Origin of the sequence: Kitasatospora sp. NPDC059795 (assembly GCF_042732175.1) — a bacterium.
Taxonomy (GTDB): Bacteria; Actinomycetota; Actinomycetes; order Streptomycetales; family Streptomycetaceae; genus Kitasatospora.
In genome coordinates, this window is sequence record NZ_JBHWID010000029.1 from 1 (window position 1) to 45848 (window position 45848).

Below are 45848 nucleotides of genomic sequence, written 5' to 3' on the forward strand. Positions count from 1 at the left end.
TTCCTGAGCCTTCGGCGACAGCCGTCGCGTGTCCCCCACCAGATCCGTCACGCCAGGATCAACGAGCGACGAACCTTACCGTTTCGGGTCAATAGGAAGTCGCCAACGGCTGCCGCCCGATCCCGGAGGACTGTGCATGGTGACCCTGCGTCAAGAACTAGACGGTCTTGAGCATCTGCAGAACGGCCTCACGCCGCAGACCCGAGGTCGCGCCTTCGAGGCATGGCTGAAGAAGCTCCTGAAGGAAGGGAACCTGGAGCCCAGCACGAGCTATCGCCCAAAGGGCGAGGAGGTCGACGGTTCGTTCGTTCACCGCGACCGCACCTACCTCCTGGAGGCCAAATGGGTCGCAGACCCGATCCCCGCCTCCGCGATCTACGCGTTCAAGGGAAAGGTCGACGGCAAGCCCGTCGGAACCATTGGGGTTTTCGTGTCGATGTCGGGATACAGCGACGATTCGGTCGACGCGCTCCGTTTCGGCAAGGAACTGAACGTCATACTCTTCGACAGGAGGGACGTCGAAGCGTCCCTCGAGCACGGATTCGCCACGGTCCTGGCGTTCAAATTGCGCGCGGCGGCCGCGCAGGGTGAGCTGTTTACCCCGTATATCGCCCCGACCAGCGAGACGCGCCCGCCCACGACGACGCGAGAGGCCGCGACCATTGTCGTCGAGGGCCGAAGCGACGAGATCGTCGTCCGCACGGTGGCCGAGAACCTCGCACGGAACGGCACCGAGGTCCGGGATCTGGAGGTCGTCGTCGCACATGGTGCCATGGGCCTCGCCCACATCGCGGCTGCCGCGCTCCAGGCCCGCGGCGATGACGTCCTCGCCATCGCCGACTCCGACGGCTTCCGGACCGAGATCCCCCATCCGGAGGTGATCGAGGGGAAGAACATCGAGGTGATCATTGTGGACCCGGAGATCGAGATCTGGATGGGCTACACCAAAAGGCGGGGCGAGCGGGTCTCGCCGGCCGAGCTCCACCGCCGCGCGATGGGAATCGACATCTCCCGGTTGGCTGCCGAGAACGAGGAGTTCAGGCGGCTCGTCACATTCCTCCAGGCGTAGCCCGAACAGTTTCCGAAATCAGGAGGCATTCACAAGCCAGTCGGTCCCAAAGTTACCTGTGATGGATCCGGCGACCGCCCGCCTCGCGAAGCCCGGGAAAGGCATCGAAGGTGGGCGGGAAGCGAGTCGAAAATCGCCCTCTTCGGCTGCACCTCTTCCAGGATCCTTCAGGTATTTGCCTGCATGAAGAAACGCTCGACATCCATGGACCTGCTCGTGGTCACACTCGGCCGGGCCCGGCCGCCGCCACCTCGCAGGCCGGCGGGACACCGGCACCCGGTGCCCCGTCGGCCATCGCCGCACCGGCCATGCGCCCGGGCATGGCGTCTGTCAGCGGCGAGTCGTAGCCTGACCGGTCAACCGAACAGACGGGGTGCAAGGGCGCACCCCGGTGCGACAGGCGGATGCACGTGAGCGATGAGCAGCTGCGCAACACCGACCTCGTCCAGGACCGCGAGGTCGCGGCCCTGGACGAGGACAAACTGGCCCACGAGCACATAGCCGACCAGCTGGAACAGCTGGTCACCACCGTCCCGACCCCCACCAACATCGCCCTGTACGGCCCGTGGGGGTCCGGGAAGAGCGGCATCGCGAACCTCCTGGCCAGCCGGTTGCGCGGCCGGTCGGGGTACAACTTCGTGCGGTTCGACGCGTTCAAGTACGCCGAGAACCCGCTGCGCAGGAACTTCATCAGCGCGGTCGCCGGCGGGCTCGGCATCAAGGACAGCGCGTTCCACGCCGACCTCTACACCGGCAGGTCCAGCGCCGCCTTCAGCCTCAGCCGCAGGGACGTATGGCGGCTGATCGGCCTCTTCGTGGGTATGTTCCTCCTCGTCTGCGCCACCGCGCTCGTCATTCCCCTGGCGGCGGCCTTGTTCTCGAGCGGTCCGGTGCTCACCGAGTTCCTCCACCGCGCCCCGGATGCGCTGAGGACCGGTGTGGCGCCGGCCGCGTTGCTGACCGCGCTCATCGTTCTGGTGAACCGGACCTTCACCGTGGAGCGCAAGACCGACGCCGTCAGCAGTGACGAGCAGTTCGAGCAACTGTTCATCGACCTGATCAAGAAGTCGGGCACCGAGCGGCTGGTCGTCTTCGTCGACGAGCTGGACCGGTGCGCGCCCGGCAATGTGGTCGCCGCGCTCAACGCCCTGCGCACCTTCCTCGGCGTCAAGAAGTGCGTCTTCGTGGTCGCCGCGGACCAGCAGGTCCTCGAGGAAGCGCTGACCAAGGCCTCCGAGCAGGCCACACCGGCGGACGCCCGCAACCCCTACTACAGCAGCGGCAGCGGCTACCTGGACAAGGTGTTCCAGTACCAGGTCAGCGTCCCGCCGCTGCTGAGCCAGCGGGTGAGCCACTTCGCCGCCGCCCTGGTGCGGGGCCGACCCGGGGTGTGGGCCGAGGTCGACGTCGACGTGGTCATCAGCATCCTCGTACCGTCCCATATCACCAGCCCGCGGCGCGTCAAGGCGCTCCTCAACACCTTCGTTCTGACCTTCCGGCTCGCCCGGCAGCGCCGGGCGGAGGGCCTCCTCGACTGCGACCTGTCGGCCAGAGCCGACGAGATCGCCCGCCTGGTGTGTCTGCGCGTGGAGTTCCCTCTCTTCGCCCGCGACCTCCTCCTCGACCACGCCCTGCCCGACCACGTCCTCGCCCTGATGAACGACCCGGAAGCCGACCTGGGGCCGTACGTCTCCGAGGACATCCGGGAGATCGCGAGCAAGTACGCCAAGCGGCAGGCCCCCCTCGACCGGCTCCTCGCCGACACCGACGGCGAGGAAGGCGTCGGCGACGACACCGCGGGAGGCCGGTCGGAATCAGCGGCCGGGCCGGTGCAGGCCCGGCACGGCCGCCAGTTGCTGGACTACCTCGAGAGGACCCGCTCCGTACCGTCCCCGGGACGCGACCTGCTGTTCCTTCAGAACAGCGGCAGTGTCTTCGGCCTGCCGGCCGCGCTCGCCGAGACGATCGAGAAGCACGCCCAGAACGGCGCGCTGGCCCAGTTCCGTGCCACGGTCGAGCCGCTCGACGCCGCAGACCGCCGAGCGGTACTCGAACTGCTCACCCAACAGGCCCGCACCGAGCTCGGCGTGGCCGCCGCCAACGTCGCAACGGCGGTACTCCTCCTGTTCACCGACACGGACGCCGACACCGGTCTGGGAGCAGGAGCAGACGCCGCGGTGGAGGCCCTGGCCCCGGTGCTGGCCAGGAACAACGATGTGCTCAGAGCCGAGGTCCTGCCGGGGGCGTGGCGGCTGGCTCTCGCCAGCAGCAGGCCTGCGGCCAGACGACTCCGTGCCACTGTCGTGCAGCACCCCACCTTCCGGACCCAGGCCGAGAACACCGCGTGGCTGCTGCGCGACACCGACCCCGCCCTCGACGCCGACACCGCCCACATCCGCGACCTCGCTTGCCACCACCTCCTCTCGCACCAGGCCTTGGTGCTCACGGCCGTGATGAAGGGCCTCGAGCCCTCGACTGCCGAACGCCTGGCAACGACACTCGCCCCCTCCCTGGGCAAGCAGCTGCGCAAGGCACTCGAGGACCACGGCGCAGCCCAGGCGGCGCTTCCGGTCACCGGTGCCCCCGTCGTAGCGGGAGTTCCCGTACCGGCCCCGCAGGCAGCCGCCCCGGCCGTCTACGATCCCGCTCCCACCCTCGCCGCCCTCGCCGAACTCTTGGGCCACTGGGCCGGCCAGGCTCCTGCAGCAGCGCAGCGGCTTACGGCAGCCATCCTGGACGCCGACCATGCCAAGGGCCGCGACATCGTCGAGGCGCACCTTGCCGGCTCGGGCCGATCAGCGACCCCGCCGTCGCCCGACGCGTCCTGGACAGCGCGGCACAAAGCACTCTCGTCTCCTGGCCGCGGTGGCTCGGCGCGCTCGACCCGCGCCTGCCCATGGCGGAACTGACTGACGCGCTCACCGACGTCCTCGAAAAGCTCTGGGCCAGCACCGCCGCCGACCGGTCGGCCGACGAGGTCCGCGACGCGGCAGCCGCCTACACCGCCCTGGTCGGCGACCAGCTCACGCCGAACCTCGGCCTCACCCCGATCGTGCTTGACGCCCTCCAGGACCCGGTCAACGACGACGAGAGCGCCCAAGCCCACTGGGGGCTCCTCGATCGCGCCAAGACCTTCCTCGGCAGCGGCCTGGTGGACCCGATCGAACTCGCCAGGTACGAGTGCTCCGTCATGACGGACGTCCTCCAACTGGGAGGCGACCAGGCGGCAGCCGACGACCCCCTCCTGTCCTACGTGGCCACCGTCGCCCCCGGCTGCCTCACAGCGTTCGGCCACCGCACCGGCGCCGTCCTGAGCGAGGAGGAGACCGCCGCGATGATCCAGGCCGTCGACGACTGCATGTGGATGCCCGAACCCGAGCACACCGCCCTCAGGCTCGAGACACGGCGCGCGGGGGGCGACCAGCTATCCCGGACCACCTCGCTGCGGGGCCTGCCCGGCGCGGACGCCATGCGCGACCTCTTCGACACCCATGGCACAGCGGCCGGCGTCGCCCTCGCGAACTGGATCGCCCTCGACGAGCCGTCGGGCAGCGACCTGACGACCGCCACCGCACAGGCCCTCCGCGCCACCGTCCCGGCCCCCATGCCGGTGCTGCTGTCCCGAGGTCCGCCGGCGACTGGCCGCACTCCCCACCGCAGAGCAGGCCGCCTTCTGGGGCGCGCTGGTCGGCGACAAGAGGACCTCCCCCACCGATCTCACCGTCCTCACGGGGGCGGGCTTGAGCGACCTCGGCGACCACGAGGCCGCCTCACTCGTCACTGACCGGGCAGCCCAGTGCACCAACAACACCGAGCGCCGCGCGGTCCTCGCACTTTGGGAGGGGGCAGGGATCACCCAGGCGGCCGCTCGCAGGCAGCTGGTCGAGGAGGTCCTGCTCCCGATCCTCGACCCGAGGAACGCCGGTGCCACCGAGCTTGCGCTCGAGTTCCTCCCCCGGCTCGTGGCACCCATCCCGCAAGGGATGAAGAGACAGATCGCCGAAGCCGTGGACCGGGCGACCTCCGCCAGTGACAAGCTCCACAACAAGGCGCTGACCGTCATGACGGGCCTCGGCTACAGCACCACGAGCACCGGTTGGTTCGGCCGGCGCAGGAAGATCCGTACCGATCCGGAGGGCTGACCCTTCCCGACAGAAGACAAGCCGGCAGGGGTGCCCAGCCGTGTGGGCCGCGGGCACCCCTGCCGGCTTGTCCGCGCGGGGAGAAGCGCGCCGGGCCCGCGGCCGGGGACCAGCGGGCACTTCGGCCCTCTCGACGGTGGTCGCGCCGTCTCGTTCCGTCGTACGTCCGGCTACGGCCCGGTGCGGCTCCCGAAGGCAGGCGCAACTGCCGCCCGCCTGCCGCACGGCTCAGACGTGCCGCTCGCACTGATCGGGTGCCACCGCCCCCGCACAGCGACGGTAGCTGGCTGGTCAGGTCAGGCGCTCTGAATGCGGCGGAGGTCGCTCAGTGTCAGCTCCTGAGTCAGCGCCTTGTTTGTGGGATCCCGGGTCCAGTCGAGGATCCGCTTGTCCGGCTTGCCGTAGCCCGCTTGGGCGGTGGTGTTGCTCCCGTCGGTGTCGAGGAGCTGCTGGATGTATGAGGCGAGCTGGGTGGGGCCGCCTCCGCCGTAGCCGATGCCGTAGCCGGAGCGGCTTTCCGGGAGCAGCGACAGGGTCCCGGTGCGGGTGCGGATCCAGAAGAGGTCTCCGCCGTCGACGATGAGGCTGCCGAAGGCGTCCTTCTCGCGGAGGGCGTAGGGCGCGTAGGTGGTGCGCTTCCAGGTCTCGACGTTGCCCGTGACGGTGCGGTAGTGGTGTGCGACGACCGGCATGCCGTACTCGGGGTCGTAGAAGGTCTGGTAGCAGACGCAGCCCGAGCCGGCTACGGCGGACGGACTCTCGGGGTCGTCGTAGACGCAGGGGTGGAACAGTTTGGGGATCGTCTCGCTGCCGACGAGCAGGGTGTGGAGGGCGTTGGGGTCGCACGGTTCCAGGCGGCTCAGCCACTCGCGGGTGTAGCGGGAGTCCCGCTCGATGGGGACAGTACCGTGCAGACCGGACATCGCGGCGCCGAGGCCGGGCTCGGTGTGGACGACGATGTGCTGCCATCCCCGGTCATAGGTCAGTTGCAGTTCGGGCTGCGGCTGGTCGCTCAACACGCTCCTCAGGTCTGTGTGTCGCCCCAGTTCTGGGTCGAGCCAGGGCCGAGGAACACTGCCCCGGCGTAGGGACAGGCAATCGCCGGGTCGACGCGGGGAAGGAATTCTGGCCACTCCGGTCCAGTGGATGGTCTGAAAGACTCATTCATCGATCCGAGCCAGTTGTGCTCGTAGCCGCTCCGCCTCGGCCTCAGCCCGGCGAAGCCGGCGCTCCAGGCCATCGCGAGCCGGGCGTACCGGAGGCTGTTGCGGGACCGCGCCTCGTGGGATGAGCCAGCCCACGGCCTGGTAGGCGGTGATCGTACGGACGTGGACACACGTAGAGCAGGGTTGTTCTGGACGTGGGCTCGGCCAGCCTGCCGCGATCATGCGGCGCATGTACTGACCGTCGAGCGTGTTGAGAAAAGCCTGGTCGGCCTCTGACGCCTGGTCGAACTCCTCGGCCATCTCCCGCACCCTGCCGGGGTCCGCCACGCACGGCCCATGTACGGGCTTCCAGTCGAGGGAGGGCGCTACGAGCTCCGTGCTGTGCCCGCATTCCAGCTCGACTGTCCAGAACGCCTCGGTACGAGGCTCGTCGCGGCGTAGCACGGTCCACACTTCGGCCGTGATCCACTCGGGCGGATCTGCCGTGTCGGGAGGAAAGGCGACTTCCCTGCGGTCCTTCCACGTGGTGATCCTGCGGTAGGGGGCGGGTCCGGATTCGTCGTGTTCGCAGTACAGCTGCCCTGGGGGCAGCGGTTCGCCAAGCCATCCGTTGCCCCACTGGCATTCGTGTGACGCGGTGCGGTCACCGCGCGTCAGCAGCTCGGTGATGCAGCCACAATCCAGTTCGACCCGCCAGCGGTAGCGCTGGTCAGCGTCGGGGGCGAAGAACGGCCACAGTGCGCGGGGAAAACGGCTGCGGCACTCGGCGTTCAGCTTCTCGTACTCGCGTAGGGCGTCTGTACGCCGCCTCGCTCGGCCCGGAAGCCGCCGCTCCACCGCCAAGGGTCGCTCATCTGCTGCGGAATACGCCACGTCAAGTTCCTCATGCCGAGCAATGCGCCGTCGCTCAAGGTAGGCCCCAAGGACCGGCCTCAAAGGTGAAACTCTGCCTCGCTTCGCCCGCAAGAAGGACCTCAACTGCCAGTCTATTGAACGTAGTTAAATAGGACCGGCGATTCCCGGGGCCGACATGCCCCGGGCTCAGGCAGGTCCTGGGGCCGGAAGTCCCTGATTGATCGGAAGCCTCCGTCCAGGGGCCGGGCACGACCGGCTGTGCAGCCGAGGAAATGCGGCGGCCAGGCGTCGGCGTTGGGGAAGGATCGCCCCGCGGTGAGGTGGTCCTCCCTCTGGGGTGCGAACGTCACTTGCGGTGCCCCCGTCCTGAGACACACGGCGTGTCGGGCTTGGGGCTGGGTGGTACGTCTCATGAGTCTCAGCGAATCTTGCTGTACGCGGCGCCCCAGCCAGCCGTGATGCGGTCGCCTCGAGTGAAGACGGCGGTGCCGGTGCGTCCCGCAGACGGGTCGTCAGGCCGCGGCACCGGGTACGGGACATCGACGGCTGTGCCGGTACTTGGGTGCTGCTCGGTGGTGGCGCCGTTCCAGGTGATCACGGTGGCTGACCGCGGTACTCGGACGTGTGCGTGGTCGATGTGGAGGGTGATCTCCGTGCCGGTCGTGCGGTTGGCGAGGAGTGTGCTGTACTCGGCTGAGCTGAGGCGGCAGGTGCTGGGCGGAGTCGTGCCGGGCCAGTCGGGTGAGTCGATGCCGCGGGCCCGGGCGGCTTTCCACATGTCGGGGACCAACTGCTGGGTGTGTGCGGGGGTGGCCATCTGTTCGCAGATCCACAGCAGGCGGCCGGCACCGCGGGTGGGGGCGAGGGTGCGCCAGCGGATCCGGCCGGCGAGGTCGGCGGCGACGGTGGCGATCCAGGGGTGGACGGTGGTGAGGGGGCCTTGGGCGCCGAGCCAGGCGAGGTAGCGCTGGGCGTCGTCGAGGACGGGTGTCATGGAGTCGGCGGGGATACCGCGGATGTAAGCGGGCCGGCCCCGGAAGGCTCGAGGTGCGTGGGCGACGAGGAGCAGGACGGCGCGGGCGAGGTCGCCTGCGGCGGGCTGCCACTCGTTCTCGTCGTCCTCGTTTTGATCCGCGTCGGGTTGGCTGAGGGTGCGCAGGACGTTGTAGAGCTCGGCCTTGGCCCGGTCGGTGAAGGGGGCCTGTTCGAGGGTGGGCAGGCGGGTGGCGAGGGTGGTGATGAGCAGGTCTTCCGCGGCGTCCGGGTCGGTGGGGACGGGAAGGTGCGCGGTGGCGTCGGCGAGGGTGGAGGCGAGGTCGGCGTCGACCATGAAGCGGCTGGTGAGGCGGCCGAGTTCGGTGGCTTCGATGCGGTCGTCGCCGCCGTCGGGGTCGGGGGTGCGGATGAGGTAGCCGGTGTCGGTGAGGAAGTCGGCAGCGTCATGGAGGGGGTCGAAGGGGTGGTGGCCCTGGTGGAAGGCGAAGGTGCCCTCCCACCAGCGTTCGGCGTCGGCGATGGTGTGGATGCGCAGCTGGACGGCTTCGGCGAGCAGGTGGTCGGGCAGGCGGTCGCGGATACGGGAGGTGACGGTGTACCCGGCGGCGAGGCGGGCCTGCCAGTGGTGGCGCTCGCTGGGGGCGGTGAGCAGGTAGGCGTGGCCTTCGCGCTCGCCGGCGCCGATGCGTCCGGCGCGGCCGAACATCTGCTGGACCATGGACACTTCGATGCGGCTCATGCCGATCTGGGTGTCGCGGACGATGACGGCGCGGGCGGGCAGGTTGACGCCGGCCGCGACGGTGGAAGTGGCGACGAGGACGTCGGCCTCCCGGCTGCGGAAGGCCTGTTCGGCGTCGCGTTTGTGGGGCCAGTCTCGGTAGTGCAGGCGCACTCCGGCCTTGGTGCACAGGCGCTCCACGAGGTCGCTGTCGTCGGCGTCGGCGCCGGTGGTGTGAACGCCGCGGTCGTGGGCGAGGGCGAGGGCGGTGGTGCGCACGGAGCGTTTACTGCCGCAGAACACCAGGACGCTGCCGCCGTCTTGGGTGTGGTGGCGGGCGAGGTCGACGGTGCGGCGGGTGCGGGCGTTGTTGCGGCTCGCCCAGTCGGCGGCGTCCGCCTCCGGGGGCATGGTCGGCAGCTGCCAGGTCAGGCGGGTGGGGCGCCAGGGCGAGCGGACGAGGCGGGCGCCAAGCCAGTCGGCGAGCTGGTCGGCGTTGGCGACGGTGGCGGACAGACCGACGATCCGCACCCGGGCGGCGTCCTCGCGCACCCGGGCGAGGAGCGCTTCGAGGACGGGGCCGCGGGTGGGGTCGCCGAGCAGGTGGATCTCGTCGACGACCAGACAGCCGACCTCCGCGAGGGCGCTGCGCAGGGAGCCGGCGCGGCAGATCGCCTCGAACTTCTCGGTGGTGGCGACCCACAGGTCCGCCTGGCGAATCAGGTCGGCATCGACGGCGGCCTCGCCCGTCAGGCGCACCACCCGCAGCCCGGCGCGGCGCCAGGCGGCGAGGTCACGGTCGAGTTCGTCGGTCAGCGAGCGCTGCGGCACCAGCCAGGCGGCTTTGCGGCCGCGCTGGTGGGCGGCGAGGGCGGCAACCATGCCGATCGCGGTCTTGCCCGCGCCGGTGGGGGCGACGACCATGACGTGCTCGTCGCCTCCGGTGACGGCGGGGACGGCGGCGGCCTGAACCGGGTTGAAGGACGAGTGCGGCAGTAACGCCTTCCACCCTTCGGGGACCAGGTCCTCGATCGGCGTGAACGCCTCCGAGTCGCCAACGGGGAGTTCGTCCAGGGCGTCCCACTGGGCGGCGAACGCGTCCCGGGCCGCGTACGCGGCGGGGCCCGCGGCCGGGGTCGCCGCACCGCCGGTCCAGGCCGCCAGTTCCACCGGGGTTCCCAGGTCGGACAGGGTGGTCACCGCCTCGTCCTCCACCCAGTGCGCGGCGGTGCGCACCCGGGCCCCGAGGCCGCTGAGGGTCTCGCGCAGGGCGTCGAACCGCTCTCCCGCCGGGACGATGACCCGCACGTCGTCGGCGACGCGCAGTGCCGCCTCGGGCACGCTCCAGGCGGGGTCGGTGACTTTGCCCCACCACAGAGCCCGCGTCTCCTGCTCGGCGGGCAGCGGCAGGTCCTCGGGCCACACCGGACCCACCGGAACGGTTGCGGGTTCCGGGAAGGGACGGGGCAGACGGATTTCGGTGACGCTCACGCCGGGCCCGTCCGGGCACGGGCCGGTGTCGAGGCCGGCCACCAGCCGCACCGCGGCGCTGACCGTCACTGCGGGGGCGGTCCCCGCGCGGCGGGACACGGGGACGATGGGTGCCGCGGGTGCGGGGTGCAGGAGTTTGTCGTAGGTCTTCACCCCGAGGTCGGCGAGCGTGAACGCCGCCGGGCAGGCGGGGCAGACCACGGCGACGTAGCGGTACTGGCGGCCCCCGGACTCGTAGGGGCGGCGCAGCGAGTGCAGCGCAGTGGCGCATGCGGGGCACGGGCGAGGCAGCTGTTCCTGCCAGGTCCAGCCGGGTTCGGTGAACCGCTGCTGCAGCCCCGCGGCGGGCAGGTCGCTGCCCCACTTGTCGCGGATCAGTTGGGGGACCGTCAGGTCGTTTGTGCCGGTGTCTGTTTCGTGCACGGTGCTCACTGTGCCACCGGCGAGGGGGACTGCGGAGGGCTTTGCCGTGACGAGGCAGCGGGGGCCGTGGGCGGGCATGCGGGGTTTCCGTTCACCAGGTGTGCTGCGCGGCTGGGCGGCTGTCCGGCTGTCCGGCGGGGTCGATCGTCGTCGGGTGGGGCCCGGGTGGTGGGTCGGTGGGCAGGCGGGCGCGGATGTGGGCGCGGTGGAGAAAGGGGTCGAAGGGTTCCCACTCGGTGACGGCGGTGTCGGCGGCGATGCTGTGGTCGTGAATCGGGCAGCGTTGTCGGCACCAGCGCAGTTAGACGGCGTAGGGCAGGTCGCTGAGGTAGTGGACGGCCATGTCGGCGGGCAGCAGGTGCGCGGCGAGGTGCCTGGGCGAGGTGGTGGCGGGGTCGACGGGCATGAGGGTCCAGCGGCCTTCGCCCGGGTCGGTGGCGGGGTTGCGGCAGCCGTCGCGGGTGCGGGTCTGGGCGACGCAGCGGATGGCGGGCAGCGGCCTGGGGGCGAGGTAGTGGGTGTGGAGCATGTGGACGATCGGGCGCTGCGGCCCTGCGGGTTCGGCCTCGGTGGGACAGGTGGCGGTCGGGGTGGCGGGGGGTGGGGGTTCGGGGGCGAAGCCGAGGTCGGTGAGGCGGCGGGTGCGCACGGCCAAGGCACGGCGCAGTGCGGCTAGGGCGGGGGTGGTGGGGCCGGTATGGGGTGCGGTGGCGGGGCACATGGCGGTGCGGGCGATGCGGCACCAGAAGGAGTCACCATCTCCGGGGTGGGCGAGGCCGGAGGCGAGGTGCCAGCGCTGGGGTGGGGGGATGTCGCTGGCGGGGAGTTCGGCAGGGTGGAGGGGGACGGGGCTGCCGTCGGCGCGGTAGCACCATTCGACACGGTTGCCGCACCACCGGCAGGCGGAGGCGGCGGCGGAGCGCAGCAGGCGGGTGGGGCTGGCGGGATCGATGCGCAGGGTCCGGGTGGTGGCGGGGCCTTTGCGGGTGCCGTCCCAGTTGAAGCCGGGGGTGCAGGGGGTGGAGGCCATGGCGGGGACCGTCGCACCGGGCGTAGTCGGATGTCGGGGTGGCGGCGCGGTCGTGTCACCCGCGAGGAGGGGGCAGGTCGCCGTCCAGCGCGCACGGGGTGCGTGTGTTCGAGTGCGGTTGCCCGTTCGGGTGGTTGTCGCGGCGGGCGAGGGCAAGGCGGGTGTCAGGCACCGGAGGGGGTGTGGTCGTCGCAGAGGCGGGCGGTGAGGTCGCCCAGCGGGAGGTCGCCCAGCGGGAGGTCGCCCAGCGGGAGGTCGCCCAGCGGGAGGTCGAAGGCGTGGGCGATGGCGTGCCAGGTGGCGAGGGTGCCGATGGTGCGGCCCTGCTCGATTTCGATGAGGGTGCGGCGGGACAGGCCGCTGTGCTCGGCGAGTTGGTCGTAGGTCCAGCCGCGTCCGGCTCGCAGGCGCGCGAGTTCGAGGCGCAGCGCGGCGAGGTTGGGGTCGGGCGGCGGGGTGATCACTGTGCTATCGCACGGTGCAGACCCCTGCCCTGTCAGTGCAGACCTCTGCCTTATTTCGCCCCCTTTCGCCGCTGTCCCGGCAGGGCGGGGCTCTGCACTAGGGTGTCCGCCGCTCCGTCCCGGGCTCCCCGCCGCCCGGAACCTCCGCGGCTGGTGGCGGGAACTGGCAGAGGAAGGACAGCGGGTGCGGCAACAGGGCGGTGCGGCGTCCGAGGGCGTGTGGTCGGCGGCCCTCGATGTGCGCCTGCGCCTGGTGTCGTGCCGCTGTGCGGGATGCGGGTGGGCGAGCGGTCCGCTCCCGGCACCGGCCGCGGTGCGGGAGGCGGCCGTCGCCCACCTCGCCGAGCACGTGCTGCGCGAACGCCTGCCCAATCACCTGCGCACCTGCGGGTGCCGCACAGCCGGCTGCGGTTGGCACCCCGGCCGTCGCGGCTGCGGCGGGCAACTCGTCCTGATCCTCTTCCGCGGCCCCGACGGCCTCTCCTGGCACCTGGCAGAAGCGTGCGAGAGGTGCGCCGACGCAATCCCGCAGGCCGCCCGCATCCCACAGGGCGCCGACCCGGCACGAAGGCGCCGCGGCGGCGAGGCCCCCACCCTGGCCGCACAGCACCTGGCCGCACGAGCCGCACTCGCCCGCGTGGCGTCCCTGCCCGAACACGTCGGCGCCGAGGCAAGGCTGCTGGCGGCGGTGTGCGCACTGCGCACCCGCCGCACCGGGATCTCGCCCCTCCCCCACGGCCTCATCCGCGCCCTGGGCATCACCCAACCCGGCCGTGCCATCGGCGAGTTGGAGGACACGGGGTGGCTGCACTACCTGAGCCGGCCCCGCGGCGGGCCGGCCGTCTTCATCCCCGACCTCGTAGGAAACCGCAGCAGCCGCGCCGGACAGTGGGCCCTGCGGCTCCTCGCCGACCCGCGTGTGGCGGGCCTGGGCACGGCCGCTCGTCTCACCGTCCTCACGGTCCTCGCCTGGGCCGAACAGCCCGGCCAGGCCTTCCTCGTCGAACCCGACGCCGCCGCTCGCACTACCGGCCTCCGCCCTCGGGCATTCGACGCCGCTGTCGCACGCGCCCGCGCAACTGGCGCCCTGGGGCCTTGCACCGCCATGCCCAGCGGGCTCCTTCGGTGCGAGCAACCGTGCATCGTCAACCCCCTTGCCAAATAGACAGCCTGCGGCAGTTGGATGAGCATCAGCTCGGGCGGCCGTCCGCGCCAGGCTCCCGGCTTCCGTCGGGTGGGCCTGGACCTGGGCTGGGGCTCCGGTCCGCCCTGGGCCGCCGAACTTCCTGCCTCACTGACTCGGGCTGCCGGATTGGAGATCCCCGCTGTTCTGGGTGGTCTTCTCAATCAGGCGTTCGGCGCCGCAGCGTGGATCCCCTACCGACAGGGACGTCCGGTCACGCCCGGACTCGGGTCAGGTCCGTCCTGCGGGCCTCCAGCCTCGGACCTCGAGGTGCGTGATCACGGCGCCCGGTGCAAGTCGGCCGGTGGACACGAGCCACGCCTTGACCGCGGCGGCGACATCTCCGCCCGCCGCGTCCACACGGCCTTTCCACTCGGTGGCGTCGAGGCCTGCCTGCCCGGGGCCGAGGCCGGCTCCGTAGGAGCGTTCCTCCGTGCCGTCGGCGCGTTGGACCACCCCTCGGCGAAGTCCCGGGGAGTCGTCGGGGCTGCCTGCGTCGTAGACGAAGGCGCTCCTCTTGGCCCGGATCGTGAAGGCGACGCGGCCGCCGACCTCGGCCTGCCCTGCGATGACCGGGCGCAGGCGGGATGCGCCGGAGGCGATGTGCTGCTTTCCGGCGCGGGCCAGGCTGCTGCGATGGGTGTCGCCGACGACGTTCTTGGCGCGGACCCTGGCGTTGCGGCCGGAGGCGGTGGTGCGGCGTTGGACCAGGGTGTCGACGATGGCGTGGAGTTCTTCGGGGGTGTTGGCGGCGCCGGTGCGCATGGCCTCGAGGGCGCGGCGCAGCGCGGGTACGAAAGCGGCGCCTTTGCCTTTGGTGAAGAACTGGGAGACGAGGCTGGGATCGCGGCCGAGGATCTGGGCGACGTGGCGTTTGGTGTAGCCGGCGTCGAGGAGTTGCTGGGTGAGTTGTGCGGCCTCGTTCTGCTGTCGCTGCACTGCGGGGGCGTTGCGGTCTCGGCGTCGGCGGTCGGGCACGGGGTGCTCACCTTCTTCCGGTGGAGGGTGGTGGTGCCGGGGTGCGGAGTCGGGGGTGTTCGCGGTTCCTACTGGGCAGGTTCGGCGTCGTGGAGGGCGCGGCCGGCGGCTTGCAGGGTGTAGAACGCGTCGTCCGTGGTGGGGGCGGGGACGGGTTCGGGGATGCGGCCCTTGAGGAGGTATTCGCCGGGCTGTCCGTGGTAGGGCCAGTTCGGCTCGGCGGTGGTGTAGATGGCGTCGGTGCGGAAGGCGATGATGCTGCCGGGCGGCAGGTGGAGGGCGCCGACGCTGATGTTGTCCTCGCGCATGCGGGTGGAGAGCAGGGCGGCGCGGGCGGCGGACCATACTCCGGCGGCCCATTCGGGGTGGGCGTTGGGGTCGCGGGAGAAGCCGGAGTTCTGCTGCCAGGTGACGTGGGTGTCGGTGACGCCGGTGATCTGCGCGCCGTCGGGGACCTGGTGCTCGGAGCCGAGGGGGCTCTGGCCGGTGATGATGCGGGGCCGTTGGGCGAAGCCGCCGATGCCGAACAGCAGGATGCTGCGTACGGCGCGGGCTGCGAGGGCGGCGGCCTGCCTCTGGCGGGGGGCGGCGTGGACCTCGGAGATGGAGCGCAGCGCATTCCAGGCGTCGCGCAGGTGGGTGGACCACTCGCGCAGGGGGGTGCTGCTCTCCCACAGGAGGCCGTCGAGGATCTCGATGCGCCAGGGCTGGAGGGGGTTGCGCAGGGCCAGGTTGACCTCGGCTCCGCCGGCCCAGGTGGTGAAGGTGTGGCCGCCCTGGGCGGGGTAGGCCCAGGCCTTGTCGCCGACGATGGGAGCGGGGAGCAGGCCGACGTGGTTCCAGCCGTCGGGGACGGTGACGCGGATGTGCCAGTGGGAGGGGGCGAAGAGGGCGTTGGTCTGTTCCTTCTCGCTCCAGGAGGCGAAGGTGGCGGCGGTGACGCGCTGGGGTTCGCCGACGCCGGAGGCCCAGCAGTGCTTGGCGTAGGCGAAGGTGCGGTCGAGTTCGACCCAGCGCGGGAGTTGGGCGGGGACGGTGGGCGGGGTGAGGAGTTCGGTGCGGCCCTGTCCGGCGGTGGCGTGGAGCAGGCCGCGGATCTCCTCGCTCATGACGGGGTAGCCGTCGGCCCACTTGGCACCGGCCTTGGCGGGGATGGTGCGGGTCCACAGGTCGCGGCCGGTCTGGGAGGGCGATCCGAGGAGTACGACGTCGTGCCAGTGGTGGCGCAGGTGCTGCCACAGGAGGACGAAGGCGTCGCGGACGGTGGCGGGGTCGGCTCCGGCCGGGTCGAACCACTCCCCCACGGAGCGGATTTCGCAGTGCTGGTTGCCTCGCTGCCACCGTCCGACCGGGCGGCGTTCGTGGACGAGGTGGCCGGCCATCCGGTCGCGGGTGCGGCTGGTCTCGACCGTCCAGCCGTCCGGGAGGGGGGCGGAGAGCCAGGCGGCGACGGCGTCGCGCAGGAAGGGGTGCTGGTCGGCGTCGCGGTGCCAGGGGTCGCCGGCGGTGACGTAGATGCGCTCCACCGAGGCGGGCACGGTCGCGTAGACGGCGGTGATGATCTCGGCGACGGTGCGGGAGCCGAGGTCGAGGCGTACCTGCTGGTCCCGGTGGACGAGGACGCCGGTCTCGGTGTCGAGGAAGGCCATCTGGCGGGGCTGGTGGGTGAAGTTCGGGCGGGTGGAGACCAGGCCCGCCGTCGGGCGGGTCCACGGGTCGCCTGCCGTGCCGTCGGGGATGGACGGCAGTTCCCTCGGCGTCCCCGGCTTCGGCTGCGCGGGCACCGGGGGCCGGTCGGTGTCGGGGGCGGCCGGGTCCGGGGCGGGCTGCTGTGCCTCTGCTGCCGGTTGAGGTGCGGGCAGGTGTGCCACGGTGCCGGGCTTCGGTTCGGCCGGCTGCTCGGGCGCTTCGGGTGTTGCGGCGGCCGGCGGCGCGGTGGGGGCGAGGGCCGGGGCGAGGGCCGGGGCGAGCGCGACGATCTGACCGACGCTCAGGCCTGCTGCGGGTGCCAGCCGGTCGGCGTTGGCCTTCGGGTAGGCGGCGAGTGCCGCGATCCGCCGGTCGCGGTCGGCCTCGAGTTGGGCGAGTTCCTTGCGCAGGGACGCGATGTCGTCACGCTTCGCGCGCAGCTCGGCCAGGCCCTGGTTGTAGGCCTTGCTGTCCACGGCGTGTCCTTCCTGGACTGACGGGAGGTCGGGGGTCGCTGGGGGTTCAGTGGTGGGGCTTCTTGAGGTGCAGGCGCAGGCCGGCCGGTGCGCCCTTGTAGTCGCAGCCGTCCGTGGGACAGGCGTGCCACATTCCTTGGCGGACGGCTTCGTCGGTGACGGAGCGGGCGGGCCCGAAACCGTGTTCGTGGAGCAACCGGGGCACGGAGCCGTCGAAGCGGACAGCCAGGAGGGCGGCTTCGGCGATCTTGTCGTGGCCACGGGCAAAGAAGGCTCCGATGGCGGCTTCGGCTCCACAGCCGCACCAGCAGGTGCCGGTCGGGACCAGACGTGGCCGTTCCTGTTCAGCACTCATGCCAATCAAGATACAGCTTCTTGATTGGCATTCAAGGTGCCCGAGTCTGGGCGGCGGGGTGCGGCCCGTCTCCCGTGGCGGCCCGCCGAAGCCCTCCCGGGTGTGGCGGGTCCCCCTGTCGGGCAGTCAGGTGCCGAGGCCCTCGTCGTCATCGTCGTCCCAGGGGGGCGGGATCCACAGTGCCTCGGTGACGGGGTTGCTGTCGGTGAGGCGGCTCATCCGCCCGCTGACTGCGCCCGGCTGGCGCTGCAGGGCGGCGGCGATCTCCCCGATGTCCGCCCCGCTGCGGGCCATCTCCGCGATGGCCTCCTCTTCCTCCGGCGTCCAGGGCAGGTAGGCGCGGGGGTGGTCGCGCATGACCTGGGCGCGGTGGGAGTTCGGGTCGATTGCGGGTTTGCCCCTACGAATGGCCGGGGGCGGGAGGAGCTCGAGGGGGAAGGGCTCCAGGTGGAGCTTGGCGAGGCGGAAGCGGACGGATTTGGCACTGCGGCCCAGGTGGGCCGCGATGGCCTCGGGCGCGGCCCCTGCGGCGGCGTGGCAGTACGCGTCCTCCTCGGGCGTCCACGGGCGGGGTCGGCCCGGGACGGCACCCGGTGTGCGGGGTGGCGGGACCGCCGGGAGGGTCCGGCTCCGGGCGGGCGTGCGGTTCCGGGCACCGGCATCGCGCGGTGCAGGCGGCAGCGGGTCCGGGCCGCCTTCGAGGAGTTCCAGCACGCGCCAGGTGAGGGCGAGGCGCATGCCGTCCTCCAACTGCACCTCAACGGCGCTGGGGTCCAGCATGCATGGCCCGTAAAGAACATGCAGGCGTTGCCGCGCGAAGGCGGTGGAGTCTCCCGGGCGCGGCTGGTGCCGAAGGGTGCCGGTGCCGGGATGTCCGTCGAGGGTCTCGGTGTCGGGGTCGCCGTGCCAGCGGCCGTGTTCGTCCTGGAAGGCGTAGAGGAGCAATGGTTTTCCTGGTCGGGGTGGTCGGTCAGCGAGTACCGGGGACGGTGAACAGGCTGTTCAGGAGGGCCGGGGCGGCGGGGTCATCCGGACGCAGGCAGGCGAGGAGGTCGGCGTAGTCGGCCAGGGCCGCGTGGCCGGCAGGCTGGACGCCTCCGGGGCGCGCGCCCAGCGAGAAGCTCGCGGGGGCGTCCTTCAGGCGTTCGCGGGCGATCACGTGGAACACGTCGGGGCTCGGGGCGCTGTAGAGGACCAGTTGGGGGGTGACGGCGAGTGGGAACAGGAGCGTGGCACGGGAGGTGATGAGGAGCTTGCGGTGCAGGTTCGAGGCGGCCCGCGCCAGAAGTTCCTCGCGTGCGTAGGCCGCCCAGCCGGGTTCGCCCTCGACGGGCTCGAGAACGGCCTCGGCCTCGGTCACGGCAATCGCGTCGAGGAGGGCGAGGTCGACCGGGTCGGCGTGCTCGCGCATCCGCAGGAGATCGGCGAGCATGCGCGCGGGTTCCGGGGCCGCATCGCGCCTGTGCTCTGTGCTGACGCCGGTCCTGTCGAGGACCGCGATCTGCGCGTCCCGCAGCCGCTCGTACCAGGCCACCAGGTAGGGCTTGCCTCCGTCCGGGCACAGCCATCCCTCGATGGGCCTGACCTCCAGGCGCTGGGCGGCGTAGGCGACGGCCGCGGTCGGGTACCAGTCGGGGCCCGCGGAGGGACGGCCGTCGACCGTGAATGGGAACGGCAATCGCTCGTCGTGGGGGAAGCCGGACAGGTCGACCAGCCACCTGCCCGCCCTCTTGCGGTCGAAGGCGGGGTTGTTGAAGTGCCTCGGCTGCGCGGAGGGAAGGCGCGTGTCCGACGAGGCGGCATTGGCGAACGGCAGCGTGGTGCGCAGCGCGACGACGACACAGTCGCGTTTGAGTTCCCTGCTGCTGGGGGTGCGTGCCCACAGCCGGACGCCGGTGCGGGCGGGTCCGGGGAATCCGAGGAAGGGGTCCTGGAAGGAGTTGGCCGCCAGTTCGGGGCGCATCAGGCCCATGAGATCGATGCCGCAGTAACCGGGCGGTGCGGCGGGTGGCATGACCAGCCGGGTGTATTCGCCGAGCATGCGGGCGGTGTCGGTGGGCGTGGGCAGTTCGGCGAGGGCTCTTGCGGCGGGTGTCCAGGGCAGGATGAGCAGTCGCAGGCCCACGCTGTTGGGCAGGCCGAGGTGGCTCCAGGCGCCGACAGTGCGTCCGGCCCCGTCGCGGCCGATACGGTCGAGGATCTCGGCGGCCGTGTCCTGATGGGGGCCGTGGCAGGTGGGGGGCAGGCCCAGTGCGGCAGTGGCGCTCGCGGTCAGGGCCAGAACGGGCGGGATCCTCCGGTGCGGTCCCTTGCTGCTGTTCGTCTCCGCGGTCCACGGGCTGAGGCCGAGACGGGCTGCGAGGTGGGGAAGGTCCTCGGGTCCGGTGACGGGGCAGGGGCCGCTGCGTCCGTCGGGCAGGTGCACCGTGAACCCGCCTGTGGCGGCGGACAGTACGGCGACGGAACCGATGTGTCCGCGCGGAAGGGCGGTGTGGCGCGGCACCGCAGGCGCAGCGGGTTCGCTCCACAGCGGCGGAGAGGTCTGCGGCGGCGTGGCGGGGGCCGGGACCGCCGGGGACGGCAGGGCTGTGCGGGGCGCGGGAATGCCCGCCGGGGGGTGGGCGGGTGCCGCGGCTGTGGCGGGCTCCGGGTTTCCCCGGTTCTCCAGGTGGTGGAGCAGGTGGCAGTAGGCCCGCCACTCCGGGCCCTGGCCCCGTACACCCTTCTCCCAGTTGCGGATGGTGGCGGGGGTGACCATCAGCGCCTCGGCAAACTCGCGGGCCAGGTAGCCGGCTCCTTCGCGAATTTCCCTGGGGTGTACTTCGGGGAAGGTTCGCGGCGCCGGCAGGTCGCGGTCGATCGCTGCTTTCACGAACTCGCACAGCGTGGACTCGAACAGCGTGGGGTGTCCCTGGTCGGTCAAATCGGATTCCTGTCGGCTTTGCGGCGTGCGGCGCCCGGCTTGGCGCGCTGCGCAGCAGTATGAACCGGCACACCGTCAATTCATTTTCTCGGAAGGTGTGTTCAGAACCGTTTCAGCATGGCTGATCTGCGGTGACATGTCGCCGGCGGGCGGCCGGGACGGGGGCGCGAATTGGTCCGCACGCGCCGCGTGCGTGCGCCCAGGACTTCCACTGATGCTCCGTGTTCGATTTTTCTGGCTTTGTCGTCTGCGTGGATACGACATGGTGGTGTTCTTCCGCTCGAGCACGGGTCTCCTGCCGCACGTGTTCGGCGTGCCATGGCCGCAGGCGGTCAAAGCTGCGCACTGCGCGGGCTCGGCCGGGCGGGGGTTCCTCATTGCTGACGGGTCGGAGGGCCTGGTGGTGGCTGTGCTGGTGGAGGCGGAGTTCCTGGACCGCACGGGGCGGCGGGTGAAGGCCCCGGTGGGCGCCCTGGCGGGTGAGCCGCTGGAGGAGCGGGGCCCGGTGTGGCAGCCGGCCGCGCACCGGGGCAGCCGTGCGACGACGACCCTGTGGTGGGCGGCGACCACGAGGAAGCCGGTGGGCTTCGCCGGGCTCGAGCGCCAGCGCGTGGCGGTGGAGTTGGACTTCGACCGCTGCGTGGTGGCGTTCTCCGGTGCCCCGGTCCGGCTCTCGTGGACGTGCGGGGGCCGGGACGAAACCGTCGTCGCCGACTTCGTCGCGCGACAGGCGAGCGGGTCGCGACTGCTGGTGCTCTGCCCTCCGGCCCGCACAGCCCGGCGGGAGGAGCGCTGGGGCGAGACGCAGGAGGTCCTGCGGGAGGTGTGCTCGGCGGCGGGATGGCGGCTTCACCTTCCCGGGCCGAGCAGTGCCGTACGGACCGGGAACCTCTACCGTGCCGCGCAGTTCCGCCACCCGCGGCACTGGGACGCCGCCGGCGCACAGGCGCTGCTCGCCGCGTTCGCCCGTCCGCGGCCGCTGCGGGAGGGGGCCTTGGACGCGGGCCTTCCCGCGCTGTCCGCCCTGGCTCGGGCCTACCACCTGCTGTGGAGGCAGCGCCTGAGCTTCGACTGGGAGACCCCGCTGGTGCCGACCAGTGTCGTGTCGGCCGCCGGAGGAGCCCGGTGAGCGCCCCGGCGGCACTGCCGCAGCAGCAGCGCTCCTTCCACGTCGAGCTGAGCCTGGGCGACCGGGTGCGGTGGCGGGGCCGGCCGCACCTGGTCGTCGAGATCGCCGGGACCGCGGTCACCCTCGTCGTCGAAGGCTCGCCGCCCGGCGCGGACGACGAGGCGACCGCCGGAGGGGACGCCGGGCCGGGCTCGGAATACACGGTGGTGCTGGCCCCGTACCTACTGCGCTCCCCCGGCTTCGAGGTCCTCGGCCGCTCCGCCCGCACAGAATCCCTTCTGCCGCTCTCCCGGCTCCAGAGCGTTCGCCCCGAGGTGGCCGCCCGGGCACGGGAGTGGGAGCAGCACGTCGTCGAGGTCCACACCGGCCTCCATCCCCACGCGCCCGCCGGGAGCGCACCACGGCCGGGGTACGACCCCGCCCACCGCACGCTCGCCCAGCGCTACGAGGCGAAGGCGGCCGAGCTGCAAGCGATGGGCTGGCAGGGCGCGTCGGCCGGGACGGTGGAGCGCAAGCGCCGGGCGTGGCTGGCGCAAGGCCTGTGGGGGCTGGTCGACGACCGCAGTACCCGCACCCGCAGTGAGCTGGGCCGTACCGATCAGCGGGTGGTCGAGCTGCTGCTGACGCTCGTGGAGCGCGCCCGCAAGCGGCGGGAGTCGGTCGGCAACGCCATGCGGCTGTACGAGCGGCTCAAGGCGGCGTTGAATCGGCAGTTCCCTTCGCTGGCGCGCGAGTTGGTGCCGCCGGTGTCCTCGTTCTACGCGTTGCTGAAGAGGCTGGGGATCCGGGTCAAGGACCTGACGGCGCCGCGCCGCCGGCAGGACGACGAGGCGAACCGGCCCGAGCCGCCGTTCGCGACGATCGTCGCCCAACTGCCCGGCGAGCGGGTGGAGATCGATACCACCGGCCTGGACATCGTGGCCCGGGGCGAGGACGGCCGTCCGGTCTCGCTGGAGCTGACCATCGCGATCGACGTGGCGACGCGCAGCATCCTGGCCGGCGTCGTCCGGCCCAGGTACAGCAGCGCGTACGCCGACAGCGCCGCCAAGGACAAGGGCAAGGGCGGCCGCTCCGGGCAGCGGGGCCGGCGGCGTCGCCGGCGCGGCCGGGCCACCAAGGGCGTGGACGCGAGCCTGCTGCTGGCGCAGATGCTGGCGCCCCAGATCGCCGACCGGCACTGGTCGCCGCTGGCCCTGGCTGAGAACAGCGACCTGCCGTACGCGCAGATGCTGGAGGCCGACCCGCGGATGGCCGGCGCGGCCGCACGGCCCGTCATCGTGCCGACGATGGTCGTCATCGACCACGGCAAGGTGTTCACCAGCCAGGTGTTCACCGACGCGTGCGCGCACCTGGGCATCACCGTCAGGCCCGCCCGCACGCGCATACCCACCGACAAGGCGATCGTGGAGCGGACCATGGCGGCGATCAAGTCGCTGTTCTGCCAGTTCGTCGCGGGGTACACCGGCTCCGACATCAGCCGGCGCGGCAAGGACGTGGAGAAGGGCCGGCTCTGGCGCCTCGACGAGATCAACGACCTGCTGCAGCAGTTCATCAGCCTGCACTGGCAGCAGCGGCCCCACGAGGGCCTGCGCAACCCCTTCCACTCGGCGATGCCGGCGCTCACCCCCAACCAGGCGTACGCCGCGCACGTCGCAGCCTGCGGCCACCTTCCGCTTCCGCTGTCCGACGAGGACGTGCTGCACCTGCTGCCCACCGCCTGGGCGCGGGTCACCGACAAGGGCATCCGCCTCAACCGGCGCACCTACGACAGTGCCCGGCTGGGCCCGCTGCGCGGCATGCCGTCCGGGCTGTGGGGGCCCAACCGGATGCGGTGGGAAGTGCGCTACCACCCGTACCAGCCGGAGACCGTCTGGCTGCGCGACCACCGCAGCGACGAATGGATCCCCGTCGACTTCATCCACAAGCACCTGATCACCGACCCGTGGACCGAGTGGCTGTGGGAGGAGGCCACCGCCGCGTTCCTGGAACGTGGCGGTGCGGCCGACGACGAGGAAGCCATCGCCCGCGAAGTGTCCGCACTTCGCCGCAGGGCCGCACGCCCCCCGGCCGTGACCGACCGCCAGGCACCCGCCCCGGCAGAGGCGACCGTGCGCGTCCCCGACCCCAACCCCGTCGACCGCTACGCGAACATCCCGCACATCGACCCCGCCGACGTCGCCGCGCGGCGCACCCTCGACGGCGACCCGGCCGCCCTGTTCGGCGCTCCCCCGCCCGACAGTGCCCCCACCGCCGTCGACACCGTCCCTGCCGGCCTCGGCACGGTCCCGATCCCCCGCACGCCGGCCGCCGAGCCGCGCGCCCTCGTCGCCCGCACCCTGTCGGACGCCGCCCACACCCTGTTCGGCGGCCTGCGCGTACGCCGCTCACCCGCCACCGACACAGCGAAGACCGAATGACCTTCAACCTCGACACCCTGCAGCACGAACCCGCACCCGGCCCGTCCCGCAGGCCCGGCAGGCTGACGACAGCCACCGGCTGGAACACCTTCGTCAACCACGTCGTCACCGTCCCCGAGCTCAAGGCCGGTCCGCCGGACACGCCCGTCCCCGACGACGACCCCCGGATGCTGTACCACGCGGCGATGCGGATCGTGAGCACCCCGGCCGTCGAGAAAGCCCTCGCCGCGTGCTGGCAGCTGCTGCGGGCCAGCGAACCCCGCAGCGAGGGACAGCTCGGACTGATCATCGACGGCGAGCACGACACCGGCATGACCGTGGTCCTGCGCATGCTCGGCCGCGCCTACCAGGGCCGCGTCGCCGCCCGCCGCCCGAAGGACACCGGCTTCGTGCCCGTCGTCCACCTCAACGTCCCGCCGTCGATCACCACCCCGGCCGACTGGGCGCTGCTGTTCGCCGACTTCTTCGAAATGCCCTACACCAAGAACCCCGAAGCCGCCCCGGTCCGCGTCCCGGACATGACCGGGCCCGTCCGCTTCAGACTGGCGAAGGCACAGACCCAACTCGTCCTGATCGACGGCATCAACCGGCTCAGCGACGCCAACACCGCCTCCGCGTTCTCATTCCTGACCTGGCTGCGCGACGAACTCGGCCTCACGATCGTCTACTGCGGCTCCGGCGCCCGCGACATCGTCCAGGCCGGCCTGCGCGGCAACCGCATCGCCGCCCGCACCGCCAACTACCGCAGCCCCTACCCGGTCATCACCACCAACCCCATCCCGTACACCGAGAACGACCCCGAGACATGGCTGACCGTCCTACGCGCCCTCGACAAGGACCTGCGCCTGCACCACCACAAGCCCGACACCCTGCTCGACCTCGCCGCCTACCTGCACCAGCGCACCGGCGGATACATCACCACCCTCTCCTACCTGATCTGCGAAGCCGCCCAACTCGCCATCGAAACCGGCGAGGAAGCCATCACCCGCGAACTGCTCGCCCCACTCCTCGTCGGCCGCAACGACGAAGACGACCCCTACTGACCCCCTCCCCCGACGAAGCCACACCCATGACCGACAGCATCGACCCTCCGGCCCCTCCCCCGGCCCCGTCCGAGACAGCGGTCTCCCCCGCCGCCGCGCGGGCGCCCGTGCATCGGCGAATGCCTCTCGATGGCCGCCGCCTGGGAGCAGGCCGGGATCAGGCACGACGCCAGCTACGAGGACTCCTGCTCACGCTGCGACGAATGGTGCTGCATCCAGTGCGGCCGCCAACGAGTTCCCAGCTACCCCGACTTCTGCGGCGACTGCGTCGAGGACGACGACTGGACACCCGAATTCGACGGCTGCCCGCGCCCCTACGGCCACCCCCGATGCGCCGAGGGCGACACCGTCCGAGCCGCCGTGCCGCCCTTGTCCGACATGGGGCATACGCATGGCGCTCAAGGCATGCCGGGACCAGGGCGTTCAGGCCCGGGAAGGGCGCTGTCCAGGCCTGGGACTCCCGTCCCAGGTGGACGGGAGCCCTTGCGGCCGGGTCAGGTCGGGTCGATCCACTCGGTGGGGATGAGGGCCGCGCCGCCGCGCCAGTTCTCCACGACGGCGTCCTGGAACCACTCGTCCCGCAGGTTGACGTGGTCGCAGACGATCACCTGCAGCCCTCCCTCGTTCAGGTGCACGACATCGCGCATGAGGGCGAAGTATGCGCGGACCGCTTCCCAGTCGGCGTCGACGACGGTGGCCGCGTCGTGGACCTCCTCAGGGAAGAACGCCTGGGTGGGCTGATCGAGCACCAGGAAGCGCGGGGTGGGGCGCTGGTGCCGACGGAAGAAGGTGTGGAGGGCCAGATGGGCGACCAGGTGGTAGCCGATCCAGTTCTTGGCGCTTCCGATGCGTGTCAGCGGCAGTCGCTGTGTCGGCATCCGCAGGACGACGTTGAGGAGGGTGAGGCTGATTCGGGCCTCCTCGGCCTCGTCGGCGTGCTCCAGGCCCAGCCTGCGGGACCAGTCGGTCATCCAGGTGGCGACCTCGTTGAGGCGGTTCTCGGCCTCGGCACCGACCTCGTCGGCGTCAACGAGGCGCTGCAGGGCCTCGGCGCGCTCGCGGAGCAGTGCGATGTCGCGTTGCAGGGCGGCGAGTTCGTCCGGGCCCTGGGTGGTGCTGCTGCGTTGGAGTTCCTGCAGGATCCGCCCTTGGACGTGGGCTTGGCGGGTTCGCAGGTCCTGGGCCTGTCGTAGTTGACGGTCGGATGCGTTGAGGGCTTCCACGGTGGCGGCGTTGGCACGCATGCGGGTATTGAGGGCGGTGATCTGCTCGTCGAGTTCACGGCGGTGGCGTGTGCGGGCTGGCTGGAGGCTAGCGAGGTCTTCGAGTTCGCGGTCCAGCCGCCGGGTGAGGTCGTGGAGGTCGGTGATGTCGGGGTCGGGCTCCGGCAGGGTCTGGGTGCACAGCGGGCACAGGTCGGCTTCGCCGCTGGGGTCGTGGGCGAGCAGGCCGATGGGCTTGAGCCGGCCCAATTGGGTGTGGAGTTCTCCGCTCAGGGCCCTGGACTCCTGCTGCCACGTGTCGAGGACGGCCCTGGCTGTCGTCAGTTCCTGCAGTTGGTCCCGCAGTTGGCGGCGTTCGGCGGCGAGTGTCTCTCGGCGTCCGGTGTTCTCGCCGGGCAGGGCCGGGAGGTCGGGTCCGCTGCGCAGGGCTGTGTGCAGGAGTGCGTCGAGGTCGGTGGCCGTCAGGTCCTGCGGGCCCGGTGCTTCGGGGATGAGGCCGACGTCGGCGGCCATGCGGGCGAGGGCGAGCCGGTGGGCTTCGGCGCCGTCGAGGCGCTTGCGTGCTTCGTCGAGCTGCTTCTGCGTGCGTCGCAGGGCCTTGTTGGTGTCGGCGAGTTGCTGTTGCCGTACGGCCTGGTCGGGGCCAGCCGCGCCCAGGAAGTAGGGGAGGGTGTCCTTGAGCGCCTGAGCGATGCCCTGCTCGCCCTGACGGTGGAAGAGCAGGTTCTGGTTGGCGATCTCGCCCTGCCCCTGCAGGCACAGCAGGACGGCCTGGGCGCTGGAGATGTCGAAGGGGTGGCGTCCGGCGCCCGCGGGCGGCTGGAAGCGGAAGTCCTCGATGCCGATGCGGGCGCTCACCTCGGCGCGGATGGACGCGGTGTCGGCGTTCACGCGCATCTGCTCGGCGGTGGGCACGTCGAGGGTGTGGTCGCCGATGACGAGCATGGCCTTGGTAGTGGAGGCACCCTTGGGGGTGGGGCGGCCCAGCAGCAGCCGCACGGGCCCGATCTGGACGAGTAGGGCGTACCAGGCGGCGTTGCTGGTGATGACTCCGTCGGGAAGGGTGAAGGTCTGCTGGCCGAGGCAGTACTCGATGATCGACAGGACGGTCGACTTCCCGGTCTCGGACTCGCCCGTGAGGATGTTCAGCGCGCCCGGGCGAAAGCGCAGTACACGCGGCTCGGGGCGGCCGTCGCGATGGTAGAGGGCGAGGGCGAGCAGGTCCATGACGGTGCAGGGCTCCTTCGGCGTACGCGGGTTAGGGGCGGACGCCCAGCAGGGTGAAGGCGGTGGCCGGGTCACTGGCGGCGAGCCAGCGGCCCACGAGGACGGCGGCCCGGACGCAGGAGGCGGCTTCCTCGCCGTCCTCGGCCGGGGCCGGTCGCCGGGGTCGGCCGACGGCGGCCAGTCCGGTCGGCGTCAGGGCGAGGATGCGGTGCCGGATCCCGAAGCGGATGCTGGCGCGGGCGTGGTCGTGCAGGCCGGCGGCCCGCCTCGGGTAGACGGCGCGCTCCACCGGGTGGTCGGCGAGCCAGGCCGCGAGTGTGGTGCGGGTGTCGCGCGGCAGCTTGGCGCGGGAGTCGGGCGGCAGCACCAGCGGCAGCAGCAGGAACGCGCTGGGCCACGGGAGCGCGGCCTGGTCGCTAGCCGCGGCGGAGTGGGCGGCGGCGCCGTGCGCGAGGACGTAGGCGCCGAATGCCGGATTGAGGAGCGCCTCGACTTCCGGCAGTCGTGGCTGGCGGGCGGGCACGGTCTACTCCTCCTCTTCGGTCGGGTCGGATCCCTTGAGGAGGTCCAGGTGCTTCGGGTGCCAGCCGAGGGGTTTCTCTTCCTCGCGCGCGTTGTCGGCCAGGGCGTGGAGGGTGCCTCGGGCGATCCACCGCTTGTCGACGTTGGGGCGCAGGCGGATCTCGCGGACCGCCTCCATGGTGGCGTCGAGGATGTCCTCCCCTACGGCTTCCGGGTCGGTACCGGCCCGGCCGCGGTCGAAGCGGTCGGCCAGCTTGGCGTGGATGAGCTTCCACTCCTGGCGGAGTTGAGTTTCGAACTGGTCCAGTTCGCTGCCGCAGACGTGGTTGCGGTAGAGCCACATGGAGCGGTGGGCCCAGGCGTGGTGGTACTCGGCGATGTGGACGTGGAGGCTGCGCGGGCCGAGGCCGATCCATCGCAGTTGTTCGACGAAGACACGGTCGGCGTAGGCGGCGGTCTCCGCCTCGGTGAGCTCCGCGAGCAGGTCGCTGACCGGCAGGGACGCGGCAGTGTACTTGGACAGCACGTAGTCGATCTGGGCGCGCAGCTCGTCGGCGGTGATGGTCTGGCGACGTCTGGGGTCAGCGTGGTCGAGCATGCCCTTCGACTGGCCCCACCACCAGCCCCTCAGCTCGTCCAAGATCTCCCGGCCCTGTTCGTCGCTCTTCCAGATCCCGATCACCTCCCGCAACGTAGAGTCGACCTCTGACACTCGGGGGGCCTGGTCGTCCAGGGTGATGGCTCCGACCAGCGCGGCCCTGGTCGGAGCGGTGCACGCCATGAAGCGCGCCCGCCAGTCCTTGGTTGCCTTGGCGCCTTCGGCGTCGCCAGCGACGGCCTCGAGCACCGCCAGGGCGCCGGCCGGGTCGCGTCCGGGGCCCGCTTTGAGCTTCGCGAGGACGCTGTCGTCCGGGACCTTCTGCGTGGTCACGAGCCGCAGCATCGGGACGCGGCCGGGCGTGTGGTCGAGCCCGTCGCACCAGGAGTTGACGGAGCGCCACAGGTCCGCGCTGGTGATCGCCAGGTTGCCGGGGTGGCCGTGGTGCTTGGACTGGACGAACTGCTGCGGGTCCTGGCCGTGGAGGATCTCGATGTCGTCCAGGAACTCCATGCGCAGTTGCGCTTCGGGGTCCTTGAACCAGGCCCGGGCCAGCTCGACCAGCGCCCACTCGCACTGGTAGAGGTAGCCGACCATCTGCCCGGCTGCGGAGTGCGGCATCTTCTGATTCACGATGAGCGAACTCTAGTAACTCGCTGTCACACCGGCAACTTGGTCGTGACTGTTCTCGGACAGGCCAGGCACGTCCAACTCTGTTCTGTGGCAGGCGGTTCAGGCCCCGATCCTGCCCTACCGGCCGCTACCAGTGGTTCAGCGGGTCGACGGTCGGGCCCGCAGTCCAGGGGCCCGGTCGGTCGGGACCCTCACACCTCCCGATGGGCAGTACGATCATCTGTCGCGTCGCAGGTGACCGGCGCGCCGCAGGGCGGGGCCGCAGGCGGGCGGCCGGACAGGATGGTTGTGGCCGACATGGACTTCTCCGCGATCCGCGCGCTGCGCGGGGACCAACGGCACGGGTTCGAAGAGTTCTGCTGCCAGTTGGCCCTCCGGGAGCGGCCTGCGGACGGGGGGCGGTTCGTCCGGGTCGAGGGAGCGGGCGGCGACGGCGGCGTCGAGGCCTACTGGGAGCTCCCGGACGGGACGAAGATCGGCTTCCAGGCCAAGTTCTTCGCCAAGCTGGACATCAGGCAGGTCGAGGAGTCCGTCCACACGGCCCTGAAGGTCCATCCCACTCTCACGCGCATGGTGGTGTGCGCCCCCATCACCCTGACGGGGACCACGGGACGCAAGAAGAGGGACGGGCTCACACCGGCGGAATCGCAGCAGTCCCAGTGGGATGACGCGGTCAAGAAGTGGCAGCAGCTGGCAGCCGACCAGGGGCGCACGGTCGAGTTCGACTTCTGGGGCGAGTCGGAGCTCCTGAGCCGGCTGCTGGCCTGCGATCCGACGGGCGGCCTGCGGCACTTCTGGTTCAACGACACGCACTTGGGCCAGGACTGGTTCACGCGGCACCTGCAGCAGACGGTCGCCGACGCCGGGCCGCGCTACCACCCGCAGCTGACCGTCGAGGTGCCGCTGGCGCGGGCGCTGGACGACTTCGCGTCGACCCCGTCGTCCCTGGCGCAGCACCGCAGGAGGGCCGACGAGCTGGCCGGGGAGCTGTCGCGATGGCCGTCGAAGGACACTGCGGCTGCGGACAACGGCAAGGATGCCGACCCTGTGGCCGAGGATCTCGCCCGTGCGCTGGATGCGGGCATCCAGCCGCTCGCGGCCGCGGCAGCGGCCTATACGTCGGTGTGGGAGACACCGGAGGGGCTGGCGGCGGCGCGGGCCTGTTTGCGGGCAGCCGCGGAGGCGGCTACTGCCGCCGTGGCGGCGGCGGAGGCGGAGTTCGTCGCCCGCCACGGCGCCGAGAACCTGGACAACGCCGTCTTCGGTCAGTTCAACGCCGAGTACATGGTGCGCTTCCCCCAGGAGACGGTGGACCGGTGCCGTCGCGTCCAGCAGCTGGCGCAGGAGCTGAAGGAGGCGGTGGACGGGCCGGTCGCAGATGCGGTGGCGCAGGGCGCGCTGCTGGTCACGGGTGCGGCCGGCACGGGCAAGACGCACGGGGTGTGCGACGCTGCGGCACGCCGCCTCGAGCAGGGCCTGTTCTCGGTCGTGGTCCTGGGGCAGAAGCTGGTCGCGGGCGAGTGCTGGGACCAGGTCCGCAAGATCCTCGGCCTGCCGGCGGAGTTGGGCCGGGACGCAATGCTGGCGGCCCTCAACGCCGCCGGCGAGGCGAGCGGCGCACCGTTGATCATCTTCGTGGACGCGCTCAACGAGCGTCGGCCGCGTTCCGCGTGGGAGGCGGAGCTGGCCGGCATGCTCGATGCGGTCCGGGACTACCCGTATCTCCGACTGTGTCTGACCTGCCGTACGACGTTCCTCGACGCGGTCCTTCCGGACGGCCTTGTCCTGCCCCGGGTCGAGCACCGCGGTTTCGAGGGTGCCGAGTTCGAGGCGGTCTTCGAGTTCTGCGCCCACTACGGCCTGACGGCGCCCGCGCAGCCACTGCTGCAGCCCGAGTACGCCAACCCGCTCTTCCTTCAGATGCTGTGCCAGGCCTTGGCCGGCCAGGGCGGTCACCCGCGCCTGGACCCGAGGCTGTCACTCGGGCAGGTCGTGGAGCTGATGCTCGACGGCGCGGAGAAGCGGGCGGCGAAGGCCCTGGACGTCGCCCCTCAGAGGCGCCTGGTCCATCGCGCGCTCGGCGCGGTCCTGGCCGAGATGGAGGGCCAGGACGGGCTGGAGCTGTCATGGGCGCGGGCGGACGAGGTCACGGAGGCCCTGCTGCCGCGCGCCCAGGCGTCGCTGTCGCTGCTGGACTTCCTGCTGCGCGATGGGCTGCTGGTGGAGGTGCGCACCAGCAGCGGCGAGGACCGGATCAGGTTCGGCTTCGAGCGGCTCGGCGAGTTCCAGTTCGTCGAGCACGTCCTCGATGGCTGCCCGCGGGAGGAGCTGGACACCCGGTTCAAGGCCGGCGCCGTGTTCGACGCCCAGGCCCTGGCCGCGAACGAGGGCCTGGCGGAGGCCCTGGCGATCGTGCTGCCCGAACGCTACGGCCTGGAGCTGACCGACGCCTCCCTCCTCGCGCCGGACATGGTGGCGGCACGGGCCCTGGTGGCCTCGCTGCCGTGGCGCAGCCCGCAGTCGCTGGGCGAGGAGACCGAGAGGCAGCTGCTGCGGGCGATGCCGCGAGGGCTGGGCGAGGAGGTCCTGGACCAGGTGTTCGCCCTGTCCGCGCGGGCGGGGCACCGGCTGGGCGCCGGGTGGCTGGACGCGTTCCTGCGGCGGCTGTCACGGGCTCAGCGCGATGCCATCCTCTGCTGGCACCTCCACGACGCCTGGCAGAGGGGCGGGGCCGCCCGCCGGCTGGCCGCGTGGGCGTTGCGCCCCGATCTTGGGGCCGTGCCCGAGGAGGACGCGCTGGTCTGGTCGAAGGCGCTGCTGTGGATGTGCTCGGCGTCCGACCGCCGGGTCCGCGACGAGGCGACGATGGCCGTCGTCGGGCTGATGGACCGTCATCCCCACGCGTGGCCGGCGCTGCTGGAGGAGTTCTGCGGCGTCGACGACGAGTACGTCACCGAGCGGCTGCTGCTGGCCTGCTACGGGTCGCTGATCCGATCCGGTGACGAGGCCGCGGTGGGCACGGCCGCCGACAGTGTGTGGCGGCACTGGGTCGCCCCCGGCCTGCCGGGGCACGCCCCGCTCCGCGACCACGTGCGGTGCATCGTCGAGCTGGCCGTCGCCCGCGGCGCCGCCGGCGAGCTCATCTCGCCGCAGGACGCAGTGCCAGCCAAGGCATCCGGTGCGCCGGACGGCTGGCCGGTGGCGGCGCCGGCCGAGGAGGAGACGGACGAGGTTGCCTGGAAGGCGGTGCTGCGCTCGGTCACGGACGGGGACTTCGCCACCTACACCCTGCGCCACCGCCTGGACCTGGACGAGCGCCCCGGCCTGGAAGCGGAGGACTGCCAGAACTGGATCCTGAACAAGGTCCGCGAGCTCGGCTTCGACGACAGCCTCTTCGACCTCTACGACCGGAACACCATGGTCGTCTTCGGCAACGGCCGCGGCAGGCCGGAGTGGGCGGAGCGGATCGGCAAGAAGTACCAGACGATCGCACTCGGGTACCTGGCCGCGCTGGTCGCCGACCACTTCGAGCGCACGGCGCCCCACCGGGACTCGGTGGCGCAGCCGGCGGACCCGCTCCCGTTGCAGGCGGCGTCCATGCGCGACCTGGACCCGACCGTCCTGCTGCGCACAAGCCTTGCCCAGGAATGCACTGCCTGGTGGGCGCCGCTGGAGGCCGACCTGGGCCCGGGTGTCGCGGAGACGGCGTGGCTGGACGCGGCCGCTTTCCCCGACAGCACCCGCGCGCTTGAGGTGGTCGATCCCGCCGACGGCTCGCGATGGCTGGCACTGCAGGCCTACCTGGGCTGGACACTCCGCCTGGACCATGGGGCGCCCCCTGCGCGGCGCTCCTCCACCCGGCCGCACCGCAGGACCTGGATGCAGATCCGCAGCTACCTGGTCGACACGGGCAGCGACTCCACCACCGCCTGGCCATGGCTGAAGACCCAGAACTTCGAAGGCCGCTGGATGCCCGAAGGACGCGACTGGATCCCCCACGTCTACGCCAGCGAGTACCCGTGGAGCACGCAGGCCCGGCGCGAGCTGCGCGACGACGACTCGTTCCGCCAGCATGCGCTGCCGGTCACGATGACACCCGGCACGTACGAGCAGACGCTCGAGTTCAACGGCGACAGCTTCCGCTCGCAGACGCTCCACCAGCTGGTGCCCTCCCCCGTCCTCCTGGACGGCGCCGGCCTGTGGCCGGACGGCACCGGCGGCTTCCGCGACAAGGACGCCAACGTCGTCTTCAGGCTCCCCCACTTCGCCGAGCCGGGGCCGGCCGCGCTGCTGGTCCGCAAGGAGTGGCTGGTGCGCAGGCTCTCCGCCGTCGGCAAGCGCCTGGTGTGGACCGTGCTCGGTGAGCAGCAGGAGATCAGCGGAGGCTTCAACAGCAGGGGGCGCGGCTACAACGCCTACTCGCGGGCACATCGGCTCTGGGGCGAGAAGGTACAGAAGGCCGACCCGGTCCTGGCCAGGCACCGGCCGGAACCTGTCGCCTCCGTCCCTGCCCCGCCCGCCCCCGACGGGGACCCGGATCGCGGCAAGTGAGCCCACGGCGCCACGAGCGAGCGCCGCTCTGCGCCGCACGCCCGGTGGCGCGCTGGATCCGTCCGGCGCACGACCTGCCGGAAGTCATTGAGGGCCGCGCCGCCCTGAGGTTGATGCCTCCTGTGGCGTCTGACGTGACGTCAGCAGAAGTCTTGGCGCCGCGCGGCACCAAGGGTCCGTCCGGCTGGTCGGGCCCGCCGACGGGCAGCCACAGCGCTCTCTTGCGGCACCTGCGTCACCGCGGGGTCCGGACCCCGCGCGAGGCTGGGAGCCGCTGCCGCCCCGAAGGACTGCTGGGCGACGCCCACCCTGTGTACGGCTGCGCCGCGGCCGCCACTCGGCCGCGTGCAGCCGGCCCTTCATCGAAGGTCACCTGCCGGTGGGATCCGGATCCGGCCGGCACGTGCGAGCCTCTCGTGTTCTGCGCCGGCAAGGATCACTCATCGGACTCGAGCCAGTCGCGCGGCACGAGTTTCTCTTCGCCCCGCCAGTTGTGGACGACGGCCTCCTGGAACCAGGGCTGCGGCAGGTTCGCGTGGTCGACGACGATCACCTGGAACGCCGGGGCCAGTTCCCTGACGACGGAGTCGATCTGCCTGAAGAGATCTGCCATCGCTTCCTGATCTGCTTGGGCAGGGGGACCACCCGTGCCGGGGAGCCACGCCTGGGTGGGCTGGTCAAGCATCAGGATCCTGGGCACGGGGCGGTTGTTGCGCACGAAGTAGCGGTGGAGGGCCAAGTGGGTGATCACGTGGTAGCCGACCCAGTTCTGGCCGCTTCCGAGATCGGACAGCGTCGCTCGGCCGTGCGGTGTGCGGAAGGCGATGTTCAGACGCTTCACGTCGAGTCGAGCCTGGCTGTCCGCGGGCTCGAGTCCGAGTTGCCGGGCCCAGGTGGTGATGTCCCTGTCGATGGCGACGAGGCGGTCCTCCAGCTCTTGCTGGATGGCGCGGCGGTCGAGGGCCGTCTCCAGAACGCTCGCCTGTGCCTCGGCAACGTCACGGCGACGCTCCAGGTGGGAGGTCTGCTCGGGTGAGGTCGCCGGCAGAGCGCTGAGGACGCCGTGGATACGGCCGCGGAGGAACTCCACACGCCCCTCGGCGGAAAGATGCTCCGTCAGGCCTTGCTCTGAGAAGAGGACTTGCAGCATCTCCTCGGCTTCCCTGAGCTGACCTCGCAGCTCGGCCGCGCGGGCGTCGAGCCTCTCCAGCTCACGGCGGCCGGCCACTGGCACTGACGTGACGGCAGCCAGCTGGCCGGCGAGGTGTTCGAGGCTGTGGTTGAGTGCGGCGGGTGTGGGGTCGGGATAGCGAAGTTCAGAGCCGCACAGTGGGCAGTTCGAGGCGTCTGCTTCGGCTGTCGGGCTTTGCTGCTGGTCGATTGTCAGCCCCAGCAGGTTCAGGGATGTGAGCCGGTCGAGGGGGATCTTCAGGGATGCGGAGTAGTCGCTCGCGGCGTCGATGTGGTCGAGCAGGGTCTGCCGATCTGCGGCCAGGGCTCGCAGCTCGTCCCGGTGCCGGGTGTTCTGACGGCGCAGGTCACTCATCCGGTCTTCAGACGGGTTGCCTGTCAGGTCGGGTGCGCGGTCGGCCGTGATGGCTCGACGCAGCCCCTCGACGGCTGCCATGGGGTCGGCCGGCACGTCGTGGGAGAGCATTCCCAGCCGGCGGGCCTCGTCCCACAATGGGGCGATCGCGTGGCGGGTGGCCGACTCGGCTCGCACGGCCAAGGAGTAGTCCTCCTGGAGTGTGTCCGCTTCGTGTCGTGCGGCGGTCGCCTGGGCGGCGGTACGGGCTTGGGCCGGCGGTACTGCCCCGATGAAGTACGGCAGCGTGGCCCGAAGGGCTCCGGCAATCCCCCGTTCGCTCTGGCGGTGGAAGAGCAGTTTGTTGTTGGCGATCTCGGTCTGCCCTTGGAAGCAGAGCAGCGCCGCGTGGCTCAGATCGGCCTCGAAGGGGAAGGCGGGCGCGATGTTCTCGCGGATTCCGATTCGGCGCCCCAGCTGTTCACGAAGGCCCTCGGCGTCGAGTTCGGCCCTCAACTCGGCGTATTCCAGGGGTTGCTGGTCCCGGCCGAATCTCAGCATGGCCTGGTTGCGGGATGCTCGCTTGTGACCGGGCACGGGTCGGGCGACGAAAGCGCGACTGTCGTCCATCTGGAACAGGGCGGCGTACCAGGACACGGCGGTGGTGAGCGGCCCCAGAGGCAGGGTGACGGAGTCGCGGCCCAGGCAGTACTCCACGATGTCGAGCAGGGCGCTCTTACCTGTGGCGGAGTCGCCTGTCACCACATTGAGTGCGCCAGGTTTGAAGGAGACCGTCCGGCGGTCCCCGCGGTGGCTGTAGAGGATAATCGCGAGCAGCTGCACTCGATCAGGGTGCCACGCCCAGAAGAGAAAATGCAGTGGCGGTGTCAACGGTGGACAACCACTGGCCTGCGGTCCTGGCCTGCCTGAGGATGTCGCCGAGTTCGGTGTGCTCACGTCCCGCTTCGCGCGTCCTGGTGGCGTGTGCGTACAGCCGGTCCCCTGCGAGGTCGAGGACCTCGTACCTGAGGGCGAAGCGTAGGCCGGCGCGGACAGGAGAGACCATGGCCTGCGCCTGCGCGGGGAAGCCGGTGCGAAGGACGGGGTGCGTCCGGGCCCAGCTGGCGAGTCGGACGGCGCCCGGGCGGGACGGCAGTGACTCTCGTGTGCTGCGATGCAGGACGAGCGGGGCAGCGAGGTAGGACAGCATCCATGGCATGCCGTGGAACGTGCGGGAGGTGTAGCTGTCAGCGGCTTCGCGCAGGAGACAGGCGATCAGCGCGGGGTTGAACATGGCGCCGACCAGCGGAGGACGTTCACCCCATGCGGTCTCCACCCTCGGTGCCAGGTCCTGGTGAGTGGGCGGGAAGGTCATGGCTGATCCGCTCTCAGGTCGGCGATGCGTCCCTCGTAGTCCAGGTGCCAGCCGATCCGGCCCTCGTCGGCCAGGACGTGCCGTTGGCCCCGGATGAAGTAGCTTTCGTTGTATCGCGGCCGGACAGTGACGCTCGTACGGTCGGCAAGGTCGCACAGCAACCGTCGCCCGGCGTCCTGCTTGGCGTCCTCCCCGGCACCAGGGCGTACCGCCATGGCCATCAATTCGAAGGCGCGAGCCCACTCGTCTTCGAGTTCGTTGTGGACCCGGTCCACCTCCCCCGGGCTCAGGAGGCCTTCGTCCAGGCATCGGATCGTCTGCGTGGAGGCCCGGTAGAAATCGACGATCGCCCCTTCAAGGTTGCGCGGTGGGAACGCCACCCAATGCATCTGCTTCACGAACAAGGAGGCCGCGTGGTCGGCAGCGACCGCACGGGGGTCCACGTCCGCAAGCTCGATGAAGGTCGGTAGGTCATCCCGGGTGAACCGGTCGCGGATCTCCGTAATCGCCACACCTGCGGCGCCCACCTCCACGCCGCTCAGCTCGCCGCGCAGCATGGCGAGAGCCTGCGCGTCCCACCATCTCCACACCAGCGCCAGGAACAACTCCTCGTGTCCTGTCGGCAGAGCCCACCACAGCTGGCTGCGCACGCCTGCGGCGATGTCCTCGATGTGATCGGCCCCGTCGACCACGCGGATCCTGGACAGCAACGTGCGCTGGCCGGTCGGGCCCAGCGCCAGAAACTGATCGCGGGCTTTGCCGGTTACGCCGGACTGCGCGTCGATGGCCACAGCCAACAGACCGTTCAGAGCATGGGTGTCATCGCGGGTGCCCGAGCGCAGCGCGGCGACGCCGGACCCTTCCGATACGGTCTGCGTGGTCACGAGAACCAACATCGGGCCGTTCGGGTCGGTCGGGTTCGCGGTGTCCATCCACACTCTCAGCGTCGCCCACAGGTCGGGCGAATGATCCGTCAAGGATCGCTGCTGAGTCTGGTGATGCTTGAGCTGCAACAGCTCCGACGGGCTCCCGGCCTCCGCCCAGGCGACGTCGTCGTAGAGCTCCAAGGTGATCGTCGCGTCCGGGCGGCTGGCACCGGTACGGAGCAGCTCCAGCAGTGCCCACCATGTCTGGTGCTGATACCCGAGCGCGCTCGGAGCAGCGCCATGCGAGGCGTTAGCCACCGAGGAGCCCCTTTGCCCTGGAGCGAGCTCCAGCCATCCACCGCAGGTTCACAGATCCGACCCGACCATTATCGGCAATCGGCCGAGGCGATCCAAGTGAGCGGGCAACCCGAGGAGCCTCCCGAGCGGGGGGCCACCGTGAGGGCCCCTCGATGCCGGGCCGAAGGTCAGGGGGGTGCGGCAGCCTGCACACCCCGGCGAAGCGGTGGCGGTGCTTGGCTGGGCAGCGGTACAGCATGTACCGGGCGTGGACCATTCTGCGGTGAGAGCAGCGGCTTCGCCTCGGCGCTGGAGTCCGTACTCGGTCGGTTCAGCATCGGCGTCCGCGGTCTGACCGAACGGCACCCGACGGTCTACTCCGTGGCCTTCCTGCAGCTCTACAACCATCTCGCCGAGGGCTCCTTCGTCCGCCGGTGCGGCAACGCGAACCGCGGCCGCAACTTCGTGCGCCAGCGCGGCCGCGCCGAGTACGGACAGCACCGGACCAGCGGTGTGAAGTACTGCTCGCGCGAATGCGCCCGTGCCCAGGCCCAGCGCGAACTCCGGCACCGGCGGCGCAGCGAGAGCGGCTCCCGCTGATCTGCGCCGCGCACGTGTCCAGCGGGCCGGTCACATGCCCTCAGTGCGTGCCGGGCAGATTGGTCGGATCGCCGACCGGGCGGGGACACGGGGGCGGCATGCGGGCAGCGAGGGCCCGTGGGTCATCGTCGCTTGGGCTCGTGCGGGCTCCAGCCGCACAGGAAGGGGCGCAGGCCGTCGGGGGTGATAACCGGGTCGGCCGGGGTCTGCGGGTGGGTGGGGACCGGATCGATGCTGTCGGCGTGGGCGCGTGCCCAGGTGATCCATTCGAGTACTGCGCGCGCTTCCGGGTCAGGTGCCGGTGCCTGGGCGAGGTGCTGTTGGAGGGCGTCGCAGTAGGCTCGCACGCGTACGGCTTCGTGCCATGCGTCGACCTGTTCGCGCAGGCGGTCGCGGCGGTGCGAGTGAAGGAGTTCGTGGCGGGCCCGGTTCATGGCGGCCTGCCAGGCGAGTCTGGTCTCGAGTTCCTGCCGCTCGCGGGCGAGGCGCTGGTCGCGGGCGATGTCCGCGCGCTGCTGGATCTCGCGCAGGACCTGGGGAAGTTGGTCCTCGAGCTTCCAGCGCTGTCGGTCTCCCCACTGCTGCCGACGTCCTCGCAGCGCCCAGTCGTAGGCCAGGCTGATGTCGAGTTTGTGCGAGGGCGCGGTGGTGTGCTCGGTGACGCGCTGCCATGCGTAGTCGACGCTTCCCAGGTCGGGGACCTCGACGGTGTCCTCGGTCAGGTCGACGGGGAACTCGCTGCCCGAGGATGCGATCACCAGGGTCTGGCGTTTGTCCGCCGCCGGAGCGACCGTCATGCCTTGCTCTTCGGCCGCGGTGGCCAGCACGTAGAGGATGCGCAGCGCCCGATCGCGGCAGTCGGCGCACACCCGCAGCGGGCAGTCGCGCACCGTTGCATGAACTGCTTCGGCCGGCAGGTCGTCGGGCACCGGGATCGGGGTGGGGCGTTCGGCCGCTCCGGAAGGTCGCTGATCGTCGAGGAGCCGGATGACGACGTCTCCCCGGTCGCGGCCGCTGTACGACAGCCTGCGCCCCGGTGGCATCGCGCCACTGGTCCTGGCGGTGTGCACGACGCGGCGCAGCCGGGCCCGCTCGTCGGACGCCGGATCGGTGACGCGCAGTGTGCCGCCCGCCTGCTGGAGGTCCGCGATCAGTCGCATAGCCTCCTTGGCTGTCGTGGTCTCCGCAGCGTCGGTCGTTGGGCTGCGGGTGGGTGTGTGGGTCGAGTCTGAGGTCGGCAGGAGTGCGGAGGTCGGGTCGTTGGTTCGGTTCACGTGCTCGCGTCCTGCGGGTGTCGCGGAGGCCGTCCAGCCGTCGCCTTCCCAGTGGGTTGTCACGAGTCCTCTTCTTCGCAGCGCGTACACGCTGTTGGCCAGGTGCGGGTCGGCGGATGTCACGGGATCTCCCGGCTCGCAGATGCGGCGCAGCACGGTGAGCTGTCGGTCGTTCAGGCCCGGGGACACGGGGCGCCTCGCAGAAGGAGGGGCGGACAGGGTGTGGTTCAGTGCCGGTGGTCGGCGGCGTTGCGCAGGGATTCGAGTGGGATGCCCAGCCGTCGCGTGAGGTCGTCGGCTTTGCGCTTCTCTCCGAGGGTGTGGAGGGCTGTGATGGCCTCTTCCGTGAGCTTGCCGATGCGGATCACTTCGGCGCGCAGTGCCTGGAGTTCGTCCAGTCGGCCGGTCGCTTCGGTGCCGCACCACTGGCGGACCAGGTCGCGGCCGGGCTGGTACTTCTGGTCGACTTCGTCGCAGATCTCCGGGCTGACGTGCGTGCCCTGGTCCTTGCCCCGGCCGCGGTAGTAGCGGCCGTAGACCGCGTCGTGCTGCGCCTGTTTCTCCTGTTCGGCGAGGACAGCGACCAGATGTGCGGCATGAGCTGCTGCGATGCGCTCGGCGACGGCGAGGGCGGTCGGCCAGGGAGCGTTCAGAGTGCCGTGGTCGTCGGTGAAGGTGCGCGGGTCGGAGGTGAAGAAGTCCTGCGGGACCTCCAGCATCGAGGCGAGGGCCGGCACGTCGTGGACGTAGAGCACACCCCGCTCGCGGGTGTTCCAGCCCATGGAGACCGTCTCGGTCACCGGGCAGGTGTCGAAGACCAGGCTCGCTGCGACGAAGTCCGCGTCCTGATCGTCCTCGGGCCCGTCACTGATCAGCGCGTCCCACCGATCCTGCCGGTGGAGCCAGGCGCCCTTCTCTTCCCAGGGGACGCGCAGCCGCGCCTTGGGCGCCCATTCCTCGCGGCCCTCCGCCTCGTCGTCGACGAAGCGGACCTTCACTCGAACGGGCCGTTGGGTGCCGACCTTCAGCACCTCAACCTCGCTGACGGGCCCCTTGTACGGCGCAGCACGGTACGCCCACCGCTCACCTCGCTCCACGAGACTCTCCGTTCCACGATCTGCCGGCCGGGGCACTCGTCGCGGCCTCCACGGCCTACTGCGGCCTTGCGGCGGCTGGTGGCCGCGATTCGACAGCCCGCGGCATGGCCCTGGCCGGATGGCCGCCGACTGACATCTTGTCAGCACACGGCGGCGACCGGGGAAGGGCTGCAGGCAGCGAGGACTGCGGCGATCACGGGGTCACCGCGGTCTGCCAGGCGTCGGCGGAATTCGTCGGCCAGCTGCCGGTGCCCGCTGTGCTCAAGGTCGACCATCACCAAAGCCATGGCGTCGAGGTCTCCGTCGCTCGCCGCTTGGAGGAGCAGCTCGCGGCGCTCGTCCTCGTCCGTTTCGTCGGCGACTGCGGCAAAGGCGACCGCGGCCAGCGGCTCGCCCGCCCTCGCGGCGGCTCGGAGTACGTTCTTGGCCTCCTGGGTCTCTCCCAGTTCTATGAGCGTGAGGCCGAGGTGGAGGCCCGCGTCGGTGGCGCCCGTGTTCGCTGCGTGGCGCAGATGCGATGCGGCATCGTGCCAGTGCTGCTCGGCCGCCAGGTGGCGTCCCAGGTAGTAGTGGGCGATGGGCAGGCCCGCTTGAAGGGCTTGCCGATAGGCATGCTCGGCCTGGGCCGGTCGGTCGTTGTCGGCGTGGAGGTTGCCGAGGTTGATCCAGGCCCGGGCGTCGCCGTGCTCGATCAGCTGCTGGTAGGCCTGCACGGCTTCGTCGGTGCGGCGCAGGCGTTTGAGAAGGTTGGCGAGGTCCAGCTGTGCTTCCAGGTCGCCGAGGTCGGTGGCCTGGCGGAGTGCCGCTTGTGCGGCGCGGGTCTTCCCGGTGTCGGCGAGGAGCCGGCCCAGGTTCGCCAGGGCGTCATTGTCGCCGGCGGAAGCGGCCTGCCGGTAGGCGTTGATGGCCGGCCGGGTCTTACCCCGGTCGGCGAGCAGGACACCCAGGTTGAACCAGGCGTTGCGGGCCCCGGCCCAGGCGGCACGCCGGAAGAGGCGTTCGGCTTCCGTCGAGACGCCCTCGCTCGGCCAGGAGTTGTGCCAGGTCGGCGAGGCTGTCGGTGTCGCCGAGCGCGTGGGCTTCGCGGCACGCCGTCTCGGCTTCGTCCAGGCGATCGAGCTCGCTCAGGGCCAGGGCGGTGAGGCGCCGCGCGAAGGCGTCCGCAGGATCCGCGTGCTCGCTCAGGAACTGGAGGGCTTCCTCGCACCGGTTGTCCTGGATCAGGGTTGCGGCCTGGTGCCACAACACCTGGGTGAGACCGGCCTCGCGCAGGACCCGCCACAGCCTGGCGGCGACCGACGGCTGTTCACGCTGCGCGTTGGACGCCACCACCCAGGCCGTTTCCGCGTCCCGGGCGGCACCGAGCGCTTCGAACCACACGAGCGGGTGGACGGATTCCGGCGGCTGCTGGACCGCGGCATCGCCGAGAAGGCCGGCGAAGGGCCGTCGCGCCCCGCCTGCGGCGGGCTGGAGCAGGCGCGTCATTCCGACCCGGCTGCCGTCCGCCCAGGCGAACGCCTCCTCCAGCGGTTCGGGGCGCAGCAGAGCGCCGCCTGCATCCGCGAGGTAGTAGCGGTGGGTCCGGGTGAGCAGGTCGTCCGGCAGCGGGCCTCGCAGGCCGGTGCGGGCCAGGTCGACGGCGCTGCGGACAAGGGCTGCTCCTCGGGGGTTGCCGCCGATGCGCCCAGCGGCTTGCCACGCTGCCCACAGGGAGGGACCGGCCGTGAGGAACTCGCTGACACCGCGGTGGGTGCACTGGTCGGCTGCGGATCGGACGCGCGGATCGGCGCAGGCCCGGGCGCGCTGCATCTCGGCGGGGCTCCAGGTCCGGTCGAGGAAGACGATCGAGGCCTGTCCGACAACTGCGGTGGAAAGCACCGCGCCGGCGTTCCCGCCCGCTGTGGGGTGGGGGGCAGTCGGCGGTGGGAGGTGCTGGATGTGGACGGTGGCGAGGATCGGGATGCGCCAGCGCCGCAGTTCGGCGACATCAAGGCCCTGCAGCCGGTCGTGGTGCTCAAGGCCGTCCAGCCACAGAAGGCGGGGCTCGGGGCAGTGCATAGCGGCCGTGATCGCCGCCTGCAGACCGCCGTTGGGGACCTGGCACACGAGGTAGCCGGGGAGGGCGCGGCGGGCGGCCTCGAGAGCGAGGCGGGACTTCCCGCACCCCGTTTCACCGGCCACCAGCACCATGCCGCCCTGGACGCCGGCCCTCGCCAGCAGATCGGTGAGGCGCTGGTCCAGGTCACGCGGCACGTAGGCGGGCAGCGTGTCCCCATCATGCTCCCAACTGGGGCGCACACCCGCGGCCGGGGCGTCGAGGTCGGCCACGGTCGGCCACAACCGCCAGGCCGCCGGTGCCTGGCCGTGGCCCGCAGCCACACCTTCGACCGGGTGCAGGGCTTGCCAGTGGCCGGTGACCGGCCCGCGGTTGGGCCTCCAACTCTCAAGCAGCTCCACCGGATAGGCGCCTGCGGCCACCCCGTCGATCCTTTTGTGGTGCGCCGGGCAGAGCAGCAGCAGGTTCCCAGGGGCGTCCAGCTGTTCACGGGTCCAGGAGGGATCGTGACGCTTGCCTCCAGGGCGTTGCGCACGAATGTGCACGATCGCCGCGTCCGGGATCCACTCTCCGTCCACCCGCATGGTCAGGGGACGACTGCAGTCCGGCCAGTGGCACCTCGCGCCGATCACTTCCAGGAGCTCTCCATCGGTGAGCTTCTCCCTCCACCGCGCCACCCGGCCTCACTCCCCCGTTCCGACCGCGTCACCGACGCTATCCGGCGGTGCCCGGTCCGATTCCTGACCGATTCGTCTGGAGCAGTTCCTGCCACAGCCCTGCGCGTGAACCGGCAGCCCGGGCAGCTCGCCGAAGGCGCCTCGCCGACCGCTCCCGCCGGTCGGTCGGTCACAGTGTCAGCAGTCTCCGCATTTCCACGATCCCGTCCCACAGCGAATCCACGGAAGAGTCTTCGGTGACAGGGGTGGTCTCGGTCCACCCGTCATAGGTGTCCTCCCCGTCCCGCACCGGCTTCCAGTCCTGGGCCCGCCACTCCGCGATCACCTCGCGCTCCAGCAGCTCGGCATGGCGACCGAGCTCGAAGTCCAGGGTCGCGTGGCGTTGCCAGCCTCGCCGCTCGTGCTTTTCTATTCGCCCGGTATCCAGGTTGCAGATCCCCACCTTCGCCGCGCCGAGACGCTCGTGGAAGAGGAGGTACAGCAGTGCGGGCTGCTCCCGCTTGAAGCCGTACTCGGCACACTCCGAGCAGCCGGTGCCGCGGCTGTTCACACTGCCAAGTGTCGGGTAGACGACAGCCCGGCAGGCGGGGTTGGCGCACTGGCACTTCCAGCGCTCACGCACACCCGGATAGGGGACGAGCGGTTCGAGTCCGGCCGCGCTCATGGTGGCGCGTGCGATGCTTTCGTCGATCACGACACCCGCACACCACTTGCATGCCTGGGAGCCGCGCCGGATCCAGCTCAGCCGGGGGTAGATGATGCGGTCCTGAGGTCCCGGGCAGTCGGCGGCGAGGCACAGACTGCGCCACCGCTGGCCGACTCCCTTGTACGGCTCGAGCGGGCGTGCACCGACGGCGAGCATCTCGGTGACGGCCTGCTCCTCCGGCACGCGCATGCGCCCGCCGCAGCGTTCGCAGCCGCCCTGCCCCGTTCGGACCACGTTGGCGTAGGTCGGCGCGATGTCGGTCGCTCCGCAGGCGAGGCACTTGCACGGCCACGGCTTCGTGGCCGTGTTGTAGGGCTCGAGGGGCTCGACGCCCCGCTGGACCATCTCGTACGCCGCGCGCTCGGGTCTGACAGCGACCCGGGCGCAGTACTTGCACGCCGAGACCCTCGCCAGGCGGGCATCCGAGAGGCGGGGGCGGATGTCGGCAGGATCGCCCTCCCACAGCCCGGGGCACAAGGCGCTGAGGCAGCGGCTTCGCCAGGGGACGTCGACCCCCGGATACTCCTCCAGCGGATCCACCCCGGCAGCGCGCATCTCGGCGACTGCGGTGTCGGCCGGGACCTTGCGTGCCGCGGTAGCGCGGGCACGGCCGCACGGGTCGCAGCCTCCGCAGCCGGGCCTCATCACGTTGCGGTAGATCGGATTGACGAACTCTCCGCAGTCCATGCAAACACTCAGCCAGGGCTTGGCATTGGTGGGCCACGGCGATATCGGCCAGACCCTCTTGGCGATCATGTTCGCCTTGGCGACCTCGGGATCCAGATAACGAGGCATGACGCTCCAAAGGGCTTACCCGGCCGACACGTTCAGGTTCCCCGGCTGCCATCGCCGAGGGCCGCGGCCACCGTAGCGCGTTCCACCGACAACGCTCTCCTGGGCAGCGCAGGTCTGCGAGGAAACAGCAGCCGCCATGGCGCGACGTGCTCCGTCACGACCCTGCTGGCGCGCCATGGACGATGACGGTCGTCAGTACCGTCACCTCTCCGGTGAGAGCCACTGGACCGCCAAGAGGAGAACCGACGTCACCGGGCCCCGTCAGGGTCACTACTAGGAAGTCATCTCATTTGGACAGCTAGACTCTGGGCGTGCTGATCGTGGAGCGTCTGGTGCCGGACGAGTTGTGGGAGTTGTTCCAGTTGGTGGTGCCGGCGACGCCGACCCGGCCACAGGGCGGTGGCCGGCGCCGCTACGGAGATCGCGAGGTGCTGGCCGCGATCGTGTTCGTCGCCACCTCGGGGTGCACGTGGGCCCAACTACCGCCCTGCTTCGGGCCGTCCGGGCCTACCGCCCATCGTCGTTTCGCCGAGTGGAGCAGGGCCCGGGTCTGGGCCAAACTCCACCGGGTGGTTCTTGACGAACTCGGCGCGCGGGGCGACCTGGACTGGTCCCGGTGCGCGGTCGACTCCGTGAACATGAGAGCCCTGAAAAGGGGGACCTGACGGGTCCGAATCCTGTCGATCGGGGCAAGTACGGGTCGAAGATCCACCTCCTCACAGAACGCACCGGTCTGCCCCTGTCGCTTGCGGTGTCCGGGGCCAACCTGCACGACAGCCAGGCCCTGATCCCGCTCGTCGAAGCGATCCCGCCGATCCGCTCGCGCCGCGGACCCAGACGCCGCCGACCGGGCAAGCTGCACGGCGACAAAGCCTACGACCACCGCTTCATCCGCTCCTATCTGCGGCGGCGTCAGATCCCGGCCCGCATCGCCCGCAGGGGTATCGAATCCTCCCAGCGTCTCGGCCGACACCGATGGGTGATCGAGCGCACCGTGGCATGGTTCGGGGCCTTCCGTCGATTGCACCGCCGATACGAACGCAAGGCCGACCACTTCGCCGCCTTCGCCAGCATCGCCGCAGCCCTCATCTGCACCCGGCGGCTCTCCAAATGAGATGTCTTCTAGGTGATCTAAGCCAACCTGCATGACACACACGCTTGTGACCTGCAGTCATGCAGGTCAACTCAGAGGGCGGTTCGTGAGTTGATGTCCGGTTCGGGGTGAGGCTGGGGCGGGACGGCCGGTGGCGGGCGTTCGGTTGGCTACTGTTTCGTGGTG

32 protein-coding genes are annotated in these 45848 nt (G+C 71.1%); 11 read left to right on the top strand and 21 right to left on the bottom strand.

What is annotated here, in order from left to right; genetic code table 11:
• Positions 1 to 136: 136 nt before the first annotated feature.
• The 4 genes from ACFV4P_RS33920 (at position 137) to ACFV4P_RS33935 (ending at position 5211) form a co-directional block, all read left to right on the top strand.
• Positions 137 to 1069, top strand: coding sequence for a restriction endonuclease (locus tag ACFV4P_RS33920; protein WP_380477335.1), 933 nt, complete (start codon positions 137 to 139; stop codon positions 1067 to 1069).
• A 410-nt stretch (positions 1070 to 1479) separates the two neighbouring features.
• Positions 1480 to 3978 (top strand): P-loop NTPase fold protein, encoded by a 2499-nt coding sequence (locus ACFV4P_RS33925; RefSeq protein WP_380477336.1) that lies wholly within the window; start codon positions 1480 to 1482, stop codon positions 3976 to 3978.
• A complete protein-coding gene (locus tag ACFV4P_RS33930; protein WP_380477337.1) occupies positions 3966 to 4853 on the top strand; it encodes a hypothetical protein in 888 nt (295 codons plus the stop codon). The genes ACFV4P_RS33925 and ACFV4P_RS33930 overlap by 13 nt, the downstream gene beginning before the upstream one ends.
• A complete protein-coding gene (locus ACFV4P_RS33935; protein WP_380477338.1) occupies positions 4810 to 5211 on the top strand; it encodes a hypothetical protein in 402 nt (133 codons plus the stop codon). Before ACFV4P_RS33930 ends, ACFV4P_RS33935 begins: the two co-directional genes overlap by 44 nt.
• 296 nt (positions 5212 to 5507) lie before the next feature.
• Here the strand turns inward: ACFV4P_RS33935 and ACFV4P_RS33940 are convergent, their stop codons facing one another.
• From ACFV4P_RS33940 to ACFV4P_RS33960, 5 genes are all read right to left on the bottom strand, one after another.
• The gene (locus ACFV4P_RS33940) at positions 5508 to 6227 is read right to left on the bottom strand and encodes a hypothetical protein (protein WP_380477339.1); all 720 of its coding nucleotides are present in this window, start codon (positions 6225 to 6227) and stop codon (positions 5508 to 5510) included.
• A 144-nt stretch (positions 6228 to 6371) separates the two neighbouring features.
• Positions 6372 to 7250, bottom strand: a complete 879-nt coding sequence (locus tag ACFV4P_RS33945) for a hypothetical protein (RefSeq protein WP_380477340.1) — start codon at positions 7248 to 7250, stop codon at positions 6372 to 6374.
• Between the two features lie 400 nt (positions 7251 to 7650).
• Positions 7651 to 10860 (bottom strand): DEAD/DEAH box helicase, encoded by a 3210-nt coding sequence (locus ACFV4P_RS33950; RefSeq protein WP_380477341.1) that lies wholly within the window; start codon positions 10858 to 10860, stop codon positions 7651 to 7653.
• Between the two features lie 301 nt (positions 10861 to 11161).
• A complete protein-coding gene (locus ACFV4P_RS33955) occupies positions 11162 to 11890 on the bottom strand; it encodes a DUF6083 domain-containing protein (protein WP_380477342.1) in 729 nt (242 codons plus the stop codon).
• A gap of 164 nt (positions 11891 to 12054) precedes the next feature.
• Complete coding sequence (locus tag ACFV4P_RS33960) at positions 12055 to 12354, bottom strand: helix-turn-helix transcriptional regulator (protein ID WP_380477343.1); 300 nt, start codon at positions 12352 to 12354, stop codon at positions 12055 to 12057.
• A gap of 184 nt (positions 12355 to 12538) precedes the next feature.
• Between ACFV4P_RS33960 and ACFV4P_RS33965 the strand changes: the two genes are divergently transcribed.
• A complete protein-coding gene (locus ACFV4P_RS33965) occupies positions 12539 to 13519 on the top strand; it encodes a hypothetical protein (RefSeq protein ID WP_380477344.1) in 981 nt (326 codons plus the stop codon).
• A 249-nt stretch (positions 13520 to 13768) separates the two neighbouring features.
• Here ACFV4P_RS33965 and ACFV4P_RS33970 read toward each other — a convergent pair whose 3' ends face one another.
• The 5 genes from ACFV4P_RS33970 to ACFV4P_RS33990 all read right to left on the bottom strand — a co-directional run bounded on the left by ACFV4P_RS33970 (position 13769) and on the right by ACFV4P_RS33990 (position 19958).
• Positions 13769 to 14515 (bottom strand): helix-turn-helix domain containing protein, encoded by a 747-nt coding sequence (locus ACFV4P_RS33970; RefSeq protein ID WP_380477366.1) that lies wholly within the window; start codon positions 14513 to 14515, stop codon positions 13769 to 13771.
• A gap of 68 nt (positions 14516 to 14583) precedes the next feature.
• On the bottom strand, positions 14584 to 16680 hold the full coding sequence (locus ACFV4P_RS33975; protein ID WP_380477345.1) for a Mucin-19: 2097 nt from the start codon (positions 16678 to 16680) through the stop codon (positions 14584 to 14586).
• A gap of 46 nt (positions 16681 to 16726) precedes the next feature.
• Entirely contained in the window at positions 16727 to 17035 is a 309-nt protein-coding gene (locus ACFV4P_RS33980; protein ID WP_380477346.1) for a hypothetical protein, read from the bottom strand.
• A gap of 126 nt (positions 17036 to 17161) precedes the next feature.
• Complete coding sequence (locus ACFV4P_RS33985; protein ID WP_380477347.1) at positions 17162 to 17980, bottom strand: hypothetical protein; 819 nt, start codon at positions 17978 to 17980, stop codon at positions 17162 to 17164.
• Between the two features lie 25 nt (positions 17981 to 18005).
• Positions 18006 to 19958, bottom strand: a complete 1953-nt coding sequence (locus tag ACFV4P_RS33990) for a helix-turn-helix domain-containing protein (protein ID WP_380477348.1) — start codon at positions 19956 to 19958, stop codon at positions 18006 to 18008.
• Positions 19959 to 20358: 400 nt separating this feature from the next.
• Here ACFV4P_RS33990 and ACFV4P_RS33995 point away from each other — a divergent pair, with 400 nt between their 5' ends.
• The 3 genes from ACFV4P_RS33995 to ACFV4P_RS34005 are packed head-to-tail and all read left to right on the top strand — an operon-like array spanning position 20359 to position 24547.
• Positions 20359 to 21087 (top strand): TnsA-like heteromeric transposase endonuclease subunit, encoded by a 729-nt coding sequence (locus ACFV4P_RS33995; RefSeq protein ID WP_380477349.1) that lies wholly within the window; start codon positions 20359 to 20361, stop codon positions 21085 to 21087.
• Entirely contained in the window at positions 21084 to 23504 is a 2421-nt protein-coding gene (locus tag ACFV4P_RS34000; RefSeq protein ID WP_380477350.1) for a Mu transposase C-terminal domain-containing protein, read from the top strand. The genes ACFV4P_RS33995 and ACFV4P_RS34000 overlap by 4 nt, the downstream gene beginning before the upstream one ends.
• Entirely contained in the window at positions 23501 to 24547 is a 1047-nt protein-coding gene (locus ACFV4P_RS34005) for an ATP/GTP-binding protein (RefSeq protein WP_380477351.1), read from the top strand. Before ACFV4P_RS34000 ends, ACFV4P_RS34005 begins: the two co-directional genes overlap by 4 nt.
• Before the next feature lie 494 nt (positions 24548 to 25041).
• On the opposite strand, the gene ACFV4P_RS34010 is transcribed toward ACFV4P_RS34005, so the two are convergent.
• The 3 genes from ACFV4P_RS34010 to ACFV4P_RS34020 are packed head-to-tail and all read right to left on the bottom strand — an operon-like array spanning position 25042 to position 28750.
• A complete protein-coding gene (locus tag ACFV4P_RS34010; RefSeq protein ID WP_380477352.1) occupies positions 25042 to 26997 on the bottom strand; it encodes a DUF3732 domain-containing protein in 1956 nt (651 codons plus the stop codon).
• Between the two features lie 31 nt (positions 26998 to 27028).
• Positions 27029 to 27520, bottom strand: coding sequence for a three component ABC system middle component (locus ACFV4P_RS34015; RefSeq protein ID WP_380477353.1), 492 nt, complete (start codon positions 27518 to 27520; stop codon positions 27029 to 27031).
• A 3-nt stretch (positions 27521 to 27523) separates the two neighbouring features.
• Positions 27524 to 28750 (bottom strand): ABC-three component system protein, encoded by a 1227-nt coding sequence (locus ACFV4P_RS34020; protein WP_380477354.1) that lies wholly within the window; start codon positions 28748 to 28750, stop codon positions 27524 to 27526.
• A gap of 288 nt (positions 28751 to 29038) precedes the next feature.
• Between ACFV4P_RS34020 and ACFV4P_RS34025 the strand changes: the two genes are divergently transcribed.
• A complete protein-coding gene (locus tag ACFV4P_RS34025; protein WP_380477355.1) occupies positions 29039 to 33301 on the top strand; it encodes a hypothetical protein in 4263 nt (1420 codons plus the stop codon).
• Between the two features lie 436 nt (positions 33302 to 33737).
• On the opposite strand, the gene ACFV4P_RS34030 is transcribed toward ACFV4P_RS34025, so the two are convergent.
• The 3 genes from ACFV4P_RS34030 to ACFV4P_RS34040 are packed head-to-tail and all read right to left on the bottom strand — an operon-like array spanning position 33738 to position 37385.
• Positions 33738 to 35669 (bottom strand): DUF3732 domain-containing protein, encoded by a 1932-nt coding sequence (locus tag ACFV4P_RS34030; protein ID WP_380477356.1) that lies wholly within the window; start codon positions 35667 to 35669, stop codon positions 33738 to 33740.
• 4 nt (positions 35670 to 35673) lie between these two features.
• Positions 35674 to 36201, bottom strand: coding sequence for a three component ABC system middle component (locus ACFV4P_RS34035; RefSeq protein WP_380477357.1), 528 nt, complete (start codon positions 36199 to 36201; stop codon positions 35674 to 35676).
• Complete coding sequence (locus tag ACFV4P_RS34040; protein ID WP_380477358.1) at positions 36198 to 37385, bottom strand: ABC-three component system protein; 1188 nt, start codon at positions 37383 to 37385, stop codon at positions 36198 to 36200. Before ACFV4P_RS34040 ends, ACFV4P_RS34035 begins: the two co-directional genes overlap by 4 nt.
• 360 nt (positions 37386 to 37745) lie before the next feature.
• Between ACFV4P_RS34040 and ACFV4P_RS34045 the strand changes: the two genes are divergently transcribed.
• Positions 37746 to 37964 carry a hypothetical protein gene (locus ACFV4P_RS34045; RefSeq protein WP_380477359.1) on the top strand — a complete coding sequence of 73 codons (219 nt, stop codon included), beginning with the start codon at positions 37746 to 37748 and terminating at the stop codon, positions 37962 to 37964.
• Positions 37965 to 38086: 122 nt separating this feature from the next.
• Here ACFV4P_RS34045 and ACFV4P_RS34050 read toward each other — a convergent pair whose 3' ends face one another.
• The 5 genes from ACFV4P_RS34050 to ACFV4P_RS34070 all read right to left on the bottom strand — a co-directional run bounded on the left by ACFV4P_RS34050 (position 38087) and on the right by ACFV4P_RS34070 (position 44569).
• Positions 38087 to 39361, bottom strand: coding sequence for a hypothetical protein (locus ACFV4P_RS34050; protein ID WP_380477360.1), 1275 nt, complete (start codon positions 39359 to 39361; stop codon positions 38087 to 38089).
• Between the two features lie 104 nt (positions 39362 to 39465).
• Entirely contained in the window at positions 39466 to 40335 is an 870-nt protein-coding gene (locus ACFV4P_RS34055; protein WP_380477361.1) for a hypothetical protein, read from the bottom strand.
• 140 nt (positions 40336 to 40475) lie between these two features.
• Entirely contained in the window at positions 40476 to 41282 is an 807-nt protein-coding gene (locus tag ACFV4P_RS34060) for a tetratricopeptide repeat protein (protein ID WP_380477364.1), read from the bottom strand.
• Complete coding sequence (locus tag ACFV4P_RS34065; RefSeq protein WP_380477362.1) at positions 41254 to 42813, bottom strand: hypothetical protein; 1560 nt, start codon at positions 42811 to 42813, stop codon at positions 41254 to 41256. The genes ACFV4P_RS34060 and ACFV4P_RS34065 overlap by 29 nt, the downstream gene beginning before the upstream one ends.
• 424 nt (positions 42814 to 43237) lie before the next feature.
• Positions 43238 to 44569, bottom strand: a complete 1332-nt coding sequence (locus tag ACFV4P_RS34070; protein ID WP_380477363.1) for a hypothetical protein — start codon at positions 44567 to 44569, stop codon at positions 43238 to 43240.
• A gap of 317 nt (positions 44570 to 44886) precedes the next feature.
• Here ACFV4P_RS34070 and ACFV4P_RS34075 point away from each other — a divergent pair.
• Positions 44887 to 45683 (top strand): IS5 family transposase gene (locus ACFV4P_RS34075; RefSeq protein ID WP_380477365.1). Its coding sequence is split into 2 segments (ribosomal slippage): positions 44887 to 45232 and positions 45232 to 45683, totalling 798 coding nucleotides; the frame shifts between segments, so codons are not numbered across the junction.
• Positions 45684 to 45848 lie beyond the last annotated feature (165 nt).

Bases quoted from the DNA above. Each gene is read 5' to 3' on its own strand.
- ACFV4P_RS34010 (WP_380477352.1), bottom strand. From the start codon at position 26,997: ATGGACCTGCTCGCCCTCGCCCTCTACCATCGCGACGGCCGCCCCGAG.
- ACFV4P_RS34070 (WP_380477363.1), bottom strand. From the start codon at position 44,569: ATGCCTCGTTATCTGGATCCCGAGGTCGCCAAGGCGAACATGATCGCC.
- ACFV4P_RS34005 (WP_380477351.1), top strand. From the start codon at position 23,501: ATGACCTTCAACCTCGACACCCTGCAGCACGAACCCGCACCCGGCCCG.
- ACFV4P_RS33930 (WP_380477337.1), top strand. From the start codon at position 3,966: ATGGCGGAACTGACTGACGCGCTCACCGACGTCCTCGAAAAGCTCTGG.
- ACFV4P_RS33980 (WP_380477346.1), bottom strand. From the start codon at position 17,035: ATGAGTGCTGAACAGGAACGGCCACGTCTGGTCCCGACCGGCACCTGC.
- ACFV4P_RS34035 (WP_380477357.1), bottom strand. From the start codon at position 36,201: ATGACCTTCCCGCCCACTCACCAGGACCTGGCACCGAGGGTGGAGACC.
- ACFV4P_RS33955 (WP_380477342.1), bottom strand. From the start codon at position 11,890: ATGGCCTCCACCCCCTGCACCCCCGGCTTCAACTGGGACGGCACCCGC.
- ACFV4P_RS33920 (WP_380477335.1), top strand. From the start codon at position 137: ATGGTGACCCTGCGTCAAGAACTAGACGGTCTTGAGCATCTGCAGAAC.